Annotated in this window: 40 protein-coding genes and 1 pseudogene (2 of these 41 only partly in view); 14 read left to right on the forward strand and 27 right to left on the reverse strand. The window is 46.4% G+C overall.

Annotation, left to right across the window (positions count from 1 at the left end; genetic code table 11):
- The 3 genes from L6475_RS03535 to L6475_RS03545 all read left to right on the forward strand — a co-directional run.
- Positions 1 to 650 carry the end of a RagB/SusD family nutrient uptake outer membrane protein gene (locus L6475_RS03535; RefSeq protein WP_237822549.1) on the forward strand. It extends 1,123 nt beyond the left edge of the window, so the window shows 650 of its 1,773 coding nt (coding positions 1,124-1,773); the start codon falls outside the window, past its left edge; it ends in the stop codon at positions 648 to 650.
- A 5-nt stretch (positions 651 to 655) separates the two neighbouring features.
- A complete protein-coding gene (locus tag L6475_RS03540) occupies positions 656 to 3,745 on the forward strand; it encodes a TonB-dependent receptor (protein ID WP_237822551.1) in 3,090 nt (1,029 codons plus the stop codon).
- Positions 3,746 to 4,230: 485 nt separating this feature from the next.
- Positions 4,231 to 6,240 (forward strand): sialate O-acetylesterase, encoded by a 2,010-nt coding sequence (locus L6475_RS03545; RefSeq protein WP_237822554.1) that lies wholly within the window; start codon positions 4,231 to 4,233, stop codon positions 6,238 to 6,240.
- Between the two features lie 150 nt (positions 6,241 to 6,390).
- Here L6475_RS03545 and L6475_RS03550 read toward each other — a convergent pair whose 3' ends face one another.
- Positions 6,391 to 10,941, reverse strand: a complete 4,551-nt coding sequence (locus L6475_RS03550) for an autotransporter-associated beta strand repeat-containing protein (RefSeq protein ID WP_237822556.1) — start codon at positions 10,939 to 10,941, stop codon at positions 6,391 to 6,393.
- An 823-nt stretch (positions 10,942 to 11,764) separates the two neighbouring features.
- On the reverse strand, positions 11,765 to 12,748 hold the full coding sequence (locus tag L6475_RS03555) for an ROK family protein (RefSeq protein WP_237822557.1): 984 nt from the start codon (positions 12,746 to 12,748) through the stop codon (positions 11,765 to 11,767).
- 22 nt (positions 12,749 to 12,770) lie between these two features.
- On the opposite strand from L6475_RS03555, the gene L6475_RS03560 reads away from it, so the two are divergent.
- The 4 genes from L6475_RS03560 (at position 12,771) to L6475_RS03575 (ending at position 17,004) form a co-directional block, all read left to right on the forward strand.
- Positions 12,771 to 12,980 carry a hypothetical protein gene (locus tag L6475_RS03560; protein WP_237822559.1) on the forward strand — a complete coding sequence of 70 codons (210 nt, stop codon included), beginning with the start codon at positions 12,771 to 12,773 and terminating at the stop codon, positions 12,978 to 12,980.
- 20 nt (positions 12,981 to 13,000) lie between these two features.
- Entirely contained in the window at positions 13,001 to 13,621 is a 621-nt protein-coding gene (locus tag L6475_RS03565) for an AAA family ATPase (protein WP_237822561.1), read from the forward strand.
- 14 nt (positions 13,622 to 13,635) lie between these two features.
- A complete protein-coding gene (locus tag L6475_RS03570; protein WP_237822563.1) occupies positions 13,636 to 16,038 on the forward strand; it encodes a glycoside hydrolase family 2 TIM barrel-domain containing protein in 2,403 nt (800 codons plus the stop codon).
- A 636-nt stretch (positions 16,039 to 16,674) separates the two neighbouring features.
- Positions 16,675 to 17,004, forward strand: coding sequence for a LytTR family DNA-binding domain-containing protein (locus L6475_RS03575; protein WP_237822565.1), 330 nt, complete (start codon positions 16,675 to 16,677; stop codon positions 17,002 to 17,004).
- 339 nt (positions 17,005 to 17,343) lie between these two features.
- Here L6475_RS03575 and L6475_RS03580 read toward each other — a convergent pair whose 3' ends face one another.
- The 5 genes from L6475_RS03580 to L6475_RS03600 all read right to left on the reverse strand — a co-directional run bounded on the left by L6475_RS03580 (position 17,344) and on the right by L6475_RS03600 (position 23,141).
- Positions 17,344 to 18,858, reverse strand: a complete 1,515-nt coding sequence (locus L6475_RS03580; protein ID WP_370641640.1) for a fimbrillin family protein — start codon at positions 18,856 to 18,858, stop codon at positions 17,344 to 17,346.
- A gap of 56 nt (positions 18,859 to 18,914) precedes the next feature.
- On the reverse strand, positions 18,915 to 19,922 hold the full coding sequence (locus tag L6475_RS03585; RefSeq protein WP_237822567.1) for a fimbrillin family protein: 1,008 nt from the start codon (positions 19,920 to 19,922) through the stop codon (positions 18,915 to 18,917).
- Between the two features lie 65 nt (positions 19,923 to 19,987).
- Positions 19,988 to 20,878, reverse strand: coding sequence for a fimbrillin family protein (locus L6475_RS03590; protein ID WP_237822569.1), 891 nt, complete (start codon positions 20,876 to 20,878; stop codon positions 19,988 to 19,990).
- A 45-nt stretch (positions 20,879 to 20,923) separates the two neighbouring features.
- Positions 20,924 to 21,919, reverse strand: a complete 996-nt coding sequence (locus L6475_RS03595) for a FimB/Mfa2 family fimbrial subunit (RefSeq protein ID WP_237822571.1) — start codon at positions 21,917 to 21,919, stop codon at positions 20,924 to 20,926.
- 16 nt (positions 21,920 to 21,935) lie between these two features.
- Entirely contained in the window at positions 21,936 to 23,141 is a 1,206-nt protein-coding gene (locus L6475_RS03600; protein ID WP_237822573.1) for an OmpA family protein, read from the reverse strand.
- Between the two features lie 1,012 nt (positions 23,142 to 24,153).
- On the opposite strand from L6475_RS03600, the gene L6475_RS03605 reads away from it, so the two are divergent.
- On the forward strand, positions 24,154 to 26,553 hold the full coding sequence (locus L6475_RS03605; RefSeq protein WP_237822575.1) for a hypothetical protein: 2,400 nt from the start codon (positions 24,154 to 24,156) through the stop codon (positions 26,551 to 26,553).
- A 115-nt stretch (positions 26,554 to 26,668) separates the two neighbouring features.
- Here L6475_RS03605 and L6475_RS03610 read toward each other — a convergent pair whose 3' ends face one another.
- Together L6475_RS03610 and L6475_RS03615 are read right to left on the reverse strand one after the other, a co-directional pair.
- On the reverse strand, positions 26,669 to 27,094 hold the full coding sequence (locus tag L6475_RS03610) for an amino acid-binding protein (RefSeq protein ID WP_237822577.1): 426 nt from the start codon (positions 27,092 to 27,094) through the stop codon (positions 26,669 to 26,671).
- A gap of 4 nt (positions 27,095 to 27,098) precedes the next feature.
- Positions 27,099 to 28,403 (reverse strand): phenylacetate--CoA ligase family protein, encoded by a 1,305-nt coding sequence (locus L6475_RS03615; RefSeq protein WP_237822579.1) that lies wholly within the window; start codon positions 28,401 to 28,403, stop codon positions 27,099 to 27,101.
- Between the two features lie 149 nt (positions 28,404 to 28,552).
- Between L6475_RS03615 and L6475_RS03620 the strand changes: the two genes are divergently transcribed.
- Positions 28,553 to 30,592, forward strand: a complete 2,040-nt coding sequence (locus L6475_RS03620; protein ID WP_237822581.1) for a CotH kinase family protein — start codon at positions 28,553 to 28,555, stop codon at positions 30,590 to 30,592.
- Positions 30,593 to 30,609: 17 nt separating this feature from the next.
- On the opposite strand, the gene thrC is transcribed toward L6475_RS03620, so the two are convergent.
- The 3 genes from thrC to L6475_RS03635 all read right to left on the reverse strand — a co-directional run bounded on the left by thrC (position 30,610) and on the right by L6475_RS03635 (position 33,983).
- Positions 30,610 to 31,962, reverse strand: coding sequence for a threonine synthase (thrC, locus tag L6475_RS03625; RefSeq protein WP_237822583.1), 1,353 nt, complete (start codon positions 31,960 to 31,962; stop codon positions 30,610 to 30,612).
- A gap of 358 nt (positions 31,963 to 32,320) precedes the next feature.
- Entirely contained in the window at positions 32,321 to 32,821 is a 501-nt protein-coding gene (locus L6475_RS03630) for a hypothetical protein (RefSeq protein ID WP_237822585.1), read from the reverse strand.
- 139 nt (positions 32,822 to 32,960) lie between these two features.
- Complete coding sequence (locus tag L6475_RS03635) at positions 32,961 to 33,983, reverse strand: hypothetical protein (protein ID WP_237822587.1); 1,023 nt, start codon at positions 33,981 to 33,983, stop codon at positions 32,961 to 32,963.
- 33 nt (positions 33,984 to 34,016) lie between these two features.
- On the opposite strand from L6475_RS03635, the gene L6475_RS03640 reads away from it, so the two are divergent.
- Positions 34,017 to 34,208: a hypothetical protein gene (locus L6475_RS03640; RefSeq protein ID WP_237822589.1), complete on the forward strand. Its 192-nt coding sequence runs from the start codon at positions 34,017 to 34,019 to the stop codon at positions 34,206 to 34,208.
- Here L6475_RS03640 and L6475_RS03645 read toward each other — a convergent pair.
- Both L6475_RS03645 and thrA read right to left on the reverse strand, forming a co-directional pair.
- Positions 34,203 to 35,450, reverse strand: coding sequence for a cofactor-independent phosphoglycerate mutase (locus tag L6475_RS03645; protein WP_237822591.1), 1,248 nt, complete (start codon positions 35,448 to 35,450; stop codon positions 34,203 to 34,205). The two genes, L6475_RS03640 and L6475_RS03645, sit on opposite strands and share 6 nt — an antisense overlap.
- Positions 35,451 to 35,455: 5 nt before the next feature.
- Entirely contained in the window at positions 35,456 to 37,906 is a 2,451-nt protein-coding gene (gene thrA / locus L6475_RS03650; RefSeq protein WP_237822593.1) for a bifunctional aspartate kinase/homoserine dehydrogenase I, read from the reverse strand.
- A gap of 143 nt (positions 37,907 to 38,049) precedes the next feature.
- Here thrA and L6475_RS03655 point away from each other — a divergent pair, with 143 nt between their 5' ends.
- Together L6475_RS03655 and L6475_RS03660 are read left to right on the forward strand one after the other, a co-directional pair.
- On the forward strand, positions 38,050 to 39,183 hold the full coding sequence (locus L6475_RS03655; protein ID WP_237822596.1) for a glycosyltransferase family 1 protein: 1,134 nt from the start codon (positions 38,050 to 38,052) through the stop codon (positions 39,181 to 39,183).
- 14 nt (positions 39,184 to 39,197) lie between these two features.
- Positions 39,198 to 40,340, forward strand: coding sequence for a glycosyltransferase family 4 protein (locus L6475_RS03660; RefSeq protein WP_237822598.1), 1,143 nt, complete (start codon positions 39,198 to 39,200; stop codon positions 40,338 to 40,340).
- A gap of 3 nt (positions 40,341 to 40,343) precedes the next feature.
- On the opposite strand, the gene L6475_RS03665 is transcribed toward L6475_RS03660, so the two are convergent.
- Both L6475_RS03665 and L6475_RS03670 read right to left on the reverse strand, forming a co-directional pair.
- Positions 40,344 to 41,384, reverse strand: coding sequence for a glycosyltransferase (locus tag L6475_RS03665; protein ID WP_237822600.1), 1,041 nt, complete (start codon positions 41,382 to 41,384; stop codon positions 40,344 to 40,346).
- A gap of 5 nt (positions 41,385 to 41,389) precedes the next feature.
- On the reverse strand, positions 41,390 to 42,403 hold the full coding sequence (locus L6475_RS03670) for a stealth family protein (protein ID WP_237822602.1): 1,014 nt from the start codon (positions 42,401 to 42,403) through the stop codon (positions 41,390 to 41,392).
- Between the two features lie 138 nt (positions 42,404 to 42,541).
- Here L6475_RS03670 and L6475_RS03675 point away from each other — a divergent pair, with 138 nt between their 5' ends.
- On the forward strand, positions 42,542 to 43,396 hold the full coding sequence (locus L6475_RS03675) for a glycosyltransferase family A protein (RefSeq protein ID WP_237822604.1): 855 nt from the start codon (positions 42,542 to 42,544) through the stop codon (positions 43,394 to 43,396).
- 22 nt (positions 43,397 to 43,418) lie between these two features.
- On the opposite strand, the pseudogene L6475_RS03680 reads toward L6475_RS03675, so the two are convergent.
- Positions 43,419 to 43,824, reverse strand: a pseudogene (locus L6475_RS03680) (AAA family ATPase); the annotation flags it as partial.
- Positions 43,825 to 43,992: 168 nt separating this feature from the next.
- On the opposite strand from L6475_RS03680, the gene L6475_RS03685 reads away from it, so the two are divergent.
- On the forward strand, positions 43,993 to 45,267 hold the full coding sequence (locus L6475_RS03685; protein ID WP_237822606.1) for an ATP-binding protein: 1,275 nt from the start codon (positions 43,993 to 43,995) through the stop codon (positions 45,265 to 45,267).
- A gap of 479 nt (positions 45,268 to 45,746) precedes the next feature.
- On the opposite strand, the gene L6475_RS03690 is transcribed toward L6475_RS03685, so the two are convergent.
- From L6475_RS03690 to L6475_RS03735, 10 genes are all read right to left on the reverse strand, one after another.
- A complete protein-coding gene (locus L6475_RS03690) occupies positions 45,747 to 46,646 on the reverse strand; it encodes a glycosyltransferase family 2 protein (protein WP_237822608.1) in 900 nt (299 codons plus the stop codon).
- Entirely contained in the window at positions 46,643 to 47,839 is a 1,197-nt protein-coding gene (locus L6475_RS03695) for a glycosyltransferase family 4 protein (RefSeq protein ID WP_237822610.1), read from the reverse strand. Before L6475_RS03695 ends, L6475_RS03690 begins: the two co-directional genes overlap by 4 nt.
- Positions 47,840 to 47,854: 15 nt before the next feature.
- The gene (locus L6475_RS03700; RefSeq protein WP_237822613.1) at positions 47,855 to 49,366 is read right to left on the reverse strand and encodes a lipopolysaccharide biosynthesis protein; all 1,512 of its coding nucleotides are present in this window, start codon (positions 49,364 to 49,366) and stop codon (positions 47,855 to 47,857) included.
- A 41-nt stretch (positions 49,367 to 49,407) separates the two neighbouring features.
- Positions 49,408 to 50,595 (reverse strand): glycosyltransferase family 2 protein, encoded by a 1,188-nt coding sequence (locus L6475_RS03705; protein WP_237822615.1) that lies wholly within the window; start codon positions 50,593 to 50,595, stop codon positions 49,408 to 49,410.
- Between the two features lie 2 nt (positions 50,596 to 50,597).
- Positions 50,598 to 51,809, reverse strand: a complete 1,212-nt coding sequence (locus tag L6475_RS03710; RefSeq protein WP_237822617.1) for a glycosyltransferase family 2 protein — start codon at positions 51,807 to 51,809, stop codon at positions 50,598 to 50,600.
- A 292-nt stretch (positions 51,810 to 52,101) separates the two neighbouring features.
- On the reverse strand, positions 52,102 to 52,890 hold the full coding sequence (locus L6475_RS03715) for an SGNH/GDSL hydrolase family protein (RefSeq protein WP_237822620.1): 789 nt from the start codon (positions 52,888 to 52,890) through the stop codon (positions 52,102 to 52,104).
- The gene (locus tag L6475_RS03720) at positions 52,887 to 53,945 is read right to left on the reverse strand and encodes an acyltransferase family protein (protein ID WP_237822622.1); all 1,059 of its coding nucleotides are present in this window, start codon (positions 53,943 to 53,945) and stop codon (positions 52,887 to 52,889) included. Before L6475_RS03720 ends, L6475_RS03715 begins: the two co-directional genes overlap by 4 nt.
- A gap of 17 nt (positions 53,946 to 53,962) precedes the next feature.
- Positions 53,963 to 54,880 carry a glycosyltransferase family 2 protein gene (locus L6475_RS03725; RefSeq protein ID WP_237822624.1) on the reverse strand — a complete coding sequence of 306 codons (918 nt, stop codon included), beginning with the start codon at positions 54,878 to 54,880 and terminating at the stop codon, positions 53,963 to 53,965.
- Complete coding sequence (locus tag L6475_RS03730) at positions 54,864 to 56,390, reverse strand: O-antigen ligase family protein (RefSeq protein WP_237822626.1); 1,527 nt, start codon at positions 56,388 to 56,390, stop codon at positions 54,864 to 54,866. Before L6475_RS03730 ends, L6475_RS03725 begins: the two co-directional genes overlap by 17 nt.
- 48 nt (positions 56,391 to 56,438) lie before the next feature.
- Positions 56,439 to 57,671 carry the 3' portion of a hypothetical protein gene (locus tag L6475_RS03735; RefSeq protein ID WP_237822628.1) on the reverse strand. 945 nt of this gene lie beyond the right edge of the window, so the window shows 1,233 of its 2,178 coding nt (coding positions 946-2,178); its start codon lies off the right edge, out of view — the gene reads right to left on this strand; it ends in the stop codon at positions 56,439 to 56,441.

The following is a 57,671-nucleotide window of genomic DNA, read 5'->3' on the forward strand; positions in this document are numbered from 1 at the left end:
ATCCTTACAGTAATCGTGATCCTCGGTTGGACATGACCATCCTCCACAATGGCAGCACATGGTTAGGCACTACCCTTGAAACCTGGCAGGGCGGAACCAATAATCCCGCCAATGGTGCCGACTATTCTCTCACCAGTTACTATTCGTGTAAGTTCATGGGTAAGTTCGAGAAAGCTAGTGAATACAGTTCTGTATATCATTTGTGGGTGATGTTCCGCTATGCCGAGATACTGCTGAACTTTGCTGAAGCCGAGAACGAAAGTGTAGGCCCTACGGTCGATGTTTACGATGCGCTATATAAATTGCGCGATCGTGCCGGCATCAAGCGAGGCAACGTTACGGGCTATCGCTATGGCTTGAAGCAGGACATGACTAAGGATGAGATGCGTGAGGTGATTCGCAATGAGCGCCGTATAGAATTGGCTTTCGAAGAGCACCGCTTCTATGACATTCGCCGTTGGCGTATTGCCGAGCAGGTGTTCAGCAAGCCTCTTCAGGGTATGCAGATTGTACAGTCCACAGGTGGCTTCACCTACAATCGTGTGGATGTGCTGAATGTCAGCTTCAACACTCGCAACTATCTCTATCCCATTCCCTATAGCGAAGTAAACAAGAACAGGAACATGGTTCAGAACCCTAATTGGAAATAGTACTTATGAAACGACTCATATTTTTTCTCGCAGCGCTGAGCATCAGTATGCTCTCTATGGCGCAATCGCTCACACTAAGCGGACGAGTAACGGCTGCAGATGGCGGTGATGAAATGATTGGTGTCACCGTCAAAGTGAAGGGCACCAATCGTGCTACGGTAACTGACTTCAACGGTCGATATACCATTAAGGCCAGTCAGGGCGAGCGACTGGTGTTCAGTTATATTGGCTATCGTGAACACAATGTTACTGTGGGCACTAACCAAGTGGTTGATATTGTGATGCAGCCCGACAACAGTGACCTTGAAGAAGTCATCGTTGTGGGCCATGGACAGGCCAAGCGTATCACTATGACAGGTGCCGTAAGTGCTATCAACGGTAAGGAATTGCAGAAAGTTCCAGTGAGCAGTGTGCAGAATACATTGGCTGGTAAACTGCCTGGCTTCTTCTCGCAGCAGCGTAGCGGCCAGCCTGGTAAGGATGCTTCCGACTTCTTTATCCGTGGTGTCAGTTCATTGAACAGCGATGGTAATAAGCCTTTGATTGTGGTCGATGATGTTGAATACACCTATGACCAACTGTCGCAGATTAATGTAAACGAGATTGAGAGTATCTCTATCCTGAAAGATGCTTCTACTACCGCTATCTATGGTATTAAGGGTGCCAATGGTGTTCTTGTGGTAAAGACTCGTCGTGGTGAGAGTGGAGCTCCAAAAATCAATGTCCGCATGGAAACGGGTGTTCAGATGCCTGTGCGTACTCCAAAATTCCTGGGCAGTTATGAGACCGCCCAATTGGTAAACGAGGCCTATCAGAACGATGGCCGTCCAGCCCTTTTCACCGATGCCGATTTGGAACATTTCCGCACTGGTGATGATCCTTATGGTCACCCAAATGTGAATTGGTACGACGAAATCTTCAAGGAATCAGCCCAACAGTCTAACGTCAATGTTGACGTGAGTGGTGGTTCAGAGCGCTTGAAATACTTCGTGTCAGTAGGCTATTTCAGTCAGGATGGTCTGGTGCGCGACTTTGATTCTGGCGACGATTTGAATAGTAACTATCGCTATCGCCGATTCAACTTCCGTTCAAACCTCGATTTTCAGGTGACTAAGAATCTGGATATGCGCCTCGATATTACTTCTCGCTTCATGAATATCAACGAACCGCGCGGTATTAATGCTACAGGCGAAATCTACAATTTCTCGGCCATGCACCCTTATTCGGCACCAGTGATGAATCCCAATGGTACCAACAGCTATCTTTATGATACTGATTCACGCCGTCCTACACTCAACGCCCGACTGGCCAATGAGGGATATGTTCGTTCGCGTCGTAACGACAACAACCTGCTCTATCAGGCCAACTGGAAGATGGACTTCCTCACCAAAGGCCTGTCTTCAAGTGTGCGTCTGGCCTATTCGACCATCGATGAGAATGCCCGTTCGGCATGGCGTGGTGAATTCCCCACATGGCATTACAACTCGTCTAACGATACTTACACTATCAATCCGGATAATGTGTTTACCAAGGGTGTTCCTGCTATCACTGTCGAGCCTCGTACCGCCATTAAGGATATGAACCTCATGGCTTCGGTCAACTACCAGCGAGTATTCAATGATGCCCATGATGTGAGTGCCATGTTGTTCTACAACCGTGAGAGCACTACCACCGAACTGAACACTCCTGGATGGGTAAGCGAGCCTAAGGTCCCCGAGAAATTCATGGGAACAACAATCAAACTCAGCTATAAATACAAGAATCGCTATCTTGTTGACTTCAACGCTGCCTACAATGGTTCCGATCGTTTCAGTGAAGACAATCGTTTTGGTTGGTTCCCTGCTGTTGGTTTGGGATGGGCCATTTCTGAAGAGCCATGGTTTCAGAAACACGTAAAGGGCTTCGACCTGTTGAAGATTCGTGCCAGTTACGGTCTGGTCGGCTCAGATGTGGCTATGGGCAACCGTTATCTCTACAATCAGGTTTACGAAAAGGGACGTGACTACTACTTTGCCGAATACGAGGAAGAACACTTCCCCGGCTATCGCGAAGGTGCCTTAGGCAATGACCACGTGACATGGGAAAAGGCCAAGAAATTTGATCTCGGTATTGATGTAAACTTGTGGAATTCTGTATCATTCACTCTTGACTATTTCTACGACAAGCGCTACGACCAGTTGGTTTATCGTAACGATATTCCCTTGATGCTCGGTGTGGGCACGTCGCCTGTCAACATAGCCCGCACTACCAATCAGGGTATAGACGGACAGATAGGCTATCGCAATCACTGGGGCGATTGGGGGTTCAACACCAACTTCGTATTCTCTTATGCTAAGAACAAAATTGAGTATATGGCTGAGGCTCAACAGATGTATCCCTGGTTGGCACAGACAGGCCACTCTATTGGTCAGCAGTTCGGCTATACTTGGGACGGATACTATACTCCCGAAGATATTGCTCTTATCTCAACCGGAGCCGACAATGCACCAGCCGTGCCCAATACCGATGTGCCTGTTCAGGCTGGAGATCTGAAATACAAAGACCTCAATGGAGATCACGTGATTGACGACTATGATAAGAGTGCCATCGGACTGCCCAATCTTCCCAATACAACACTCGGATGGACTGTTGGCGGATCGTGGAAAGGGCTCACGCTGAGCGTGTTGTTCCAAGGCTCTTTCAACTATAGCTTCAGTGTGGTGGGCACTGGTATTGAACCTTTCAAGAGTCAGTTTCAACCCCTGCATTTGCAGCGATGGACCAAGGAACGCTATGAGAGTGGCGAAAATATTGACTTCCCCCGTCTCACCAGTAACCCCTCGACAGTGAACAGTGCAGCAGCCTACATGTCTGATTTTTGGCTCATCGATGCCTGGTATATTCGCTTGAAGACCATCGACCTGTCGTACGATTTCCCCCGCAAACTCACCCCTCGCTTCCTGAGTTCGCTGCGTTTGTATATGAATGCGTACAACCTGTTCACCTGGACCAGTTATGACAAGTACCAACAGGATCCGGAAATTCAGACCAACTCTGCCGGTGATGCCTATATGAACCAGCGAGTACTGAACTTCGGCGTGTCTGTATCTTTCTGATTTGCCTCTTAGAATAATATTAGTATAAGGAAAGTTCACTAAGAAAAAGTGTCGCAACGGAAATTCCCGTTGCGACACTTTTTTATAGATGATTGTCTGATTACAGACAAAATGTTTTATTTCACAAGTACTCACTAATCAGTGTAGCATCATTGAAATTAGAGTAATTTTTTTCATACTCGTTTTGTTTAATTAAATCCGTTAGTTTTTTTTAAACTTAATGGCGTTGGTGATGCAAAAGTATACAATATTTATAAATTTGCAAAACTTTGAGCTGTGTCTTGATTAAAAGTGTACGGAAAACGTCTATTTTCTTCGAAATTGTTAGTTTTAGTGTGTAAAAATTAGACCAATTTATATAATTAATGGGTCAAACGGTTTTGATTGAGCTGCAGGTTTTTGGTGGTTCGTTTATTATGTCTTATCTTTGTCGTCGAAAATAATAAATCAGCTATAAATTGCTAACAAAATAAATAGTAAGAAGAATGAAAAAGAAAAGTTTATTTCTACTTTCACTGTCGCTCATGGCAGTGATGGGGGCGGGTGCAAAACCTGTACTCCCCGAATTGTTTACCAGTAATATGGTGATGCAACAACTGGCTGAGGTGCCCGTTTGGGGAACAGCCAAGAAAGGAAAGGTGGTGACTGTTACGGCATCGTGGAATCATCAGACGGTATCTGCCAAAGCCGATGAGAACGGACGTTGGAAGGTCACTCTGCGTACCACTGAAGCCGGAGGTCCCTATACGGTGACTATCAGCGACGGTCAGAAAGTAACCCTCGAAAATGTGATGTTAGGCGAGGTGTGGCTCTGCTCTGGACAGTCGAACATGGAGATGCCTATCGATGGATGGGGACGTGTGTTGAACTTTGAAGAAGAAAAACAGGAGGCTAATCAGTATCAGAATATCCGACTGCTGCAGATGAAACGCCATGTGGAAACACAACCCAGCGATGAGGTAGTGACCACAGCAGGAGGATGGCAAGTATGTTCAGCTGCCAGTGTAAAAGAGTTTTCAGCTACGGGCTATTTCTTCGGTCGCGACATCCATAAGTATAGAAATGTGCCCGTTGGACTGATTGATGCCTCATGGGGAGGAACTTTCATTGAACCGTGGACGAGTGCCGACGCTTTGGCCCAATATCCCGAAATGCGTCCGGAAATAGCAAAAGTGCAAGCTATTCCAGCCGACAAACAGCAACAGTTGGCTTTCTATAGTGCCACGATGAGCGAGTGGGGCAAGAAAGAGAAACTGACTGATCCTGGCTATAAGAACGGCAAAGCTGTTTGGGCTTCCACTGATTTCGACGACTCTAAATGGAAAACCGTGGATGTGCCCTGCGAGTGGGGAAAGATGGGATTAGGAGATTTCGATGGTGTGATGTGGTATCGCCATGTGGTGAACATCCCCAAGTCAATGGCCGGAAAAGACTTGGTATTGTCGTTGGGATGGGTAGATGACATCGACTACACTTTCTTCAATGGCGAGTCTGTGGGTGAGATGTTCGACTACGGACTGGACAGAAAATATACCATTCCCGGTCGCTTGGTAAAGGCGGGCCGCAATGTGATAGCCGTGCGAGTGATTGACATCATTGGTGGAGGTGGCATCTATCATGATGCGGCAAGTCTGTATCTTGAGCCTGTAAAAGGAAAGAAGAATCTGCGTATCAGTCTTGCCGCTCAGTGGCGCTACAAGCTGGGGGCTGAATTGAAAAACATGCCTTCGTTCCCCAATCTCCGACTAAATCAGCCCAATCAAGTGAATGTACTCTACAACGCTATGATCAATCCTATTATAAAGTTCCCAATTCGTGGTGCTATCTGGTATCAGGGATGCAATAACGAGCAGAAAGGCTATCAGTATCGCGAACTGTTACCCCTGATGATTCGCGACTGGCGCGAAAAGTGGGGCAAAGACTTTCCGTTCTATATCGTTCAGTTGGCCAATTTCCGTCAGCAGCAGAATGAGCCTGGTGATGACCTGTGGGCTGAGGTACGCGAGGCACAGGCCATGACTGCCCAGCATGTAGAAAACTCAGGACTGGCATGTACCATTGATATTGGAGATGCTTTTGATATTCATCCACGCAATAAGCAAGAAGTAGGACGCCGATTGGCTCTGCAGGCACGTGCCAAGACCTATGGCGAGAAGATTGAATACAGCGGACCTGTGTATAAAAACTATCAGATTGAAGGCAGACAAATTCGTATTTTCTTTGATCATGCTGAGGGCCTTACTGCCCGTAATGGCGAACAGCCTAAGGGCTTTGCTATTGCAGGTAGCGACCGTAAGTTCTATTGGGCTACGGCTCGAATTGAAGGAAACAGCATCGTAGTGAGCTGTCCGGAAGTGAAATATCCTGTGGCTGTGCGCTATGCCTGGCATGAGAATCCTATCTGCAACATTCAGAACAAGCAGGGCTTGCCTGCCGTTCCTTTCCGTACCGATGATTGGGCAGGCAAATCATTCAACGTAAGAAAAGCGTTGTAGAGTGAAGAATCTATTATGACAACATGATTTTTGCTTAGAGGCCTTTCAAGCCAAGAGTGATATAAAAAAGAAGAAGCGAGAGGTAATCGATGCCTCTCGCTTCTCTTGTTTTGCTTCAAAAGTTAGCGAAGCAGTGTGTAGTTGTAGTATTTATTTAACGATGAATTTCTTTCCGTTGCGGATGTAGATACCGCCAGGCAGACCTTCGGCCGTTTCGTTGGCAGTGCGAACCTTACGGCCACGCAGATCGTAAATGGCTTTAGGATCGGCATTGTTGTCACGGCGCAGTTCGCTTACACCCAGTTCGATGCTCTTCACAATCAGCAGGCCTTCACTGATGCGTGAGGTATCCCAATCGATGCCGCCCTGCATATCGAACTTAGGCGTACCGCTCAGCTTCTTGGCCACAAATACGCGGATGCTGTCGCCAACAGCCAGTGTGTTGGAACTGCTGGGCACAATGCGGATCGTTCCGTTCATGGTCAGCGTGTTGATACCTTCAATAGATGTACAGCCGTTGGCAGTGGCAGAAGCATTCTTGCTGGCACCAATCACTAATAGTGAATTTGAATTAAAGGTAACACTCTTGTTGTTGAAGAAGATGCTGCCCGAAACAGCTCCGTTGTATGAGCCTGGACGAACCTCTCCCTGTACCGTAACAGAACTGTTGCCGAGTGGATTGGTTGACTTGTTGGTTCCTGAGAGAATGGCGCCCGATTGAATAGTCAGTTTGCCTGTACCCAGTTTAGCGGAACTTCCAATCTTCAGTTCGCCTTCCGTAATAGTGGTGGTGCCGCTATTGGTATTGGCTCCATTCCAAGTGATTCTACCTGTGCCCACTTTCTGGAAGTTGGCGTTGCTGGTGATACGAACCGTTGTAGTCCAGTCGGCATCGTTACCCACCTTCCATGTGTTGGCGCCTGGCGTACTGTTGTTGTCAAAAGCACAACTGCCGCCCAGAGAACCGCTACCAGTCACCTTACCGATATGGAAGGTGCGACCATTATTCTGAACCTCTACTTTCTCACCGATATCCATAGTACCCTTTGGCATGCTGCCATCCTTGCTCATAGTGAAGCGTTCCAGCACGGGATCGTCCTGACTTGAACGTGGAACAATAGTGCCTTCAAACTCGCTGAAGTCCATGGCAATGGGAGTACGTGTAGCATACCAGCTAGAACCCTTGATAGTGGTGCAGAAGATAGTTAATGTGCCTTCACCCGTCACCTTGTTTGTATAGGTAGAACTGTTGGCCAGATACCAGGTTCCTTTCTTGCTCTTGGTCACGTTAACGGCGTAGCTGGTACCAGTATTTTCACGCAATTCACCGCCTTGATAGATAACCGTCTTCGCAGGCACATTGGCGTTCAGACATTGAACGGTTCCGGCGGTGAGTACCATGCGTTCCAACGATGGATTCGACTGGCTCAGCTTCATCCATCCGGCTCCACGCTTGGTCATCTGTGTACCAGACATGGCTGCTGATACAAAGAAATCGTTGGTGTTGTTGATGACACCGCCTTGCTCAGTTTCAAAGCGGATGGGCGAGCCATTGGTTACGGTAGCTGTGGCGCGCAGTTCGCCACCATTCTCAATAATGAACTTGTTGGCATTCGTTGTCATGGCGCCAAGGTTGCCCTTAGGCTGATTGGCATTGGCCAGTGATTTAACGATGACAGTACCGCCCGAGATGCGGTTGCCGCCAGTGTAGGTGTTATCCGTATGAATGGTGAGACTGCCTTTGCCGTTCTTCACCAGTGTAGTTTTTCCTTTCAGTTCGCCGTTGCCTTTCAATGTATATGCACGGCTATTCTCGAAGAATACAGTGTCGGCTTCGAGTTGTGTGTCGAGTGTGATGTTGAAGATGGAAGCTTCGTCATTGAAGAGAACGTCATCGCCGGTTACGAAACCTACGCTCTCCTCGTTTTTGGTGAAATTTTGAGTTTGGTCGAGATCCCAGACACCGCTCTCGCTACCATTCCATGTGATGGTGGTTGCAGAACGCATGTTCTCTATGTTCAGGTATAGCTTGCCTTCTTCCCATACAAGAGTAGCCTTCTGGGTTGTGCTCATACCCTCTATGCGGATGTCTTCGAGTTCGCCTTCTATTTTCTCAATCTCGCCAATGAGATAGCGGCCTGTAGTCATCTGACCATCGCTGTTGCGTCCAATAAACTGGAACACAGGTACCATAAATTGTGGACCATACTGCCAGTTTTTCTTCTCAATGGTCATTATTTTTGCTTTCACTTTGTCGGCCTTCAAATCTTCGCCGCTGTCGTCAAGGTCGAAAATGATGCGTGAACCGAAGCCAAGGAGCAGAGAGTCTGTGGTAACGGTTCCAATAGCACTCTCGTGGCCAGGACGCAGTTTGGCATCGTAGTCCATCTTGATGCTGCGGAACGTACCGTTGGTGTTCAGCTCAGCAAAGCGGTTTAGCCAGAGTGGAGAATTTTTCAGCGTGCCGTCAAAATTCAGTGTACCTGCCCAGATGCTGGTCTCACCGGTATAGGTGTTGTCGGTGGCTGGCAGGGTGAGAATACCATCGCCCTGTTTCACCAGTCGCATGTTGCCCGAAAAGGCTGCTCCTGATACCTCGCAGGTATAGTATTTGTAGTTGATCTTTGCACCGCCATTGGTGATGTTGCTGTTGGTGCCTTGAACCCAAGAAGGAATGTTGAAGGTTACCATATAAGGATTGGCTCCTTCGGCCACACTGATCTTTGTGTCGGCATATTCGCACATCAGCACGTGCTGGTCGTTGTATGAAGCATCAATGCTGCCGCCATTGTTTATTTCCTTACGGCCCGTCATCGTGAAGGGTGGGGGAGCAACTGTGATGCCTTCCAGTTCGCCCAGGAAGTAGCTGGCGTGAGGAGGCTGGTTGTAGCCCATTGTTTCCCATACCATTCCCTGACGGTACTGATGGTCGTGCCAAAGCGTGTAGTTGCGGTATTTTGTTGCTAAATTAGTAGTGTACACACGTACAAATTTATTATCTGCTGTACGCACAACGATTTCTTCACGCCAGTCGCCCAGAATATCGCCAGTAGATGATGGGGTGTTCTTTGTCCAGTTGCAGTTGGCAGTACCATCGGCAGTAAACACAATAGAGCCGTCGCCTTTGAACACTCGTGCAGCACCTTCGCGTGAGTTGGCACCGTCGAGACCTTCTTCGAGCAGGTCGCCATCCCAATAGATGCGGAAGTTATTTGTAAAACCGCCGGGGCCGCCATCGATAGGCTTGTCGGCCACGCAAGAGATAGTACCCGACTGACTTGAATGGCCAATAGCTCCAGGATAGTTGTTTGAGAAATTGCCACAGAGCGCACGGCCGTCATCGCCAGTGCTTACCATGCGGTAGTATATTTTCGAAGTGGTAGCGTTGCGGTAGTTCATGGCAGGCTCGTCCTCGTTGCAGGCGAATATTTCCTGTCCGTGACGATAGGGGTCGAAGTCGGAACAGTGCTGGGCATCGCCATGGCCAAGACCGGTAGTGGAAAGTCCCTTACCATTGTCGTCTATCACCATAGAACCAAAGCAGATCTCATCGCGGCCGTCCCAGTCAACATCGGCAATACCGAAGTTGTGATAGCCGTTGCCATACCATGGATCGCCCCAACCGCCGTTGTTCGACCATTCCCAATAAAGGCTCAACTTGTGGGTTACAGGGTCAACACTGAAGGCCTTCATGTGGTGTTTGGTGTAGCATCCGCGACCAAGGAAAATATAAGGTTTGCGACCATCCAGGAACGGAGCACCGAAATAGTGCTTGGTGGCACGGTGGCCATAACCGTCACCCCAGTCGTTCACATCACCACGAGCCACAGGATAGGTAATCCAATTGGGCGAGCTGGCCGAACCAATCTGGTAAGGCTTGCCAGTGGCACCCTCCAGATACAGTAGGTATTCAGCACCTGTATTGGTGTAGGCAGCATTGTTGTCATCGTGGCGAACAGTGTTTCGGGTATTCACGTTCATGTTGCCAATATTGACAGTGGTACCGTCCGAACAGTGAATAATCATATTGTCGGCACCACGCATCAACACCTCGGCTTTGCCGTCCTGGTCCCAGTCGTAGCCTACGGCGTCATACTGTTCGTCAGGACCGCTTACCATATTTGGGCCTAAGTCTATCCACCAAAGGCGGTCACCCTTGATGTTATAGACTTCGATATGGTTATAGCGAGTCTTGTTACTGATAGGATAGTTGCCTTCAGTCTCGTTATAGTCGCCACCGTAGTTGCGCTTCATGATAAATTCTGAAACGCCGTCACCGGTGAGGTCGGCCAAGGCAATATCGTTGATGTTGCAATCGGCAGTCATGTCTTTGCCTTCACGGTCGGTCACAGATGCTACTGCAAACTGGATGTACTGCTGGTTCAAACGGGTCACAGCAGCACATTTTTCCTGCTCCTTGCCTCGAACCACTGCAGCCACCTGATACTTACAGCCGGCCTTACCGTTGGGGTCGGTAAAGTTTGAAACCTTCAGAGGGGCATCGTTCACCTTCTGTCCGTCACGATACAGGTTGTACTCGGTGTCGTAGTATTCTTCACCGAAAATACGCCAGCTCACAAAACTTCCATTGCCAGAGGGAACAGCCACCAGTCCGCGATCGAGTTTGTCGGTAGTACGCTGTGCCTGAACACTTGATATGAGTGTTAGCAATAATACTGTTAAGATAAATAGTCGTCTCATTCTTGTGGGTAGGATTGTTATGTTATTATTTTATAGTTTTACGAAATATAAAGGTTTGAGTAAAAAACAGTCAATTCTTTTGTCTTATAGTTAGTCGCTGCAAAGGTAAATAATAATAATGAAACGGCAATGCTTTTTATGGAATAATTGTATTTTTTACACAAAATAGTCCATGATATAGTCTTTATTATTCCATCTATATAAAATTAATGATTTCATTAGTTTGCTAGATGGTCAGTCGTGGGAAATATATGTCAAAAGCCGCTGAAAGTGTATATATATACCGTTTGATTTTCGAAAATTAAGACAAATAAAATTCGCAAACTAGAACGGAGAGACAACCAAAATTCACCTTTTGGGGTTCTTGAACGGCCGTTATACCGCAATTTTCTGCATCTTATACCGCAATCCTTTAAGTTTTATACCGCAACTTAATGGTAGTTGCAGTATAACTGAATGGTAGTTGCAGTATAGTTTTCATTCAATTACGGTATAACTACCATTCAATTGCAGCTTATATTCGGGGACTTTTAAGAAAAAAGAGATGCCTTTTTGAATCTCATAATTGTAAGTATTTGATGTTCAGTTGGTTGCGAACAATTCGCAACTTACACAACACTTGCTCATATTTCGCACAGAGAAGTCCAAAGATGGAGTTGGTGAATTCCGTGCGATTCTCACGCGCTTTAATGTAATAAATATGCATTCAGAAAGTGCATAGATATACTTGTTGTGCTCTTTTGGGGGGACTGTAAAAAAACAAGGAAGAAGTATGATCAACGGGGTCATACTTCTTCCTTCGTAATTATTTATTTGTTATAGATTATACTTCCCAACCTACAGCACTTGCACCCAGTACAGCAGCCGATGCGCCGTCGAGACCGCTCACCAAGAACTTGGCTTTGCCGCGGAAGATTTTCAGTACATGGGCATCGTAGGCTTCGCGGATAGGCTTCATAATCAGTTCGCCTGCCTTGACCATTCCACCGAAGAAGATAAATGCTTCAGGTGATGAGAATGCTGCAAAATCAGCGCAAGCCTCGCCAAGCATCTTGCCTGTGAATTCATAAATCTCCTTAGCCAGTTCATCACCTTTTCCTGCTGCTATTGAAACATCAAGCGAAGTGATATTCTCAGGGTTCATGTCGCGAAGAAGTGAGGGACGAGTGGTCTTGGCCAGCAGTTCGCGTGCTGTACGAGCCACACCTGTAGCAGAGCAGTAAGCCTCCAAACAACCTGTGCGTCCGCATCCGCAGCTACGGCCTTCTTCACCGCGTACCATTGTTACATGACCTAACTCACCGGCAAAACCGTCGCTGCCATAGAGTAACTGACCATTTACTACAATACCTGAACCAACGCCTGTGCCAAGTGTGATGACAATGAAGTTCTTCATACCGCGAGCCACACCATAGACCATCTCACCGATGGCTGCTGCATTGGCATCATTGGTCAGCGCTACAGGAATGCCGCTCAGACGGTCGCTAAACATTTTTGCCAGCGGAACGATGGTGTCGTGAGCCCAAGGCAGGTTCGGAGCATACTCGATGGTGCCGTTGTAGAAGTTGCCATTAGGGGCTCCAATGCCCATAGCCTTGATAGTGTCAATGCCACCTACTTCTTCGATGATAGGCTGCAGAGCCTCAACGCAGGCATCAACATAGCTCTCGGCTGAGGGGTATCCGCCGGTCTTTATAGCAGTGGTGGCTTTGATCTCACCACGTGAATCAACTATGCCGAATACGGAGTTTGTACCACCAAGGTCCAAACCAATCACGTATGGCTTCATTATTACTTGTCCGTTCATAATTATTTTGGGTTTTATGTTAATGAGTAATTGGCGTTTGAAAACTGCTACAAAGATAGCTGAAAAAAATGAAAAGCTATCACCTTTTTATAAAAAAAAAGAGCAAAAGCATTTATTTGTTGAAGTAGTTCATGCTTCTACTTTGCAGTTATATCTCAGAAACAATATAAAAAACTTAGGTGAAAGTTTGGCTTTTCGCACGTTTTTTGTATCTTTGCAACATCAGTATTAACCTTTTAACCTAAGATGCTTATGAACAGGGAAGATAAATTTGTGATTACCATCAGTCGCCAGTTTGGTACTGGTGGTCATGAAATCGGAGCTGAACTGGCTCGCAGATTAAATGTGAAACTACTCGATAAGCAGATACTGAATGAGGTGGCTCGCCGCTATTGTGTTGTAGAAGATGTGGTTGAGAAGATAGAAGCACGCAATCCACATTGGCGTGATGATTTCACAAACTTCTATCGTCAATACATGGCAGGTGCCGAATATAACGGACAGGAACAGGACGAGACGTCTCACCAGCTGTTTGAAGCACAGGCTGATGCCATCAGAAAAATTGCCAAGGAGGAATCGTGTGTCATCATAGGCCGTTGCGGATTCCACATCTTCAAAGACCATCCCAACTGTCTGAAAATATTCATTCATGCCGATGATGACTGCAGGAAACGGCGTATTGGACAAAAGTACAATATCTCAGAGAGCGATGCCGGAGCCATGATTGTGGATAATGACTACTCGCGTGAGCTCTACACAAAGACCTTCACAGGCAGTGAATGGCAGGACGCCCGCAACTACGACCTCTCACTCAACGTGCGGAAGTTCGGGGTGAACGGTGCGGTTGACTTCATTATGAAGTGCATTGAATAACTACTAAATACAGAATGAAATCAAGACTATTTCTATTCCTGCTGGCCATTGCCGGTACTTCCGTCACAATGGGCCAGCAGAGAATTATTGAATGCCTGGACTTCGGATGGCGATTCCATTCAGGCGATGTTACTAACGCAGAGAAAGAGAGTTTTAGTGATGCCGGTTGGCGAACAGTTGATGTGCCCCACGACTTTCAGATTGAACAGCCGTGGGTGGCTCCTGCTGCTGATGAGAAAGCTGACAACACCGATGTGGCGGCCAATATTAAGAGCCGTCTGAGTAGTCGCGGGTTTAAGGAAATGGGAAAAGGTTGGTATCGACTGCACCTGACGCCCGCAGACTCGTTGAAAGGACGTAGGTTGTTGCTCCAGTTTGACGGTATCATGTTTACCGGCGATGTCTATCTGAATGGCGAGCGCATTGGTGGAACAGACTATGGATATGTGGGCTTTGAGATTGATGTTACCGACAAGTTGCGACTGGGGCGTGAGAACGTGATTGCCGTGATGGCCGACACACGCGAACCGGGCAATTCGCGCTGGTACACGGGTGGAGGACTGTTCCGTTCTGTTCGCCTGGTGGCTACTGGCAAGGATTTCTTCTTCGGTAGGCACGCTCTCTCAGTGACTACGCGCGATAATAAATATATTAAGGTGAAGGCTGAGTTCACCAATCGCACCCGTCAGGCTGCTCGTACGCATGTCAAGGTGTTCTCGCCTGAAGGACAATTGGTCTATGAGGGTGGAAAGACCATTAATCGTCATCGCATGGCACGCACGGTAGAGAAGGACCTTTGTGATGAGGTGAAGATTGAAAATGCTCAGCTATGGGATACAGAACATCCGTATCTTTATAAGGTGGTGGCTCAGCTGCTGTACGAAGATGGAAGTGTGGCCGATGAGGTGGAGACCACCTTTGGTATCCGCACTGTTGAAATAGTGCCCAATCAGGGCTTGCTGCTGAATGGTAAGAAAGTGTTGTTGAAGGGCTATGCCAACCATCACACGCTGGGGGCACTGGGTGCAGCTGCCTATCCGCGAGCCATCGAGAAACGTATCCTGTTGATGAAGCAGTATGGCATTAATCATATCCGTACCTCACACAATCCTTATAGTCGTGAGTTTATTGAACTTTGCGACAAGTACGGTATTCTTGTGGTTGACGAACTCTATGACAAGTGGACCCGTCAGCATACTGGGGGGCGAGTACCTTTTGAACAACTTTGGCAACAGGATATTCCTGAATGGGTGAAACGTGACCGTAACTCTCCCTCTGTCGTGCTGTGGAGTCTTGGCAATGAACTGCAGCAGGATCCCAACCAACCTTTTAATGACTTTGGCGTGACGATGTATCGTTTGATGCGTACACTCATCAACCGTTACGATTCCACCCGAATGGTCACTGTGGCTATGCATCCACGCTATCGCAACTGGGAAACCGATTCGCTGCCAGCCGACTTGGCGATGATTACCGATGTGCAGTCATATAATTATAGGTATATGTATTTTCCTGGCGATGGTCAACGCTTTCCTTGGATGAAGTTCTATCAGAGTGAGGCCTCGGTAGCTGCAATGGGGCAGAACTATTTTGAGATGGAACTCGACAAGGTGATTGGTATGGCCTATTGGGGCGCTATCGACTATCTGGGTGAAAGTCAGGGATGGCCGGCTAAGGGATGGAACCAGGGCGTATTCACTCTTGACCTCGAGCCAAAGCCAAAGGCATATTATATGAAGTCGTTCTTCAAACCGGAAGAACCTGTTGTACATATTGCGGTGATTGAAAAGAAAGGCGATCAGATGTGGAATGGTGTGCAGACGGGCAATGATGGTATGAGTGATCATTGGAATAGAATTGCGGGACAGAAATTGTCGCTCATCACCTATACCAATGCCGATGAGGTGGAACTCCTACTCAATGGCAAGAGTCTGGGTAAGAAACAGAACGATGTGAAGAATGCAAAGATGCGCAACCAGATTCGTTGGAATGATGTGGAGTACAAGCCTGGAAAACTCGTAGCCATAGCTCGCACCAATGGTAAAGAAGTGGCACGCCATCAGATAGAAACAACGGGTGAGGCAGTAAAGCTTCTGGCAATTCCTGATGTTTCCTGGAAGGCTGACGGACAGGATCTGCAGCATGTGCGTATAGTGGCTGTCGATAAGAAAGGGCGTGTTGTTCAGACCACCAATGAGGAGGTGACGTTCCAAGTGGAAGGAAATGCGAGGATTGTAGGCGTGGTCAATGGCGACATCAATTCGAATGAATTGACCGTTGGAAACCACCGTTCGCTTTACAACGGAACATGTACTGTGATACTCCGTTCCACTCGTGAGGCAGGCCCTGTCACGCTGACGGCTACTGCTCCGGGCTTGAAGCCCGTCACGGTGAAAATGTCAACCAGTGACAGATAATTGCTGTTTGGGTCGGAAAACTTGGATGCATCCAAAGACACTTGTGATGCATCACAAGTGTCTTCTCTTTATGCTGGCTGCGCGGCGGCTAACGAATACTGAGTATCAGCACATTACGGCGAATCTAGGAAACATTTAGGAAACATTATGAGCATGTTCTGCACATTCTGCACCCGATTTCCTCAATAATACCAGCCATTTTTGTCACTTCGTTTACTTATTCTCACATATTTGCAGATTATTTGCAAATCCGTGAGTTTCCTTGATGAATCTCGAATAACTATTGTCCCAGGAACTCTGATGCCATACGGTTAATTTAATCAATGTCCATCGGTTCAAGCACGATTTCTTCTGGTTGCAAGTTCAGCAGGAACTGCATATAGCTGGGGAGAGTTAACAAATGTCCTTCCCTGCCGATATTGTAATCACCGAACTTTATAATCTGTTTGACATGATACTTCTCTGGGTGGTTCAAAACAGTTCTTGCACTGCAATGATACACTTTTTCAAACGAATAACCACTATCTCAACGCACTTTTTCCAACGAATATTATATGTTTTAACGCATTTTTTCAAGCGAATGTGTCAAATTCTATGACCTTAACGGAAAAAGGTTGTCACTTTTTAGAGAGTTAAGTGAGGGACGGCTTCTTTGTGAAGACTGATGAGAAGTGGGAGAAGGTGAGGTATGACGAGATTCTGTGGGTGAGAGCCTTCGAGAATGGCAGCGTCGTGTTCCTGACTGGTGAGAGAAGCCTAATGGTGAACCATCGACTGTGGCGTATTGAGGAAATGCTGACGGAGCATCCGAACTTCGTACGCATCAATAGGTCGGAGGTTGTCAATCTGAATGCCATAGATGGCTTTGAGGGTAATTGCTACTACATTGGCAAGAATCCGCTGTACGCTACTGGTGACTACCGCCAGCGTATGGAGGGAGTGTTCATCAAGGCGAAGCAGCAGTGACGTGAAAAAAGCCGCCCGAGAGTACTCATGAAGAAGCTCTCGGACGGCTTGGCCGTACTTGCAGTAGACACTGGATGTAGGGGTTACTCCCACATCACTTTGAGTCATTGCCCTTATTTCCTGAAAGAACAATTTCGTCAGGAAATAATTGTGCTTGCAAGTTGTGTTTGTACATAGGTTCAAAGAACGCTATTTCCTTCTGTAGATAAAAAGGAGGGCGGCGCCGTCCGCGCCGTGGCTTTCGGGAGCCGCCCTCCGTGGTTTGTCACTGGCCTCACAAAGTGTCAGACACCTTGTGAGCTTATTGTTTTCATCAGCGCGAGCTAACTGTGCCGATGGTCAGTTATGGCCTTTACCGCCTGTACCTGCAGTACAATCAATACATTCACTGCCGATAGAACCGTTAGAGCCGTCATTGACTGACGTTGAGCCGCCGTTTATGGTCAGAGTGCCGCTGATGGCATCGCCGCCGTTGCCTCCAGAACACTCAAAACATTCATAGCCGACACTACCGCCGTTGCCTCCTCTGGCTGTCAGCGTGCCGCCGCTGACGATCACTGAGCCGTTGATGGCAACGCCGCCGTTGCCTCCATGAACATCCAGATCTTCATTGCCGCCACTACCGCCGTTGCCTCCTCTGGCTGTCAGCGTGCCGCTCGTCAGCACCAGTGTGCCATGGTTGCCGCCAACGGTTGAACTTGTATTTCCGTCCGTGCCGTTGACATTCATCGTGCCATTGCCCTGGATGGTGAGCGTTGCGCCGTCGGCCAGGCTGATGCCCTTGTTCAGGGTGAGCGTCGTGCCGTCGGTCAGCACCAGTGTCACGTCGCCGCTCACGGTGATGGCATCGCTGTAGGTCAGTCCGCCTGCGGGCACGGCGAAGGTGCCTGCCGTCCATGCGGTGGTGGTGTTGTTAAGCGGGGTGCTGAGGTTCTCCGTAGCCTGTCCTCCAGCGAGTTGCCCGCCGGTGGTCCAGTCTGTTACGGTGACGCTCTGCACCAGGATCCTGTTCTTACCCACTACGAGGTTGAAGGTGTAGCTGTTGCTTGCCTCCAGTTCGGGGATGCCCTTCACGAGGAGGGTGCTGCCTTCGCCGTCGGTCAGCTGAATGAAGCGGGCGCCGCTGTCACCATCGCCAGGCACTACGAGGGCGGTGAAGGTGGAGTTCTGACTCCAGCCCCACCCATTGTTGCTGCCCTGTGCGTATGGCTGGATTTCAGTGCTGCTGCCCGTGGGATTGCCGTTGGCAATGCCGCTGGCTTCGCTGTAGATGCGGACGTTGTCGACGGTCTTCTGGTCATCACGGTACTGGCTGCCGAAGCCGCTGATGCGTACGATGACGCGGGCCATCTTGCGCTCCAACTGCATCTGGATGTCGCTGCCGCCCTCGGGACGGGAGATGTTCTGCGTGCGGGTCATGTAGTCGGCAAGGGCGATTTTGTCCACGCTGCTCTGGTCGGTGGGCACGGTGAATGCGGTCATCGACGTGCCGGTGGTCACGGGATAGTAGGCCTTGAAGGTCATCTCGCTCTGCGTCCAAAGGAGGAACTTGCCGGCCTCGGCCTCTGCCCAGGTCTGCTGGTCGGCGTTCTGGCACTGGAAGATGACGGCCTCCTGGTCGTTAGTGCTGACGCTGATTTGGTCGCCCTGGTTGAAGATGCGCGCCTGGTCGAAGTCGGTCGATGCGGGATTGCTGCGGGTGGTGGCCTTGAGTGAGCCTACGCTTACGTTGATGCCCACGGCGTTGTCGGGACGGGCGAAGCTGTTAGCGGTGGCCTCGTCGTCGCTCTGGCAGCTGGCCAGTGTGCCCATGAGGGCGAGGGCTGCCAAGGATAGATATTTTGTTGCTTTCATATTGTTTTTGCTTTTTTTCGTTATTACGTTATTTCGTTATTACTACCCATCAGGACTTACTCAGTGCCGAGGTTGTCGCCGGGCTGGTCTTCCCATGAGGTGACGGTGAAGGCGCGGGAGCCTGCGGTCACGCCGTCGTTACCCACGGTGAGGGGCAGGGTGTACTGCTTGCCCTGCTCGAGGGTGTAGGACTGGGTGTTGGTCCACGAGAACGAGCGCGTGCCAATCTTGAACGATACGGTCAGGGCACCGGCGGCAATCTGCTGCGGCACGATGATGCTCTCGTAGGTGGCGGTGCTGTGCTTGCTGTCAGCCGTGGCATCGGTGCAGGTACCCTTCATGGGCAGGATGTCGCCGGCAACGGGGGTAGCGGCGTCGGTCACGGTGCCGTAGTTCTCATTGGCGGTCTCCATGGCCTTGAAGTTATAGCCCAGGTTGGTGCCGCTGATTTTCACATCGCTGATGTTGGCGGTGTTCTGGTTCAAGGCATAAAACTCGTCCTTCAGCTCCAGCGTCACGTCGAGCTTGGTCAGGGCGTGGTAGAAGTTGATGACCAACTTGCCGTTCTGCATCAGCGTCTCCTCGATAGAGGGGTTGGCGATGGTCTTTGTCGGCATGGTCAGCAGGTCCTGCTGCTTCAGCTTGGCCTCGGTGCTCTGGTCGGCAGCCACGGTGAGGTTGGCACCGACGATGAAGTCATAGTCGCTGAACGTATTGCCCTGCTTGTAGGCGGCAGTCACGGTGATGCTCTGCTGGTCGTTCTGCCAGAGCATACGGTTTATGGGCGTCCACTCGCTGCCGTCGTACTGTACGGTATTGAAGTAGCTGTAGGTGGCCGATGTGGGGTTGACAATCTTCACCTGGAACTGCTGACCGTTCTGGTTCACGTCGCTGCCAGTGATGCTGGCGCGGGTGATTACAGCCGTGGGGTCAACGAGGTTGGTGGTGAAACGCATCACGCCGTCCTCGGGGAACTGCGAGACGAAGCTCTGCTCGTCGTCGCTGGAGCATGCCGTCAGCGCCATGGCTGCTGCGGCTGCGTAAAGAATGTTTTTGAATCTCATAATCTGTTTAAATTAAATAATGTTTATAAATGAATTGTCAATTTTCAATTCTCAATTCTCAATTACTACATGGCCTGTCCGCCACTGATGGTGGTGCCTTCGGTCCAGTCGTTGATGCTCACCTCGCCGATCTCAATCTTGTTGCGGCCCACGATGAGATTGAGCGTGGTGTATTTACCTGCTTCTAGGGGGATGTCCTCGTCGTGAGTGTAGGTGAACTGCTGTCCGTCGATGGTGATGGCCACGGTACGGAAGCCCGTCTGCGGCACCATGATGCTGCCGTAGGTGGCGGCATAGCCCGTAGAGGCGGTGACGGCGGGCAGCGATACAGCGGCCTGCTCACCGGCGGTGACGGTCTGGGCCAGGTAGTTGATGGTGGCGGTGCCGGCAGCGGTAGCTACACACGAGGTGATGGCAGGCGTCTGGCTCCACTGGTTGCGGAAGTTCATGTTCACCACGAGTTTCGCCATGGCGTGGTCGAAGGTCAGCGAGACGGGGTTCTGAGTGGCGATGAGTCCACTGAGCTGGCGTGCCACGAGCAGGTCGCTGGCCTCATAGTCGGCAGGGTCGAGCGTGTAGGGGTCGGCGGTGAAGTCGCTCACCGTGCGTGCCGGGTAGATGCCAAGGAAGTAGTGGGATGTCACCATGTCGCTCCAAAGCATCTGGGTGGCAGGGGTCCACTTGCCGTCGGCACCGAGGGTGTTGGTCACGCCGTTGACCACACGCTGTGCGGGGACGGTCGTAGCGGAGCCCGTCCAGGCATAGAGCGTCACTTGGTCGCCTTCGTCGAAGGTGGAAGCGTTGCCCGTGGTCGTGGCGCGGGTCATGGCACCGATGCTCGCCTCGATGGTGATGTACTTGGCTTCCTGCTGTTGCCCAGAAGCCGACTCGTCGTTGCTGCACGCTGCGGCCAGCAGGCCGAGGGCAGCCAAGGGGATGAATCTGAATGCTTTCATCTTACTGATTGTTTTAGAAATTAATATTAGGGTGAATTTAAAAAATTATTTGTCGGGATTGATAATCTCGCCGCTGATGGTCCAGCCCTCCGTCCAGTCGTTGATGGTGAAGGCTTCAAGCAGCATGTAGGGACGTAGCTTCGTATAGTCGAGCTCCACGACGTATGTCTTGCCGCACTCCATGCGGGGCGCGTCGGCCAGATAGGTGAGGCGCGTACCCTCGGGGGTGGTGACGCTGAGTGTCAGGTAGCAGCGCTCCTGTCCGCCGGCGGTGGGCATCAGCGTGTGGTCGTCGTGGCGCAGGGTAGCAGCATCGGCATGGTCGGCAGAGAGCGCGCCGAGGCTGACGGTGAGGAAGTCCTCGCGGTCGGCAACACCGTAGCGGCCCTGTCCGTCGCGGTGGGTCAGCAGCACGTCGCTGGCCACGCGCTCCACTGAGGCGCTGATGGCGGCACCCGTCGGCACGTTGCGCACGATGACTGTCAGTTCAGACAGCAAGCGCTGCAGGTGGAACTCGGCCACGGTCACCTCGTCAGGCTTCACCGTGGCATGGGTCACGGCATACCAGGCCTGGGCGGGCGACGATGAGGGCTGACTGAGCGACACGCGGGTGTCGGGCAGGGCGGTGTGGAACTCCTCGTCGGCGCGGGTCGCGCTGCGGGTATCTGCACCTACGTTTTCAAGCACGTAGCCGTGGGCCTCGTCCATGTCGGCGGTCACCAGCAGGTCGTAGTCGCCCACGGGCAACTGCTGTAGCCAGTCGGCAGCCGCCTCGGTATTGTTGAAACGGTTGGCGACGGTAGTGCCACCCGTGCCGCTGACGGTGAAGCGGATGTCGTCGATGGTGGTGGTACCGGCATCGGCCTCGTCTTCCCAGAGGAGTTGCGGGGTGACATAGCCCACGGGCTTGCCGTCGTACTCGTTGGGGGTAAATTCATGCTGGTCGTGATAGCAGGCGCAAAGAAGCCCTCCCCCAACCCCTCCCAAGAGGAGGGGAGTAAGGATGAGGGACTTTAAGATATTAAATGTCTTCTTTATCATTGTTGTTTTCATACGCTCACTTATTTTTTTCGTTCATAATCAGTTCCACGCGGCGGGCCTGCCTGCTGTCGGCAGCATCGTGGTCGATGCCACGGCCAACGACTGGATGCAAGCGGCGGGCGGCGATGCCACGGCGCACGAGCAGTATCTTCACGGTGTTGGCGCGGCGCTGGGTCAGCTGGAGGTTGTAGGACTGGCTGCCAGTGTTGGAGGCGTGACCGTAGATGGCCAGTTCCACGTCGGGCTGCGCCTTCATCATATCAGCCACGGCATCGAGCTTGTCGGCCTCACGCTGTGTCAGACGGTGGCTGTTGTTGGCGAAGTAGATGACGGGGAGACTGACAGCCTCTGGTTTCTGCTCCGCCACGGCGGCTGGCTCTGCCACAGGCTGCGGCGTCTCCACTACGGGAGCGGTTTTCTGCTCTACGACAGGCTGCGGCTGTTCAATGACAGAACTAACCTCCTGACTCCCCTCCCTTGGCGAGGGGTTGGGGGTGGGCTTCTTCTTGCCAAGATGGTAGGACAGTTTCAGACCGGCCTCGTAGATGAGGTTGCTCTTGTGGCAGTACTTGGGGATGTTGTCGAAGCGGTCGCCCGTCAGGCAGGTGATGCCGCCGTAGAGTTGGAGGCCGACGTTACGTGCCACACGGTAGCCCACGGCAGCCTGACCGCCCAAACCGAGGTGCCACTGGCGGTCGAACTCCTGCTCAAAGCCCGTGGCGAGGTGCTTGGTGCGCGTGGTGACGGCTGAGACTTGCGGCGACAGGGTGACGGACCAGCGTGTCGTCGGCTTGGTGATGAGCGACAGCACGTCGAAGTTGGCCTGCAGCCCGAGGCGCATCCAGCGGGTCTTGGCTTCGAGGTCGCGATAGTAGTTGCCCTGCTTGCCAAGGACGGGCGCAAAGGTGAACTCACCGTCAGTAGCGAGCCAGAATGGATCGCAGTCGAGCGACGTCTGCTTCTGTCCGCCCATCGTGGCGAGGGCTTCAACTGATAACAAGCGGCTGAACTGATAGCCGCCGAAGACACCGAACTGAGCACCGACGTTGGTCTTGCTCTCGGTGATGCTGCGGAACGTGGCCTGACCGAAGGAGGTGCCGCCGCTGAGCCCGGCATACCAGCCCCGCTTGTAGTCGCGGCTGTCACTCTGGGCAAACGCAGTCTGCACCCCTGCGGCAAGCATCGCCAGCAGCATGAGGATAGAAATTGTTTTCTTCATCATAATAAAAAATGGATTAGATATAGACAAAAAACAATGAGGCTTCCCATGGCAGAAAGCATGGAAAGCCGTATATTTACGCGCGTGAGCGCGAATTTTAATAAAGGTGGACTGGCGGTTAAGTATCTGAGAGAGAGAGAGAGAGAGAGAGAGTAGCAAAATTATTGTAATGGCCAAAAGAATTGGTCATTATTCGTGCAATTTTGGTATTTATTAACTCTCTTAAGTAGTTTGTCATCAGGTATAGCAAATATTAATTCGAATATAGAATTTCCTGTACAAAAGTATAAAAAATAGTTTAAATTAACAAACTTTGTGTCATTTTTCTATGAATTTATATGTTAAAAACTGGCTATATCATTTTTTTTCTATCAAATAATACGATTTCAAGAAGTCAAGTTGCTACGGATAAAACACACGCTGAGCAATGACTGACGACACTTGTACTAGCAGATGCAGCTGCCAGAAGATACGTCCCTTGAAAAGAATGATAGGACTGTCTTGTCATACAAAGACGAAAGGAGTATCGTTATAACCTGTTTGACATTTGTAAATCCAAAGTTCTCAATTATTGATACACACTCACCTCCGATAAATGCCTCGCCTCTGATAAGATTGTACTTAGAAATCCTCTCAAATGAGATAATAAAAAAGGGAACTGCCCATTAGGGCAGGTCCCTCTGCAAATTATGTAAGAGTGATTATTACTCCTCAACGGCAGCCTGCGCCGCTTCATGCTATGTTCAGTAGGTCTTCTGAAGTCCTCGTCCATCATTATTCTTCAGTCATCTCACCACTTATTTTGTTAAGGATTGTTAGTTTTTTGTTATGCAGCCAAAAACTGCACTTTTCAATATCTTTGTGTGAATATGAATGTTTTTTCTGTGAATATAAACGATTTTTCTGCGAATTTGAAATATGCAGTTTCAAGACATTTCATTATTTTTGTCACATATTTTTATACTTACGTCAATTATTCACTTACAGTTACAACAATCATTTAAATTTAATGCTTATGAACAAAAAATTACAATCGCTGATGCTTGCCATAGTGGCAATGCTGATGATGCCATCGGTCGCAAAGGCTGAGGCAGGGATTACGTTCAAGTTTATGAACGACGTGACGGAAGTGACTGAATTCGATTCTTCTGTCAATGTGTATTTCTATCAGGATGCCATTGAGGCATTTGAGCTATATGCTTATCCTAACTCTTACCAGCAGCTTTCTGACGACCAAGTCGGCCAGACTTATTATTATCGTACGCAGATGGGGCATACGGGTGAAGTCACGATTGCTGCTGAGGGAAACACCATCGAGCTGCAGATTCGCAAGGTTACTGTGACTGCGAAAGACCAGGAAGACAATCCTCTGAACGGTGTCAGATTAGACATGTATGCTCATGGTAAGGGGGTTACGTGTATCGGTGATGTTTCTACTAATTCAGAAGGTCAGTGCTCGTTCTATGTGGTGCCTGATGCCAACTATGCTTATAGTGCTTCTTACTATAATTATTATACAGGCTATACCAATTATGAGCTGACGGGCGCTGTCGATGTGACTAACGATGCCCAGGTGGATCTGATCTTTAATTTGGAAGCTAGCCCTGAGATTACCCCCGAGACTAAGTATCAGCTGAAGATAGTGCCTCGCCATGGCCAATATCCTCTGCAGAATATGGGCAGTGTGAGCCTTTATCCCTATAGCGAGGAGAAGGCCGACTTGAGCGATATTTCTTGGTTGAACTATTATAATGACTGTTGGAGCACATGGCAGGTTCCCGGTTCTTACATGATTCAGGACCCCTATGGTGCATGGAGTGACGAGATCAAGATTGAAAACGAAGGCAAGCTTGTCTATCTGGATTACTACAAGGTAACGTTCACTTCGAAGAATACCGATCCTAACATGCTGAAGGACTTCTCCGTAAACGGTCAGGGAATGAAAACTGACGGTAAGGGTCAGGTAGACTATTATCTGCAGCCAGGCACCTATACCTATTTCCATGCTGGCACCTCGACGGAGTTTACCGTTGGCAAGCAGGATATGACCATTGATGTGACCTGCTACAATGTTAAAATCAATGTGGTATGTAGTGACCCCAGTCAGCTGAACGGCATTGAGTTGCAAAGTGCTGACGGTTCAAGACAGAATCTCTCGCTGAAGAACGGCAGTATTGAGACCGCGTTGCAGCCTGGTGACTACAAGCTGTATTACAATGGTATGCTGGCTAAGGAGTTCAAAGCCGATGCCAATAAGACCGTCGAAATAAAGCTTTTCTCTGTGAAGTTCACTCGCAATGTGGAGGGTAACCAATACGACTATGTTTATTTCAGCAAGAGCGGCGACCGCAATTCTTACGAAAATCTGTATTATAACCGTGTTTATTACTATCCTGAGGGCGACTATTTCTTCACCTATAATGATCCTTGGAGCGGTAATACCCGTTGGACAGATGTCAATCTGAATGAAGACAAGACCTTTAGACGCATGCTTTATAAGCTGACGGTCAATGTTGCCGATAAGCAGGGCGCTCCTGCAGGTGGCATTTATGTCAATATATATAGAGGTACGAGCGGCTCGAATAGCTCAGTGACGGGTGGTTCGACTGACGATAATGGTCAGTTCATGACCTACGTCGATGCCGACGACTATTACATTGTGGTTGAGGGCTATGACACTAAGAATGTGAAGGTTACTGGCGATGATGCTGTCTCGCTGACTGTTCCCACGATGGTTCACTTCAATGTGACCCTCAACGGCGAGCCGTACACACAGGACAGCTATCACTTCTACCTCTATGCCGAGAACCATGAGGGCGACAATATCAATGTGACCTTCACGGGTGCAGGCAAGGCTCAGGCACGTCTCGATACCAACGTGAAGTATGGCGTTTGGAACTATCAGGGTGTGACCACGATCACTGAAGGCTCAACGCTCGCGCTGGGTACCATCAGCGTGAATAGCACCGGTTCTGGTCTGGCCTTCCCACAGAGCAGCTGGAACGCTACCTCTACCTACCAGATTGTCGTGGGTGCTCCCATGCGCTTGGCTGCTGTGCCCGTAGGCGAGAAGTTCACGAAGTGGACCATCAACGGTGTGGACTATACCGATCCGATGATTGACTTCACCACGAAGACGCACACCACCACTGCTACGGCAGTCTTTGGCGGAACCGTTCCTTCAATGATTCGCAGCGTGCAGACTGATGGCACCATCGACTATGATGACAACTACATCAATCTGCCTCAGGACGTAGAGGGCACAGCCAACATCTACACCCTCGATGGCAAGCAGGTGAAGAGCATTGGCGTGATTGGCGACAAGGTAGGCATCTACGATCTGCCTGCTGGCGCTTACATCATGTCGCTGAAGTCTGATGCAGGCATCATCAACGCCCGCTTCCTGAAGAAATAGTAATCAGACATAAAGATACGAATACGAATAAGAGGATGTGTCACAAAAGGACACATCCTCTTATTCGTAAGGTCAAAGGTCTAAGGTCTAAGGTGAGACCCCACGACCCGATCTTTTACAGTTTGTAGAGGTCGTTGGCTGCCATGAGCTCCACCTTCATGTCTGAAAGGATACGGTCGCACTGCTCAAGGTCGGTGGGACGGATGACGACATGGGCCACGTCACCGTTGGCAAACGAGTACATATACTCAATGAAAACACCTTTTTCAGACAGCTTCTTCAGTACAACGGCTAGTGAACCGCTGGTGTTAGGACAAACGAAGCCGATAACATCGGTGATCTTCACGGCGAAGTGATTGTCTTTCAGTACCTGATAGGCCTTGTCAGGATCACTCACGATACAACGCAGAATACCAAAGTCGCTGTTGTCGGCAATACTCATGGCTGAAAGGTTAATGTCTGCACTTCCCAGAATCTCGGTCACTTCGTTCAGGCGGCCAGACTTGTTCTCAAGGAAAATAGATAATTGTTTTGCTAACATAGTTTTATGCTTTAAAGTTTCTCTTGTCTATCACGCGTTTGGCTTTTCCTTCACTGCGTTCAATACTCTTCGGCTCAGCTAGCTTGATCTTGAAACCAAGTCCGATGACAGAACGCAATTCTGCCTCAAGTTTCTTCTGTAGTCCAACCATTTGCCCCATCTCATCGGTGAAGAATTCTTCTTTCACCTCGACACGCAGTTCACAGGTGTCGGTGTTATTCACGCGGTCAACGGTGAGCATGAAGTGTGGTTCAAACTCAGGCACAGAGAGAATAACAGCCTCGATCTGTGAAGGAAATACGTTTACGCCACGAATAATCAGCATGTCATCGCAACGGCCCAAAATGCGATCCATACGCACAAGCGTACGTCCACACGAACACTTGTCGTAGTGCAGCGCAGTAAGGTCGTGAGTGCGATAACGCAGCAGCGGCATACCTTCCTTTGTGAGGTGGGTGAAAGTCAGCTCGCCTAATGTTCCTTCGGGTAAAGGCTCTCCAGTGTTCGGGTCAAGAATTTCTGGATAGAAATAGTCTTCGTTCAGGTGAGTGCCGTGCTGACATTCACACTCATAGCCCACACCAGGACCGGCAATTTCTGATAATCCATAGATGTCGTAGGCCTTGATGCCCAACGAAGCCTCCAACTTCTGTCGCATCTCTTCCGTCCATGGCTCAGCACCAAACGCTCCTACGCGTAGCTTGAATTCATCGCGCTTCCATTCGCATTCGCCAAGGGCTTCGCCCAAAAAGAGTCCGTAACTGGGAGTACAGCACAGAATGGTTGAACCAAAGTCGTGCATCAGGGTTATCTGCTTCTGTGTGTTACCACTGGAGATAGGAATGACGCTGGCACCAATATTGGTTGCACCATCGTGGGCGCCCAGTCCGCCAGTGAACAGTCCATAGCCGTAAGCCACCTGGAATATATCGTCCTTTCCAGCACCGTAGGCAGTAAAGGCACGGGATATGGCTTCAGCCCACATGGCCAAGTCTTTGCGCGTATAAAGTACTACGACAGGCTTACCGGTGGTTCCACTCGAAGCGTGAATACGTACTATCTGGCTCATAGGAACGGCAGCCAGTCCGAAAGGATAGTTGTCGCGAAGATCTAGTTTGTTGGTGAAGGGAAGTTTCACGATATCGTCAATACTCTTGATATCGCCAGGTTCGAGACCCATTTCCTGAAACTTCTTACGGTAGAAGGGAGTGTTGTGATACACATACTCCGCCATCTTAACTAGACGGCGGCTTTGAATTTCGCGAAGTTGCTCGCGATCCATGCATTCAATGCTGGGATTCCAAATCATAAAGCTTAGTCGTTATTGGGGTTGTTTTTAACTTTTAGCTTGTGTGCAAAGTTACGAAAAGCATGTGGCAAAACAAAAGAATTTTCTTTTTTTCTTTTGATTTACTATCAATTTTTCGTAATTTTGCCCATTGAAACTATATAACTACAATGAAACAACTTTTTCTCTTGCTTTTATCATTAATGGGGATGGTCACTGTGACTGATGCCCAATATGTAAAACTGACCGACCTGCCAACTCTCTATATAGAAACTTTCGACGGAAATGGTATCTATAGCAAAGATGTCTATGAATATTGTCGTTTCCATTATGTTGATGAGGCTGGCACCGTTGAGTTTTTTGACTCGGTATCTATTCGTGGCCGAGGCAATTCTACTTGGAACATGGCGAAAAAACCTTATAGGATAAAATTCCTAAACAAAGAAAAGTTTCTGGGTACTGGCTATGCCAAATGTAAGAAATGGACACTGCTGGCCAATGCCGGTGATAAAACGATGATTCGGAATGCTGTCACCTCGGCTATGGGCGATTTCTGTGCCAATCTTCATGAAGCAGGGAAACCTAAATCTCTGCCATTCAATCCCGCTGCAAAGTTTATTGATTTGGTGTTGAATAATGATTATCTGGGAACCTATCAGATCAGCGATTTCGTTGACGTTCGCCCTCATCGAGTTAATATCATGGAACAGAACGTGCCCTTAGGCGCTGATGATGATATTACGGGTGGCTATTTGCTCGAAGTCGATGGATTCCGTGATGGCAATTGGTTCAACACTTCTTCCTATGGCGCTCCTGTACGTATTCACTATCCTGATGATGAAGAAATAGAATATCGTCAGACGAATTACATCAAGAACCATGTGAACAAGTTTGATCAGGCGCTGAAGTCTGATAAGTTTGATGATCCTACTAAGGGCTATCGGGCTTATGTTGATTCCTTGTCGCTTATAGACTGGTATATCTGTACTGAAGTGAGTGCCAATATTGACGGCTTCTATAGTACCTATTTCTATAAAGAACGTGGCGATGACCGTTTGTTCTTCGGACCACTATGGGACTATGACATAGCTTATAATAATGATCAGCGTGTGCGTAGTGAGAAAGGACTGGTCAGTTCGGTCAACTCACTGATGGTGGATATAGCCTATTCCGGTTCGCGCGAATGGGTACGCCGCATGTGGGAAGATACTTGGTTTCAGAAAAAGGTTTACCATCGATATGAAGAATTGTTGAAGGCTGGTCTTGTTGACTATATGCATGGTAAGATAGACAGTCTTCAGCAAGTGCTTAGTAGGTCGCAGCAACTGAACTATGAGAAGTGGGGAATCAGTAAGAAAATGTATCATGAGATGGTTCTCTATAGTAGTTACGATCAGTATATCGATGATTTGAAAACCTTTATCACCGATCATTGTAGCTACTTGAAGCAGGCCTTTGCCAATCGCAAGCCTGACGAGCCCACACCGCCTTTTGTGCCTGATGACTTCTACTATCATATAGTCAATGTGAAGTCGTTGAAGGCTATGGAGGTGACCAATAACAATGTGGTACAATATACTAACGATAATACTCGCGAAAGTGAAGATTGGATACTAAAGGACCTTGGCGATAATACGTTCATGATTGTTAACCGTCTTACCAATAAGGCTTTGAACGATCCCACTCAGGGGACTTCTACTGCCACCACAAATGTGGGGACACAACTCAACGTGGCTACGCCAGATGATACAGACACTCGCCAACACTGGCAACTATTGCCTCAAGGAACGGCAGGTTATTATAATCTCTTGAATGTCTATTCACAGCATATTGCCAATTTGAGAGGTGGTAGTTCTGATAATAATGCCGCTGTGTTGAGTTATACCAATGATGCCCGTAACGGTGAGAGTCAAAACCGCCTTTGGTATATTGTGGCCAATGGCGAACTGCCTTCCGAGCTAACTGGTGTTGAGACTGTTGAGCCCGATGAATATGCACTGGCCTACAATCCGTCTTCTCAGGTGTTGCATTTCGGCTCTTCCACTCCTGATGGTCTTTCATTTACGGTCAATGTCCATGCAATGAATGGCATGCTCGTTGGTACGTTCCAGGCCAACGAGTCATTTGAAATGAAAAACCAGCCAACGGGTATCTATATCGTCAGCTGGTGTGTGGGAGGTAAAAACCGTTCTGTGAAATTCAGAAAATAGTCTATAGCTTTCCCGAATTATTCTTTCATAAGGAACTGCTTGAAATCTTCGAAATTCTTTGACATTTCGATACTCTGCTTCTTACCCTTCATGAAAGCTTGCAGACGCTCGGGAATCTCAATGTCTAATCCAAGAATCTCGTCAACCTTTTCCTTGAATTTTGCTGGGTGGGCGGTTTCGCAGAAAATGCCTATTTCACCAGGTTTCAGCTGTTCTTCCAATGCGCGATAGCCACATGCACCGTGTGGATCGAGAATATACCCCGTCTCAGCATAACATTCGCGCATGGCCTCTTTAATCTGCTCGTCGCTATAAGTGGCTCCGCTGATGAGGCTTGTGATGCGTTGGTGTGTCTCTTCGGCTGATAGTTTGCCATTCTCGCTGTAAAGGTTGATGATTCGGGCAAAATTTGAGGGGTCACCAACATCCATTGCATTAGCTAAAGTCTGCTTAGATGGCTTAGGATTGTATTGTCCTGTTTGCAGATAGTTGTAGAAAATATCGTTGGCATTATTGGCTGCAATGAAACGTTTAACAGGTAGTCCCATCTTGTGGCCGAACAAAGCAGAGCAGATGTTGCCAAAGTTGCCTGAAGGCACACACATTACTAATTGAGAGTTGAGAGGTGAGAGTTGAGAAGTAATTTGAGCCACCGCATTGAAGTAATAGAATGCCTGTGGCAGAAAGCGGGCCACGTTGATAGAGTTGGCCGAGGTGAGTTTCATGTGCTTGTTCAGTTCTTCGTCCATGAACGCGCTCTTCACCAAGCGCTGACAGTCGTCGAACACACCGTCCACTTCAATAGCTGTGATGTTCTGTCCCAATGTGGTGAACTGACATTCCTGAATAGGACTCACCTTGCCCTTTGGGTAGAGCACATACACGTGGATGCCTTCAACACCTAAGAATCCGTTGGCCACAGCCGAGCCCGTGTCGCCAGAAGTAGCAACAAGCACATTGATCAGACCATTACCCTTATCTTTCAGGGCGCTCTTATTGTTCTGAGTGAAATACCTCAGCATCCTGGCCATGAACCTTGCACCTACATCTTTGAATGCCAGTGTTGGTCCATGAAACAGTTCCAGTGAATAAATGTTCTCTTTGACTTTCTTGATGGGACATTCAAACTGCAAGGTGTCGTAAACCAGATCTTGCAGACTGTCGCCGTCTATGTCTTCGCCAAAGAAAGCATCGGCCACATTGTAGGCAATATCCTGAAACTTCATGTTGGGCATGTTCTCAAAAAATGCCTTAGACAGAGGGTTAATCCGTTCGGGCATGTAGAGCCCGCGATCTTCGGCTAGTCCTTTTACCACTGCTTTCTCGAGCGTGGCCATTGGCGCTTTACCATTAGTGCTGTAGTATTGCATATTCTGATTTTTGATTATAGTTTCTGCCCTGCAAAGGTACGATTAAGACAGAACAATACAAAGAAAATCTTTTTCTTTTTTTTCTTTTTATGTAATGCTCTGTGATTAGACTGAGTGAGGCAACTGTCAGCCGTGCAATTTGGCGGACAATTCTGGAGGCTTCAGTGATGCATCCTTCAGAATTTTTGAATAAATAGTTAATTATTGGAAAAACGGACAAAATGAGGTGGAAATATGTTGGAACAACGACAAACTTAATTTATAGACCAGATATGGATGGACTGAAATGATAAATAGAGACACGGGGCGCAATCGCTGCGCCCCGTGCCGTTACTGCAGTTCTATTATTTACTAACTTTTATTTGAACATGTTTTGCTTGATTGTCTGCTGTACATCGGCAGGTGTGTCCTTGTACTTGCAGCAGTTCACTATATATCTCACCACCTTGTTGGGCAGTTCAGTTAGCTTCACCCATTCTTGGTTCAGATTCTTCCAGCGACCTTTGAAATGAGTGTTGTCAATCATCATCATTTCCTCGGGCTTAACTGCGGGACGCCCCATCTCGCTATAAACACCGTTCTTGAAAGTGTAGGTTCCGTACTCATGAGGCAGCACCACAATCTTGCCTTCTTTTGAGAGAGCAATCTCAGCGCATGCGTATTCGCCATCGGCACCATAGTACTTAAACTGCGTGTAGCCGCTCGCTTTGCCGCAGATGCGTAACTTCTCGCCATCCCACTGCATTTTCTCAAGCATCCAAACACCAATAAGTTCCTTGTCGGCCACTTTCGTACTTTGGGCGCATACTTGCATAGCACTCATAAGTGCCATTGCCATTACTAACACCATTTTTCTCATGTGTCTTGATTTTTTTATGGGTTAAACATCATGTGAATTAATACGTCGCAAAAGTACAGGCTTTTGGCCAACAGACCAAGTTTTTCAGCTTGCATCTGCTTTGCAAGCATTTTGCAATTCGTTTGCAAGTGTACCTTTGCTACATTGACAGGATAAACTCGTCCCAATCGCGTGCACCGCCTTTTTTGCCAAACACCTTTTTATATAAACGACTACGCACGGTGCTGATGGTGCTCATGTCTCGCATTAGTACTGTTGCAATATCTTTGGGAGCTATGCGGAGCTTGATGAGCAGGCACGACTGAAACTCCAGTTCTGACATTGGATAAATACCGCGCAGCTGACTGCAAAAGCCGGGATATACCATCTTTAGGAGTTGTTCTGCCTGTTGCCAGTCTTCTTCCTTCAGTCGCTGTCCGTTGGTTATACGTCGGTAAAAGGTAGCGTATTCGTCGGAAACAAAAAATGTTTTTTCCACGGTCTCCACGGCTTTTCTTACGGTTGAAGGCCGATTCTCCTGCACCTCTTGTATCTGTCGTAATTGTAGTTGAAGCTGTCGTTTCGCCCTGCGATTGATGATGGCTAACCGTACAGACACCAGTGCGATGACAGCGATGAGCAACGAGACACAGGCAATCCATACGATGGTTCTTTCCTGTCGCCGTTCTTTGGCTGAGAGCACGTAGCGGCTATTGTCGGCATTCTCGTCTTTTATGGCCGTATCAATTATATTACAGATCTCGTTGCTCCATTCTTGAAAGATGTCGTCGTCGCGAACACTGGTATAAATCACACCGCTGCGCTGAATAGTGATGGTGCTGTCGTTGCAGATGGTGAGAGGGTGCGGATCTCCGTCCTCCAGATAGAGCAGTTCACCGCCTCCCTTGTCTATTAGTGTCACTTGGGCAATCGCTTTTGGCCTAATGACCAGTCCTGTCGGAGTGGTAGCCAGTCGGCATTCATAGAGCATACTGTCGCTGGTGTAAATATGGCAAAGTGTGCCATCACCTTCTCTTGTGTAGTTCAATTCGCGTCCCATAGGAAGTTCTACGTGCTGTAACATCCATGCACCATGAAGGAAATATGCCCGCTCATTCTTCCTTGCGTCGCCACAGGAAAGGAGAAACAGGCATACGGTGAGTAGCAAAAGAGAATTCTTCATCTTTTTCTTTTTTGCGCAAAGATACTATTTTTTTTGCACAAAAATGGATTCATTCTACTTTGCATTTTATTTGCATTACTTCTTTTTGATGATTCCTATGATGATGAGCAGATAGCCGAAAAGGCAGAGTTTGGGGCAACGACATTCCTGCGCGTGGAGAAAATGTTGGGATTGAACTACTGTTCGCTGCTTCCTGAACCTGCCATCGTTAGCGAGCGGTCATGATATCTTCATGAACTCCTTCATGAACTCGTTCAGGCGCAAGAGACCGTAGCCGCCGCTGACGCAGGATAGTTCATCGTAGTGTTGAACCTCGTCTGGTTCTATTCCTTTATAATAGATAAGGAAGGGAACTGGCTCGTTGACATGGATGCGCAACTCGACAGGGGTGGGGTGGTCGGGAAGAACTGCCATGCAAACGGGCTCATTCATTTTCTCAATAGCTTCATAGATTGGCTTGATGAGGCGCTGGTCCAAGTAATTGATGGCACGCAGTTTCAAGTCGAGGTCACCGTCGTGGCCAGCTTCGTCGGTAGCTTCTACATGAACAAAGACAAAGTCATCTTTCTTCAGCGCCTCAATAGCTGCTTCGGCCTTTCCTTCGTAATTTGTGTCGGCCAAACCTGTAGCACCCTCCACTTTGATGATGCGGAGTCCGGCATAGCGGCCAATACCCTGAATGAGGTCAACGGCAGAGATAACAGAGCCAGTCTTGATTTGCGGATACTGCTCCATGAGTGTCTGCATGGAAGGACGATAACCGCCGCTCCATGGCCAGATACTGTTGGCTTGGCGTTCTCCTTGTTTTGCTCTCTCAATATTATAGGGGTGCTTGACTAATAATTCTTGTGACCTTAGGATAAGGTTATTGAGAAGGTCGGCAGTTTCTTGCGCCTCCTGTTCGTAACCTTTTTCAGATTTCACTAACAGAGGTCTCCACTCTTCGTTTGGATGATCGTGGGGTGGAGCACAAGTGATATGTTTGTTGCCACCCTTCATGATAAGTAGATGGCGGTACTGTATGCCACAAATGAATTTCACACGTTCGCATCCCTCTTGCTCGTTGATGGGTTTTGCCAGTGTCTCGTTCAGGTAGTCAATGAGCACTCGGGCATTCTCAGTTTCCAGGTTGCCACCATTGTGGGTGATAATCTTTCCGTCTTCAAGAGTGATGATGTTGCAGCGCAGGGCCAAATCGTCGTCGGCCATATCATAGCCAATGGAAGCTGCCTCCAACGGGCCACGGCCTTCATAAACTTTATTCAGGTCGTAACCAAGGATAGCTGTATTTGCAACTTCACTGCCAGGAGGAAATCCCTCGGGAACGGTGATGAGCCGTCCTGTACGCCCCTTTTTTGCCAGTAAGTCCATCATCGGTTTGTCGGCATACTGAAGAAGAGTTTTTCCTCCAAGGCGTTCAACGGCATGATCGGCCATGCCATCGCCCAAAATGATAACGTGCTTCATGACCTTTAAATATTAGCGATTGACATGATATTGGCAAATACTCCGGCGGCGGTGACGGAAGCTCCCGCTCCATAGCCTTGGATGAGCATGGGATACTCCTTGTAGCGTTCGGTGGTGAGCAATACTATGTTGTTGGAACCTTCCAAACCGTAGAATGGGTGATGCTGACCAACAGCTTCCAGCGATACGGAGGTCTTTCCGCCTTCCATCTTGGCAACAAAACGCCAGCGCTTGTCTTCCGCCTCAAGTACCTTGCGGCGAGTTTCGAAGTCGGCATCAAGTGTAGGCAGATTCTTCCAGAAATCGTCAATCGGACCTTCAAAGAATGAATCGGGCATGAAAAGGTTCTTCTCTACATCGCTTTGCTCAACTTTGTAACCAGCCTCGCGAGTGAGAATGACCAGTTTGCGAATCACATCCTTTCCGCAGAGGTCAATGCGTGGGTCGGGCTCTGAATAGCCCTTTTCCTTAGCGAGACGAACCGTTTCTGAGAATGGAACATCGGCTGATATTGTATTGAAGATAAAGTTGAGCGTGCCACTGAGTACTGCTTCAATGCGAAGAATCTTGTCGCCAGAGTTTAGCAGGTCGTTGATGGTGCCAATAATCGGCAGACCAGCACCCACGTTGGTTTCGAAGAGAAATTTAATGCCACGCTGAAGGGCTGTCTGTTTCAGTTTGTGATAGTCGGCATAAGGACCGCTGGCAGCAATTTTGTTGGCAGTAACTACAGAGATGTTGTGGTCGAGGAAGTCCTGATAGAGGGCTGCCACATCTGCAGAAGCGGTACAGTCAACAAATACTGAGTTGAATATATTCATGCCGATGATTTCTTCCTTTAGTCGCTGGATATTGCTGGCACTGGCATTGGCCATCTGCTCCTTGTAAGTGCGTAGGTCTATGCCGTCGCGATTGAATATGGCTTTTTTGCTGGAGGCGATGCCCACCACTTTCAGTTTCAGTTGGCGGTTCTCCTTCAACATCTTATATTGCGAGTTAATCTGTTCAATAAGGTTGCCCCCTACAGTACCGATACCGCAGATGAAAAGGTTCAGTACCTTGTATTCAGACAGGAAGAACGAGTCGTGAAGCACGTTGAGCGACTTACGCAGGTATTTGGCATCTACCACAAATGAAATGTTTGTCTCGGAAGCACCCTGTGCACAGGCGATAACCGAGATTCCACTACGTCCCAGTGTGCCAAACAGTTTACCGGCGATGCCAGGTGTATGCTTCATGTTTTCGCCTACGATGGCGATGGTTGCCAACCCACTTTCAGCATGCATGGGGAACATGGCACCAGTGACAATCTCTTTCGAGAACTCCTGATTCAGCACTTCGACAGCGCGTTCGGCATCTTCATCGCGTACACCGATAGAAGTTGAGTTCTCTGACGAGGCCTGAGAAACCATGAATACAGAGATTCCATTTTCAGCAAGGGTAGAGAAAATACGGCGGTTTACACCAATCACACCAACCATAGAAAGACCTGTTACCGTGATGAGTGTGGTTCCCTTGATGGAGGATATACCTTTAATCATGCGGTGGTCGTTTTCTATCTTCTGCTTGATGAGCGTGCCCGGATGTTCGGGATTGAAAGTGTTCTTTACGCGGATTGGAATATTCTTAACGCAGACAGGATAGATGGTAGGCGGATAAACAACCTTTGCACCAAAGTTGCAAAGCTCCATTGCTTCTACGTATGAGAGTTCGTTGATGGTGTAGGCCGTTTTGATGACACGTGGGTCGGCAGTCATGAATCCATCTACATCGGTCCATATCTCTAATACTGAAGCATTCAGCGCAGCAGCTATGATAGCAGCGGTATAGTCTGAACCTCCACGACCCAGATTGGTTGTCTCGCCAGTGTCATGGTCGCGGCTGATAAAACCTGGAACAACGGGGATAGTAGTACCTGCTTTTGAATCGGTGCAAATCGATTTGAAGGCTTCGCGTACCAAATGATTCGTCAGTTCGGCATCAAGCACATGCTTACCTTGTTTGCGAACGGTCTTTATGAAGTCACGGCTGTTATAACGCTGGCCGTTATTGATAAGGACACCAACGATATGCGAACTGAGTCGCTCGCCATAACTTACGATGGTGGCCTGAGTCTTCGGACTCAGATCATGGATAAGAAATACACCATAATATATTGAACGCAGCTGTTCGAACAAATCATCGAGTGTAGTCAGTAGCGTAGTTCGTTTGTTGCTATCGGTGATAATAGCCTCTACCATCGAATGGTGGCGTTGCTTCATGGACTCAAATTCATCTTTCCATGTTTCATCACCTTTAAGAGCTAACTGGGAGGTGGCAATAAGTTTGTCGGTGATGCCTCCCAACGCACTCACAACAACAATCACTTGTTCTTTCTCGGCCTCTACAATTCTCTTGAGGCTCAGAATGCTTTCTACGGAACCTACGGACGTTCCGCCGAATTTCATTACTTTCATTTTAATATATAGTTTTGTTGTTTAATAACCCCTTAACGGACGGGGCGACAGTTTTACAAAGCGCAAAATTACGAAATTATGTCGAATTATAGCAAACGAATTACAATTTATTTCGTATCTTTGCCTCAAAATTACTGTTTATAATGAAAATCCTATTTCTTGTATATCATGGTTTCAGTGAGGTAAGTGGTATTTCGAAGAAAATACACTATCAGGTTAAAGGACTTCGCGAGAACGGTCATGAGGTGCACCTTTGCTCGTATGGATTTGCTGAAAATGGTCATCGTTGCAGATATATCGATGATCAAGTATTGGCTGATTACGGAACGGGATTTATGGCAGGAATACGACAGCGCACAGAATACAACCGTTTGTTTGAATACTGTTTGCTGAACGAAATAGAGTTTGTCTATGCCCGTTGCTTTCAAAATGCAAATCCCTGGTTGATTCGTTTCTTCCGTAGGCTTCATGAAGCAGGCATCAAGGCGGTGACTGAAATCCCTACCTATCCATACGACGAGGAATTCAAAAATTTCGAGTGGAAAATTCAATTGGGACTGAAGATTGACCAACTGTTTCGGCGCAGACTATATAAATATATGGATGCTCTTGTCACCTTCAGCGATGCAGAAACCATCTTTGGTCAGCGAACTATCCGTATAAGTAATGGAGTAGATTTTGATAGTATCCCGCTTCATCAGCCATCTGCCATCTGCCATCAGCCATCTGAACTTCATCTTATTGGTGTTGCCGAAGTGCATCGTTGGCATGGCTTTGACCGTGTGGTATCAGGAATCGGCGAATATAAAGGAACACGCGATGTCTATTTCCATATTGTTGGAGGTGTTCATCCTAATACAATGAAGACCGTCTTTGAACCTCTTTTGGATCGTTATCAGGTTCGGAATAATATCATCTTCCACGGACAACTTTTCGGTGATGAACTGACCAAGGTGTTCAATCAATGCCAGTTTGCAATAGGTTCGTTGGGCCGTCATCGTAGTGGTATCACCGTTATCAAAACCTTGAAGAACCGTGAATATGCAACTCGTGGCATTCCTTTTGTTTACAGTGAGCAAGATTCAGATTTTGATTATCAGCCCTATGTACTGAAGGCTCCTGCCGATGAATCACCATTGGATATTCAGCGTATTGTTGACTTTATGGAACATTTCTCTATGAAGCCAGAGGAAATCCGTAAGACCGTAGAGCATCTTACTTGGAAAATTCAGATGGGACGGGTAATCGACGAGTGTAGAACAAGAAGTGTGGAATGAGGAATGAAGAGCTTATGAAGATTGTTTATGTAACTCCGGCTCTATATATGGCAGGTGGCGTAGAGCGTGTACTTACGCTAAAGGCTAACTATTTTGCTGAGCATTTTGGTTATGATATCACGATAGTTCTGACTGAAGGCAAGGGAAAAACGTTGTTCTATCCATTATCACCAAAGGTGAAGGTGGTTAATCTGGATATTAATTTTGAAGAACTCTGGACTTGCTCGTTTGCAAAGAAAGTGTTTGTTTATTTGCGGAAACAGCGTGTTTTTAGGAAACAACTGACTGCTGAACTCATGCGCCTGCGACCTGATATCACTATTAGTTTGTTGAGGCGAGAAATAAACTTCTTGTCTAATATTAAAGACGGTAGCAAGAAAATAGGTGAGTTGCATGTGAATCGTGCCAACTATCGTAACTTTGAGAAAGGAGATGCTAATTTCGTAAAGAATCTTTTTGCAAAGTTCTGGATGAGAAACTTGGTCACTAAGTTGAAACACTTGGATCGCTTTGTTGTATTAACAGAAGAGGATCGACAGGCTTGGCAGGAGTTGCCCAATGTGTGTGTGATTCCTGATCCGTTATCGTTCGTTCCCCAAAAAGTGAGTCAGTTGACTGAGAAAAGAGTGATAGCCGTTGGTAGATATGCCTATCAGAAAGGGTTCGATTTATTGTTAAAGGCATGGTCGTTAGTAGAACATCGATATCCCGATTGGCAACTTGCTATTTATGGTGATGGTGACCGTACACCATACGAACAACAACTGAAAGAGTTGAATGTTGATGCAGCCCGATGCCACTTGAATGGGAAAACAAAGGATATAGAGACTGAGTATCAGAATAGTTCCTTGTTTGTGTTCAGTTCTCGTTTTGAGGGTTTTGGTATGGTACTTGTCGAAGCAATGGCATGTGGATTGCCGGTGGTCTCCTTTGCCTGCCCATGTGGCCCAAAGGATATTGTTAGCGATGGACATGACGGACTGCTTGTTGAAAATGGAAATGTTGCCGCTTTAGCTGAAGCACTATCAAAAATGATGGCCGACGAGAAACTGCGAAATTCATTCTCTGAGCAGGCATTAAAAAATGTCCAGCGGTTCAGGATGGAACAAATTGCTGAACGCTGGAAAAATCTTTTTGAGGGAGTCCTCGATGAATAAAGACTATAGCTTTTTGGTAATCATGTATCTCCTTAAACTTTTTATAATAGGAATTTTCTTATAGGATATTTGATAATAGAGATAGAATGCTTCAAGATAGTGAATCGGCAGATAACGGTACATGAAAGTGGTTAGTTTCTGGAAGAAACCATGCTTGAAATTCAAATCGGGAGCCTCTTTCTTCAAAATTTGGAGTATCTGTATGCGCTCTGACGTCTTTTCAATGGCATACACCGTATGGAACATCATGGTGCAGAAAGAATGATACACATCTTCCTCTACCTTATATCGAGCTTCTGTTGACAATGATGGCATTTTAGACAGGTTCCATGTACTCCCGATAGCAATACTGTAGCTTCTGGACTTCTTTACAGAAAAAACTGTTGTCGCAGCTCCAGGCCTGTCCACTCGATAAATGTATATGGGCCAAGGCGTTACAATGCTTCTTTTTGCTTTCAGATGGCATTCATGAGTGAAAGGAACGTCCTGATAGTTGATGCCAGGAATAAATCGGATTTGATTCTCTAAAATGAAATCTCTCCTGTACAAGGTCCTCCAAACATAGCATTGGTAAGCATTCAAATCCTCCAAGAAAAGTTGTTCGCCAATTTTCTCTTTGAACGTAAATTCCTGCCGTTCAGTAACTTTGAAAGAATCAATGTTTTTGTCGTTGACAGGGAAGAAACCTGCTACAGCCAAATCGACCTCCAATTCAAGGGCTTTCTCCAATACAGGAGGAAGAGAATTCTCAATGAGTAAATCGTCAGAATCTGGCATGAACAGGTACTTACCTTTCGCAGCATCAATACCTGTGTTTCGAGCTACTGAAAGACTGAGATTCTCAGGATGGTTGATGACCGTGATGTTGGTATGTTGCTGAATGATGTCGGCAATCATTGCCATACTTCGGTCTTTTGTGCAGTCATTCACGATGATGACCTCGAAGCGCGACTCATCCAGTCCTTGTCTGAAAATACTCTCAACACAAGGACGTATGTACCGTTCTACCTGATATACTGGAATGATAATACTAAGGTCCAGCATATTCCTTATATTTCAAACGAAGACTTCTCTGGCAATTTCTGGTTAAAGAAGTCTAGTATATGACGGGTTACTATATCGAAGTCTTCTTCCGAACAGAAAGAAGTGTCATTTAGGCATACAGACACTATGTGCGGATTAAACAAAGCGTCCTTAATGGTGCTGATGTCATCCTTACTGGAAATGTGTATGGTGGCAAATCTCTTCTTATGAGGATAGAACTTGTTTCGTGCCAATTGCCAGTATCTGAACAAGTAGGGATTGGCAATCACCTCTTCTCTGAATCGTGAGCAACTGGCCTCCAGAAATTCCGGAACCTTTTCCCATACTTCTTCAAAAGTTGATTTCAAATAGGTCTGTTCAGTGTGATAGTTGGAGAAACCTACAAAAAGATGCTGTTTCATAAGTATTCCACTCATGATAAGTCCTTTCAGTCCCAAATGAGGGCCAAACCATCGCCAAGGTGATTGACATACGGTGTGCCAACGATTGAAATGGGCATTGACGATGCCTATATCTGCAAGCAAGGACATAAAGGTGTTGAAACGTTCCTTTTTCGTATAAATAGGAACATTAAAACAGGTCTCTTTGTTGGAGTCGCATGGAAGTCCTTTCCTGAAAAAATAGTCTGGAGATACAGGAGCATTTAAGAGAATATCATCGTTGAAATAAACGAAATGCTCAGAAAGTCCTTTAATCCGATGCATGTGCAATTCTATAGCACATGAATTGAAGGTAGGAAGACATTCTTTTGGCATGTAGTCTTCGTGCTTGACAAGAACAAGTCTTGGATTGTCCCTGTTTATCCAATCGGGAAATTTGCCGTTGGTTATCAGATAAACTTTATTGACCCATGGAGCATATTTCTCTACTGCTCTGAACCAATAATTGAAGAAATTCATGTCTCTGAAACGGGCCTTAGATTTGTCTCCTTTGGCATTTTGCCTGTAGGATTCAAACAACTTTTGCCACTCAGGGTCGGACGAGTCTAGCCAAGTTACAACGAAATCTATTTTTTCCATGTCTTATATTAGGTTGACAAACAGTATGATATTTATATCAATATCGATTGTCAACAACAGTAGTTTTTTTAGTGTTGCATGCAAAAATATGAAGAAAAGTTGATTCCTGCAAATATTTTTCTGTATATTTGCAGAGTTATGGCAAGTTGGTACGATAAATATCTGACTATTTATGGGAAACCTTTCAGTGAGGTTCCTCTGTCAATTGTTGGCGACATACGTGAGCGATTGTCTCGCTTGCAGAATTCGGAACCTTTGGTTTCTGTCGTTGTTATAGCTTATAACGAGGAGCAGCGCTTGGCTTCATGCCTGTGGTCGCTTAGTGAGTTGGAAACAAAATATCCGATTGAGATATTAGGTGTGAACAATAATTCGAAGGATCGCACAGAAGAAGTGTATCAGTCGTTGGGAGTCCCGTATTTTAATGAAGAACGTCAAAGTCCTGGTTATGCCCGTCAGTGCGGATTGGAGCATGCTCGTGGAAAATATCACTTCTTTATTGATGCTGATACTTTCTATCCATCATGTTATGTGGACAAGATGATGTCAAAATTGCTAAAGCCGGGAGTTTCCTGCGTTGGTACTTTTTGGAGCTTTTATCCTGATGAGAATCATTCGGCTTTCAGCCTGTTCTGCTTTGAACTGATTCGTGATACTTTCCTCTGGGTACAGCATTTTAAACGTCCCGAATTAAATATCCGTGGCATGACTTTTGCCTTCAATGCCGATTATGCTCGCCAGTGTACTATACGTACGGATATTCGTAGGGGCGAAGATGGATCTTTGGCTCTGTCGTTAAAGAAATTTGGTAGAATAGCATTTCTCTATCATCGCAAAGCACGCCCTGTTACTGGTTATGGTACCATTGGTAACCAGTCAATGTGGCGCAGTTTCGTAGATCACGTAAAAGTGCAGATGAAGGGTATTGGTCGCATATTCCACCAAACAGACCATTATGAAGATTCAGGGGATAATCTGATGAAGAAGAAATAATACCATCTATATTTTTCTGTCTATAAAAAGGTACAAGATATTTCATAAAGCCTTCCTCTACTTCACGGTTAGGGAAACCAAGAAGATAGGTGTTAAACTCCTGGTCATAGTCTTTAATGGTCAGATATCCACTCTGATAGAGTAATGGCAACGGATTCTCGTCCATTATCTCGATGCTGTTCAGCGTGTCGGCAGTTACTTCCTCACGGGTTATCATCTCCAAAGGATAGTTTGTTCTCTTCTTTCTCGGAAATGCCACAGATATTGGTATAGCGATGGTCTAATGATAGGTCTATGAGATTGTTCAAGTCACTGAACACGCTAACCTTGCCAAACTTCGTGACACCCGTCAAGAATGCAAACTTGATGTAACGATCAGAGGACTTCAAGGCACCATAGAAGGCTTTCAACGTGGATCGATACTCTGATCAATTGGATTTTTTATAGACACATACAGAAGAGAATTACGTCAAATAGGCGGAAGGTTTTTCGTCAAACGGGTGAATGAATTTACGTCAAATGGGCGAATAATTCTTCGTCAAATGGCTGAATTTAAATTATTCTTTGTAACTTTGCACCCAGTAAAAGCCATAAATATGGAAACGACGTATAAGAAGAGAATAGCAGATGGCCTGCTACAGCGTAAGCTAGCAGGCAAAGGGGCAGTACTCATTGAAGGGGCAAAGTGGTGCGGAAAGACTACCACGGCAGAACAGATTGCCCAAAGTGTGAAGTATATGACGGAAACGGGCATGGTGGAGCAGAACGTAGAATTGGCAAGGTTGAATTCCAAACTGATTCTGAAGGGTGATATTCCTAGGCTTATAGACGAATGGCAGGTTGCCCCCCAATTATGGGACAGCATTCGATTTGAATCTGATCATGGGCCGCTGGGGCAGTTTGTCTTGACGGGTTCGTCAGTTCCGGCTGATATGAGCCATGTGATACACTCAGGAACAGGACGTATCGGATGGTTAAAGATGCGTCCGATGAGTCTATGGGAATCACAGGAGTCAACGGGTGAAGTGTCTCTTGCTGAGTTGTTCAATGCACCGGTTCAGATTGGAGGTATCAACGAAATGGATATTGAGAAGATAGCTTTCCTTACCTGTCGTGGCGGATGGCCTCTTGCCGTTGACATGGAACCAGAGATTGCACTGGATCAGGCCTTTGACTATGTGGAATCAGTTGAAAAACGTGATATACAGAAAGTCGATGGCGTTGACCGTGATCCAGTGAGGGTACATCGGCTCTTACGTTCATTGGCAAGAAATCAAGGTAGCCAAGCATCTTTTGGTACCATTAAGGCAGACCTGATGGCAAATGAAGCTGACACCTTATCGGAAGATACTATTGCTTCGTATTGCAAGGCACTAAAACAAATCTTTGTTGTGGAGGATAGCGAGGCGTGGAATCCTAATTTGAGGAGTAAGTCTGCTATAAGAACGAGTGATACAAGATATTTTACTGATCCGTCTATCGCTACTGCAGCACTGGGCGTAGGCCCGAATGATTTGATAAATGATTTGAATACATTTGGACTACTGTTTGAAACGATGGCAGTGCGTGACCTTCGGGTGTATGCAGAGGCTTTGAACGGGAAGGTGTACCATTTCCGGGATAGAAATGGATTGGAGTGTGATGCGGTGGTACATCTGAGAGACGGACGATACGGTTTGGTTGAGGTTAAACTTGGCGGTGATAAACTGATAAAAGAGGGAGTAGACGCATTGAATTTGTTGACGGAAAAGATAGACCCCGAAAAGATGAAAATGCCTTCTTTTAAAATGATTCTGATTGGAGTTGGAACGTACGCTTATCGTCGCGAGGATGGCATTTATGTGGTTCCTATAGGATGTCTAAAGGACTAATAAGAACTTATATGATTATGGCTCGATACCAGTTTGAAAGTATCGAGCCATAATTTTGTTCAGTGATGCTGATTGATTTTCACAATTTCTTGTTTTCTGCAAATGAATAATACTGTATTACTTCTAGCCAATACCTTCTTTTTTGACAAATTATTTGACAGCTAGCACAATTATTTGTAACTTATGCAATGCATAAAATATTATGCGTAAAGTCCGATATTGCCGATTTGTACATAATATATGATGCATATCTTGTGTTCAATTCGATAAAGTTGTTGACCCGTGATTTTGTTACAAGATCTCTCGCCACTGTTCTGCGATTATAGAGAGGTTGAAGTGGTTGGTTATGGTGAAAGCCTCTTCTGACTTCTTTTTCCAGTTAAGTTGGGTGGCTTCGAGTAGCTTCTCAGCCGCATCTTCCACAAAACAGACCATTATGAAGATTCAGAGGATAATCTGGTGAAGCGACAATGAAGTCTCTACTGCTTCAGCCAGAATACCAAACAGGATTTCCATCCTATATATTTCAGATAGCCTGATTTAATAGCTCGCCAGAATACGGCGGGCTTTTCTTTTAATGGTATCAGATGGGCTGTATAGAACACCTTACTTAAAGTGTAGTATGCATATTTTCTGATGAGAGGGGAATCCTGAAAACGGAACAGTTCGTCAATAACAGTGAGATAGCAGTTGACGTTTCGCTGAGAATAGCTAATACCCATTGTTGAAGAACGGCGCACCCGATGCTTTACAAGACTCTGTTGCAGGCAATAGATATTGTCGCTCTGCAGAGTGAGTGAAACAGTGAATAGTTCATCTTCATGAATGATACCATTGAAGAATTTGAGATTGATGCCGTCCAAAAAAACCTTCCGAATGAATAGCAGCCACACTACACAATTATGCTTCTGTTTGTCAAGCATCAGATTAAGCAGCTCATCCCCTCTGTAGGCTATGTTTTCGTTTACTAAATATGTGCGATGATAGTTCCATGCAAGTGGGGCGGCTTCTTTCTCCTGCATTATTTCGCCGTCAAAGAATATGAAGTCGGCTTTTGTTTTTTCAGCATATTCGTAACAACGTTGTAAAGCATCACTATCTATGGTGTCGTCAGAATCCATAAAGTAGATATAATCTCCCTTGGCGTGTTGCAAAGCGTTGTTTCTTGCAGCCGACTGTCCTTGGTTTGTCTGGTTATAATATCTGACTCTTTGATCTTGCGAGGCATATTTCTTCAAAATATTTTCGCTGTCATCCGTAGAACCATCGTTGACGGCAATAATCTCTATGTCGTTGAGCGTTTGATTGCACAACGAGTCCAAGGCTTCTTCCAGATAAGGCCCAACGTTATATACAGGGAGTATGACGCTTACTTTCATTTCGATAATGATTCTAAAACCCCGAAGAATTCACTGGCATAACGCTCCTTGTTGTAGTGGAAGGCGTTCTTCTCAGCAGCTAAAGCCATGTCGGCCCTCAGTTGTGACGACTGGTATAACAGCATGATGGCATCGGCCAGTTTCTTCTCGTAGTCATGGTCGGTAGCAACTATCACGGCATTGTCGTCGTTGACGAGCTCGGGAATACCACCCTGTTTGCTTGCGATGGTGGGAAGTCCCATGGCTTGTGCCTCGATAAGGGTAAGGCCAAAAGGCTCTGCCCATATTGAAGGGATTACAGCAGCATCGGCCAATTGGAGATAGTCGGGTATATTGCCGTAAGGAATAAAACCTGTGAATATCAATCGATCTTTGATGGGTAGTGATTTTTCCTTCAGTGTGCGAACAAAACTGTTTTCATTGGTAGCATCTGCGAAGAAAGTTCCGCCAAGAATCATAAGTTTTATTTGAGGCTGATCCTTCAATAAAAGTATTGCATCAATGAGCTGAGAGATGCCTTTCTCTGGATTGAGACGACCACTGTATGCCAGAACAAAATCGGAGTCGGAAAGCCCAAGTTCGCTTCTTGTTACCGAAAGCGTGCTTTTCCTCTTGAACTTGTTCAGGTCTATTCCATTATACACTGTCGTTACTATTGGGGAGAAACTTGAGCAGGGAATGGTTGCGACCCTTTGTTTAATATAGTCTGATACCGTAATGACTTTTTTCAGATTCTTGAGTATCTCCTCTGCGTGAGGAGTCTGACTATTTAATAAATCATTGTGCAGGTGAAGTACAAGATTGGTAAATCCTCGTTTGGATAGTTTGCATACATAGCCTGGACGATTCTCCAACAGTATATAGTCGTAATGCTCTTTCTTGATGCGTTTAAAGGCTTCCTCGAAATAATATTCTATGAAGTAATTGTAATACTCATTTGAATATAGCCTACTATGAAGTTTACGCTTTAGTTTGGCGAACCAATTCGTTGTGTCAATATAAGAATAGTGATTGACCGTTGACTGTTGGGCAGGATGATGCTTAACTTTTGGGTGCCAAATACTGAACACGGTGATGTCGTGCAGCTGATGACAGTTATTATACTCCAGATAGTAGTCAATCAGATTCTCGACCGCTCCGCCTTGTACGGCAGGGACAGGCAGAATGCCCGATGTAAGGATTGCTATCTTCATAAGCGAAGCATTAGATCAGTTTTGACAGATTAGTTTTGACAGATGATTATAAATAACAGGTTTGCGAGCCACAAAATATTTCATGCCTCGTGTGCAGATAAACAGGGTGAGGAAATAGGCCAGCATCAAAGGAATGAATACTGCTGCACCTATGATAACAAGCATAATGAAAGAATCTGCATATACATCGATGATTTGCTGTTTGATTATTACAGCAAAAACAGTAAAGATGCCAAAGATAAAATAGAGTGGCAGCATGCCGCGCCAGAATATCCATACCCTTTTTTTGAAACCTTGTGAGAATAGGAAGTAGGGCTTCCAGAATACATTGATGATGAACAGACTGCTCATCTTGCCAATGAGTATGCCGATGATGCCGAAATGTGGGGCAAGGAGAAGGGTGATACCAAGCGTAATAAAGAATGAAGTCCATGTGGCCCAAACATCTTGATAAAGTCCTGCTCCGCCAATGAATATGAGTACAGCAGCATCCTGCAAATAGAAGAACAGGTGGAGGATGATGAGATAGACAATGAGCATACTTAACTGATACTCCACACCCAGCCAATAGGTGATGAACGACTGAATACCAATGATTAACGAGAAAATAACACCACCCAAAATAAAGAAACGTACGGTAGCCAGTTCCCAGAATACTTTCATAATGTTCTTCTCATTGCCTTCAGCAATCAGATTTCCAACACCTGCACGCAAACCATCGGAGAGAATGTTTACCAGAAAGATGAGCTTGTAGATAAGCATCATATAATTGCTGTAATAGGCAACTTGGGTTACGGATACAAAAGAACCGATGAAGATAGCATCACAGCGATTCAGCACGAAATCATTAATGCGTTGTACAAATATCTGGCGCGTCTTTTTCAGTACTTCCGGATAGCGTTTGAGGTTTGCCTTACCTGCTTTCATGTCTATTTTTAACCAGGGGTATTCTTTATCGATACGGCGATTGAACAGAATACAGCCGATGATGGTATAGACAAAGCCGACAACAACCCAAAGATAGAGATTCTTGAAATAGTAGGCTAAGACAATCTGCGTAAGGCTCTGAAGCAGACCAATAGTTTGAAAATAACTATGGACAACATATTGTTTCTGGTTGGCAGAAAGAAGAAGTTGACGGTAGTTGAAAAGATAACCCACCAACGATTGTCCAAGAAATGCATAGAAAGCAAAATAGACAAGGAATAGACCCGTACTCAGATTGTTAAACCACCATGGAAAGAATAGACTGACAAGCAGGCCTGCACCTCCAATAAGGAAACCAATGCAGCGGTAGAGAAAGGCCAGCATGGACACTATCTCGTTAATCTTGTCATGATCGTTTTCCTGTAAAGGTTTGTATAAGAAGAAAACGATGCTGGTACCGATACCCAGTTCGGCAACACTGAGGAATCTCATAATGTTGCCCAGCATATCGGTCAGTCCGATGAACTCAGCACCCAGACAGTCAAGGAATATCTTTCGAGAAAAGAATGCCAAGAATAGGGAGAGAATGTAAAATAACATTCCCACCTTGATATTCATAACACTTCTATGTACTCGCTCACTCATTCGTTATTTGTTTTGGAATGTGAAGTATGAATAAAACTTGTGTCCTTATGGTTTATTTGAAAGACATTGGCTGCCATTCTCCAAACCAATTTCGGGAAAGAAATCAGTTTGCCCCAAAGTGATTTGTTTCGTAGCTTTGAAGGAATGGCGATGCTTATTGATAGAATGAGACTGGCTAATAATGCCCACCATTTAATACTCCATATAGGGGATATGAATAGGATGAGCAGGCTGATAAAGGGAATGATAACCAATAGGAGACTACGTGGAATAAGGGCTTGTTGGATGGTTTTGTCAATATAATTGACGTTGCCATGAATGATGGCTTGGGGTAGGTGGGGCAGCATGCTGATGAGTGACTGCACCTGACCGGTCATCCAACGAAGGCGTTGGCGTTGGAAATTGTCTCCTGAACAGACTTTCTCATCCATCACATAGATGTCTTCTGCATAATGGATATAGATGTTTTCAATTAATAACAACGATTCCAGTTCACGGTCTTCAACTGCGGTTTGAAGTTGGTCAACATGCTGGGCAAACCATTCATATTCAAAACACATGCCTGAACCGATGAGTGCCGATGATAGTCCAATGTTGTTATGAGCCTTGCGGAATAGCGTGTTGTTGATTTCCTCGCTCAGGCCGTCAAGAGCAGCAATGTCGTTGTCGGCATTTTTGGCTGTTCGATGACATTGAATGGCACGATAGCCTTGTTGACAAAGAAGATTGAGACGACTCAGAAAATCGGGTTCCACAACATTGTCAGCATCGAGAATAACGATGCGCCATTCTTGGTCTTTAGCCCCCAATTGCTGGATGGTATATTGTAAGGCTTTGCCTTTAGAACTTTTCTTGAAAACAGGTTGGAGTAGGGTAAGAGGTTGCTCTTTAAGCCAATTGTTGGTTTCCTCGCTCATGTGGTCAGAGACTACCACCAGTTGGAATAGTTCTTTGGGATAGTCTTGCTGTAGGAAAGTGGCTACTGAGTGACGGATAACGGTATCTTCGTTGTAGGCAGGATAGACAACGAGAAAATGGTAGGGACTTGTCTCTGAATGTTGCTGCTGAGCGGCTTTATGTCGCTTTAGTAATGAGGCAAGGGAGAAAAGAACTACATAGAATGTGGAACATGCTATGAGTAGCCAAAGAACGATGTCTATGATATGTATCACCTGCCAGATCATGACTACTTGGTATGAATAAAGTTCCTCCTAATCGCTTTCCTTGCCGAAAGGATACGACTGCTCATCTCTTTAATGCCAATCCATACGATATTAGCCAGTCCCCATAGAATGACAATAGGCGCACGTAGGAAATCGCGGTCCCAATTCTTGTCAACCAAGTGGTCGGGTGTGGCTACAGAGAATGCAAACATTATGACGGCCGCTGCTATCCACCATTTGATGGCTAATGAGAAGTAGATGAATGGGAGAGTAATACTCATCACCATAATAACTCCCATAAGGATGGTGCGAGGCACAAGAATCCATTGTAGAAGTTTGTCTATAAGGTCATAGCGACGGTTCAGAATTGCTGACGGCAAATAGGGTAAGTTGTTCAGCAATATATGTAATTGGGTGGCTGCCCAACGGCCGCGCTGACGGTTGAATGCTGCCATGTTACGCGTTTTCTCGTCATAGACATAAATGTTTGAGAAAAACTCGATAAAGATACCGTCACGCAATAACATTGCTTCCAGCTCTTTGTCCTCACCGCTGGTCTTTACTTTCATGATAGCTGATTTGAACCATTCAAAATCATATATCATACCCGAGCCGTTCAGTGCAGAAGAGAATCCCAGCACATTGTGGCCCAAACGGAAAATTGAATTGTCGATTTCTTCAAAAATAGAGTCAAGACGTGACATGGAGGTGTCGCGGTTGCGTGTTAAACGGTGCATCTGGATGGCCTTTGTACCTGCCGATTCGTATGCATCGTTGGCCTGTTCCAGGAATTCCGGCTCAACAAGGTTGTCAGCATCAAGAATCAAAACGGCATCGTAAATCTTGAATTTTGGCAGGTTCAGAATGGCATATTGAAGTGATTTCGCTTTCGAACTCTCTATAAAATCTGGTGTGAGCAAGGTGATCGGAAGTTGGGCCAATCGCATGTTGGTCATTTCAGACTGATGGTCGGAGACTACCACAATATCGAACAATCGCTGAGGGTAGGTCTGTCCAAGGATGGAATTGACCGACTGCATAATAACATCGTCTCTGCGGTAAGAGGGGATGATGATGATAAAGCGGTTCTGGCGTTTGGCTCTGTTTATCTCGTCATGCTTATAGAAAAGGGATGCAATGGCGAATATGAAAAGGTAAAGCACCGTAAGCGCTGCAACGGTAAAAAGTAATCCGTCGATGATATATAGAATCCACCACAAATTCATTCCAATCATTGTCTTTTGTTTGTATTGAAATGCAAATATACTCTTTTTTTTAGAACGCGCAAAGGAAAGACTCAAAAAACAAACATCTGTGCACGTTTATGACCTCTTTAGCTGTGATTGAACTGCGAAGGTTGATGAAAAGTCAATCCATTGGTCATTAATGAAACAACTTTTCCAGTGAGATTTGATAAAGGCTGAAATAAATTATAGCTATAATTACTTGAATTTTAGCTATAATCTTCAAAATTATAGCTAAAATTTATCTCGAAGGTGGTGCCATTATGATGTGATGGCGCATCCGTTAGTACGGAACAGAATAAGTATTCGTTTGTAATACTTCTGGAAGACATTCAAAGAGGCGCTCATAGCCTTTTCGGTTCAGGTGCATACCGTCACTCCTGTAGTAAAGCTCTTGATCGCTTGTATAATTGCCGTTCCATAGCTTGAATGGGATGACTTTTATTTTTCCTCTATATTTGTGGCTTGAGGTTAGTTCGTATAACTCATCACGGTAGATGTTCTTGCAGTCAATAGGCAAGCCATTGATAAGCATGGATAGCTGGCGAATGATTTTCCTGGATGTCTTTTGGTGTTCGTAAGCCTTGTATATATCATAATCCGGAATATCGATAATGATGGGGCTGATGTCGTTGTAAAGGAGAAAATTGCTGATGTGCTCAATGCTTTTGGAATAATATGTAGGAGACATTTTCTTGTATGTATCGTTTATTCCGGCTGAAAGAATACAGTAGTCGTGGCCGATTGACAGAAAGTCCTTGAGGGAATCGTTCTCGAATATATTTTCATAAATCTCACTACTGGTTAGTCCGCAAATACCAAATGACATCAGTCTGACCGGGTGGTTAAGACTTTGAGAAAGATACTGGCTTGTGGCAGCATCGTATTCCCGATGCATGAATGCCCAGCTGTCTCCGATAAATGCTATACGAAGTGTGTCACTTTGAGACTTCTTGATATGGTATGGAAATCTTTCTTGTGCACACGTATAGTAATCGTATAATGCTGCAGCTATAACGATGACGGCAAGGGTTGATATGCCTGTTAGAGCGATACGGATACGCTTGTTCATCGATTACCAGATAGAAGATTGTTGAATTTCGGAAAGAATAGGCGCGTGGCCCTAAATAGAGCGTAACAGATAATGGTCGTTAATATTACACATGCAAAGTATAAAGCGATGTGTGTAAAGGCTGAAGCCTGGGGAAGTAGGCCGATGCAGGCTTTTCTGAGAAAGAGAACAATGGGGTAGTGTGAGCAGTAAATAAAAAAGGTGGCTTGTGAAAGTTTTGAGAATGTGTGCCCGTGATTGCTGAAATAGTCACCAAGATAGAGAAGAACAGGAATATTGGTGATAATTGCAAGACGGTGTATCTGCAGATTGGCAGATGTGGACCATAGGGTATGGGTCAGGATATCAGCCATGCCCAGTAGGATAGATATAGTAAAGAATAGTGATGGGTAGCTGCACACTATTCTCAAGGGATTCTTGTCGTGTATGGGAAAGTATGCTCCAAGGCTGAAAAAGAAAATGGTCTGTTCTATAAACGCATTGTGGTAGGTTGAAATCCACCATGCAAAAGTCACCACCAGAAACAGTTCACGAAGATATTTAATGGCATAGTAGAAAATAGGGGCTGAGAGTGTTACAAGAAACAGATTCCTGATGTACCATAATGGGCATAATATAGGGGTGAAGTTGCCATTGTCGTACGTTCCGCGATCCCAAAACAGACGGAGGTAGTCTATGATTCCATAGTCTGCTATGCTCTTTCCGCAGATGTCTTGAGGATAGCCCAAAAGAAGAAATGATATGTAAAGTAGAATCAAGAGGCTGTTCCAAAGAATGTAAGGTACAAGAAGTGAAGAAATTCGGGTCTTGACCTTTTGAACATAATCCTTGCGACTGGCGAAAAACAGGAAACCTGAAATAAAGAAAAATGCTGGAACTGCAGTCTCACCAATCCATAAAGAAAAAGGATAAAGGAACTTAAAATAGGCTGAAGAAGCTACACCATCTAGACGCACTACTGAATAGCAATGAAGCATGATGATTGCGATGATCAGAGGAAGACGTAGCCATGAGATGGTGTTGGATAGGCGAATTTTGAAGTTGTCTTGAATCATTTTTCCCTTTTTGGATTTTATAGTTTGCGATACCCTTGCCGGTTGGTATAGAAGTCGTAAATACCTCTGCGGATAGATTTAAGTTGCGCAAAATCGCCTTTGATGATATTCTTCAAAATATCTCGTGGCGCCACCATTAATGTCATGTACAGATAGCTGATAAAATGGAGACGGCGTGGTATGTTACGCTGAATGAACAACAGGCGGTTGCGCGTGAGATAGTAGGTCTTTAGTGGACTGTTCTGCCCCGTAGAACGGCTCTCCTTGTGATAGATGGTTAATGATGGGTCATACCATATCACATAACCGGCATTCTTAAACATCATCGACCAGTCAAGTTCCTCGTAGTAAAGGAAATAACATTCTGGCATGAGGCCGGCTGAATCGACTGCTTCACGCTTGGCTATCATGGCAGCACCGTGTGCGTAAGGAGTAGGGTGGGCGGTGTTGTATTGTCCCCGCTCGGCTTCACCATAGCCGATAGAGGCATTACGGAGCGTGATAGGTGATAATGGAGTGTAACCGGCAAACTGTATGGGGGAGTCGTCCCAAGAAAAACGGATTTTCGGACAAACCATGCCAATCGTTTTTGATGATTCGAGCGTTCGGATCAAAGATGATATACCATTGTTTATTTCTGTGGCATCACCCCTGAATTCGGTGTCGTTATTCAGGAAAAAGAGATATTTGCCTGTTGCAGCCTTAATGCCAAGATTATTTCCCCCCGCAAAACCAAGATTCTCATCGCTTCGAATCGCTTTTACAAAAGGATAACGAATTTGAATCTTCGATGCTTCATCTTTCTTTGAGCCATTGTCCACAACAATAATTTCTGCCTCAATATGGTTTGAGACAACCGAGTCAATAAGGCTACAGGTGTCTTCGTAGCCATTGTAATTGACTGTGATGATAGATATGTTATGCTCTTGATTCAAGTTTCTTGGCTAGTTTCTTTTCTTGTTTCTCTTTTTCTTTATTTAATCGCTCTAATTCGAATTTTTCCCATTCCGGTTCTATATAGGGTAGTGTATAGACAACGGCAAGTGCGCCAAAGAATAATAAGCCATTGGGGTACTGCATCAACACCTGGTTGCCGATACCGCCAAGTTGCATGGCAGCAAAGGCACTGCAAACCCCTGCTCCTATACCCATTAATGCCCTGTTCTTTATCTCAAAAAATACAACTCGACAAGCCCCCAAGAACATGATAACCATGGAGATAGCGAATATTGAAACACCGATGGCGCCAGTGCGTATCCATATAAATACGTATTCTGAGTCGGGGGGCATTGTAGATAATTTGCGGAATTTATTGTTGGCAGGGACATTTTCCATACCAGTTCCAATGCCAATACCCCATGGCGCATCGGCCAGGTATTTTTTCATGACTGCCTGGTTGATATCTCGCGTTGCAGTAGAAGCGTCCTCAGAATTAAACGCTGATCGCATTCGTCGTATCTGCTGGTTGCCATTGCCAATATTGGTAAAAATGAGTATTACTGCAAATAATGAGAATATCGCGATAGAGGGGATTGCAATTTTGAATGATTTTGAGAGAACAATGAATACCATGAAACCCATGCCCAAACAAATAATTGCTGTACGGGTACCAGATTGAAACATTCCCCAGATGACAGCAAGGCTTGTGAGAATGAAAAATATTTTGTCTTTCTTGATGCGTGAGGTAATACCAACAACCATAAAAAGTACTGCGGTAGCTGCGGCATTACAGCCATAATTGGCCGCATCGGAGAAAGTTGAAAAATATCGAGTCAGTGTTCCACCCTGAATGATGTGTGTTCTACCTGCTGTCTGCAACCATACATTCTCCGCTTGGGTAAATCCAAAAATCTTCTGCTTAAATGTCCAATAGGCAGAGAATAGTGCAAGGAAAGCCCATATCTTTAGGAGAGTGTGGATTTTTTGTGGGGAGTTAATATAGATGGTATATACAAGTAGTGTCCAGATGAACTGAATACATAGTAATCGAAAACCTGCAAACCAGGCTGCTACGTCATAGCCTAATCCACACGTGTCATTGAATAATTCAACAAATCCCAAACTGCACCATAAAAGAATGGCTAAAAGCATAGGATTGATAGCCTTGCTGAATTTCTTTTCACCTGGTGCCATTATCACTGCCATGATGAGAAGCATAACTTCGATGCCTTCATTGTACAATGACATGGGTATGCCATTCGGTAGGTAGTGATGGCGGCCGGCAAAGTGTAGAAAATAGTTTACGATGAACAGTATCCAAAATAATGAAGACTGTTTTCTGAAAGCGAAAATAATCGTTATGACGACTAATGGCAGCATGCATACTGCTGCAAATGCTGGGAAGCCTGCGCTGACAAATAGATAAAGGGCAAAAGCAAAAAGGAGTAAGAGTAAAAATACTCTTCCTCCGTTTAAGTCTTTTGTTATACTTGCGCTTCTCTTCATCGGAGACGATTCATGTTTCGTATGAAATGTTTCCTATGTAAGTAATCACTATTTCGCATGACTGTTCTCAACAGCAGTCAGACCAAGTTGAGACATGCGGTAAACAAAATTGTTGAATCCTGTGTAAGGTGGTAACTGACCTACGAACTCCTCAACGGCATAACGGTTTGCCTCGGTCAGATACATAAAGAGGGAATCTTTATCTGTCAAACGTGACTGAAGTTCTTTCAATGCCTTTTGGTCAACATCCTTCCATGTGCGGTTGGCACGAGTCACCATGAGATTGATAGTTCCCATGTTCAGCAAGGCTGAGGAAATAGAATTATCGTCCAGATTTGGATACTCAACAATAGCAATCTCGTTTGGTTGAATATCAGGACAGAGGTCCTTGATGTCTTTAGCAAGGATATATCTGCTGTCTTCTGCCAAGAAGTCTTCGTCATAGGTGAGACGACGAACCTGCAGACCGATGGATACCCAGTAACTTTCAAGTTCTTGGGCCAAATAGCTCTTACCGTTGGCAGCATCTGTAGAAAGCAAGTTGAGCACATTCTGTTGGCCTTCTTTGAAATAGGGTAGGAGGGCTTTGCTCAACTGGCGTAATGCCATATCGCTGATGGTCTTGTTGAAACGGCGATAACGCAGCGTACTTTCTTTTGGGAAGCAACCCATGACAGGTATCTGAGTGATTCGCTCTGAACGCATGCGATCGCGCAAGGTGCGGTCGAGTAATTCGATAATCAGGAAATAAAGAATGACGAAGAAAAATGTCAATGCAAATGCGCCCAAAAGGTACATGATGCGGTTGGCCGACTGTGCCTGCAAGGGGAATGTGGGAGGATTAAGCACGTTGAGCGAAGCTGTCGTCATTTGGAGGTTGCGCTGACGCAAACGGGCTGCGTTCAAGGCACGAAGCATCTCAATGTAGTTGCCCTCAACGAAACCGATATGTCGCTGTTTGCGCTCAATGGTAGCACCAATGGGCGAGAACTTGCTATATTGGTTGGCCAAATAGTCTTCCATGATATCCTGAGCCTGCAACTCAGCAAGTGTCTCTTCTCTTAGAAGAATCTGTTCCAGCCATTTATCTATAAGTGATGAGGCTTTTACACCTGTATCAGTACCGTAGTTGTTGGCTTCGATGGTTCTGGTAAGCTCCTTTACCTGTTTTGTACATTCGCGCAACTGGGCTTCTGCTTTAGCAAGTTCTATCTGAGCCTCTGAATCTGAGCCTCCGTTTTCGCTACTCATCAAGCGGAGGTTAGAAATACGCGACTGCAG

This window comes from Prevotella sp. E9-3 (genome assembly GCF_022024015.1).
Lineage (GTDB): Bacteria > Bacteroidota > Bacteroidia > Bacteroidales > Bacteroidaceae > Prevotella.

What these genes read in the sequence shown, in the direction of transcription:
- L6475_RS03540 (WP_237822551.1), top strand. Translation starts at nt 656, where the DNA reads ATGAAACGACTCATATTTTTTCTCGCAGCGCTGAGCATCAGTATGCTC.
- L6475_RS03545 (WP_237822554.1), top strand. Translation starts at nt 4,231, where the DNA reads ATGAAAAAGAAAAGTTTATTTCTACTTTCACTGTCGCTCATGGCAGTG.
- L6475_RS03550 (WP_237822556.1), bottom strand. Translation starts at nt 10,941, where the DNA reads ATGAGACGACTATTTATCTTAACAGTATTATTGCTAACACTCATATCA.
- L6475_RS03555 (WP_237822557.1), bottom strand. Translation starts at nt 12,748, where the DNA reads ATGAACGGACAAGTAATAATGAAGCCATACGTGATTGGTTTGGACCTT.
- L6475_RS03560 (WP_237822559.1), top strand. Translation starts at nt 12,771, where the DNA reads ATGAGTAATTGGCGTTTGAAAACTGCTACAAAGATAGCTGAAAAAAAT.
- L6475_RS03565 (WP_237822561.1), top strand. Translation starts at nt 13,001, where the DNA reads ATGAACAGGGAAGATAAATTTGTGATTACCATCAGTCGCCAGTTTGGT.
- L6475_RS03570 (WP_237822563.1), top strand. Translation starts at nt 13,636, where the DNA reads ATGAAATCAAGACTATTTCTATTCCTGCTGGCCATTGCCGGTACTTCC.
- L6475_RS03580 (WP_370641640.1), bottom strand. Translation starts at nt 18,858, where the DNA reads ATGAAAGCAACAAAATATCTATCCTTGGCAGCCCTCGCCCTCATGGGC.
- L6475_RS03585 (WP_237822567.1), bottom strand. Translation starts at nt 19,922, where the DNA reads ATGAGATTCAAAAACATTCTTTACGCAGCCGCAGCAGCCATGGCGCTG.
- L6475_RS03590 (WP_237822569.1), bottom strand. Translation starts at nt 20,878, where the DNA reads ATGAAAGCATTCAGATTCATCCCCTTGGCTGCCCTCGGCCTGCTGGCC.
- L6475_RS03595 (WP_237822571.1), bottom strand. Translation starts at nt 21,919, where the DNA reads ATGATAAAGAAGACATTTAATATCTTAAAGTCCCTCATCCTTACTCCC.
- L6475_RS03600 (WP_237822573.1), bottom strand. Translation starts at nt 23,141, where the DNA reads ATGATGAAGAAAACAATTTCTATCCTCATGCTGCTGGCGATGCTTGCC.
- L6475_RS03605 (WP_237822575.1), top strand. Translation starts at nt 24,154, where the DNA reads ATGAACAAAAAATTACAATCGCTGATGCTTGCCATAGTGGCAATGCTG.
- L6475_RS03610 (WP_237822577.1), bottom strand. Translation starts at nt 27,094, where the DNA reads ATGTTAGCAAAACAATTATCTATTTTCCTTGAGAACAAGTCTGGCCGC.
- L6475_RS03615 (WP_237822579.1), bottom strand. Translation starts at nt 28,403, where the DNA reads ATGATTTGGAATCCCAGCATTGAATGCATGGATCGCGAGCAACTTCGC.
- L6475_RS03620 (WP_237822581.1), top strand. Translation starts at nt 28,553, where the DNA reads ATGAAACAACTTTTTCTCTTGCTTTTATCATTAATGGGGATGGTCACT.
- thrC (WP_237822583.1), bottom strand. Translation starts at nt 31,962, where the DNA reads ATGCAATACTACAGCACTAATGGTAAAGCGCCAATGGCCACGCTCGAG.
- L6475_RS03630 (WP_237822585.1), bottom strand. Translation starts at nt 32,821, where the DNA reads ATGAGAAAAATGGTGTTAGTAATGGCAATGGCACTTATGAGTGCTATG.
- L6475_RS03635 (WP_237822587.1), bottom strand. Translation starts at nt 33,983, where the DNA reads ATGAAGAATTCTCTTTTGCTACTCACCGTATGCCTGTTTCTCCTTTCC.
- L6475_RS03645 (WP_237822591.1), bottom strand. Translation starts at nt 35,450, where the DNA reads ATGAAGCACGTTATCATTTTGGGCGATGGCATGGCCGATCATGCCGTT.
- thrA (WP_237822593.1), bottom strand. Translation starts at nt 37,906, where the DNA reads ATGAAAGTAATGAAATTCGGCGGAACGTCCGTAGGTTCCGTAGAAAGC.
- L6475_RS03655 (WP_237822596.1), top strand. Translation starts at nt 38,050, where the DNA reads ATGAAAATCCTATTTCTTGTATATCATGGTTTCAGTGAGGTAAGTGGT.
- L6475_RS03660 (WP_237822598.1), top strand. Translation starts at nt 39,198, where the DNA reads ATGAAGATTGTTTATGTAACTCCGGCTCTATATATGGCAGGTGGCGTA.
- L6475_RS03665 (WP_237822600.1), bottom strand. Translation starts at nt 41,384, where the DNA reads ATGCTGGACCTTAGTATTATCATTCCAGTATATCAGGTAGAACGGTAC.
- L6475_RS03670 (WP_237822602.1), bottom strand. Translation starts at nt 42,403, where the DNA reads ATGGAAAAAATAGATTTCGTTGTAACTTGGCTAGACTCGTCCGACCCT.
- L6475_RS03675 (WP_237822604.1), top strand. Translation starts at nt 42,542, where the DNA reads ATGGCAAGTTGGTACGATAAATATCTGACTATTTATGGGAAACCTTTC.
- L6475_RS03685 (WP_237822606.1), top strand. Translation starts at nt 43,993, where the DNA reads ATGGAAACGACGTATAAGAAGAGAATAGCAGATGGCCTGCTACAGCGT.
- L6475_RS03690 (WP_237822608.1), bottom strand. Translation starts at nt 46,646, where the DNA reads ATGAAAGTAAGCGTCATACTCCCTGTATATAACGTTGGGCCTTATCTG.
- L6475_RS03695 (WP_237822610.1), bottom strand. Translation starts at nt 47,839, where the DNA reads ATGAAGATAGCAATCCTTACATCGGGCATTCTGCCTGTCCCTGCCGTA.
- L6475_RS03700 (WP_237822613.1), bottom strand. Translation starts at nt 49,366, where the DNA reads ATGTTATTTTACATTCTCTCCCTATTCTTGGCATTCTTTTCTCGAAAG.
- L6475_RS03705 (WP_237822615.1), bottom strand. Translation starts at nt 50,595, where the DNA reads ATGATCTGGCAGGTGATACATATCATAGACATCGTTCTTTGGCTACTC.
- L6475_RS03710 (WP_237822617.1), bottom strand. Translation starts at nt 51,809, where the DNA reads ATGATTGGAATGAATTTGTGGTGGATTCTATATATCATCGACGGATTA.
- L6475_RS03715 (WP_237822620.1), bottom strand. Translation starts at nt 52,890, where the DNA reads ATGAACAAGCGTATCCGTATCGCTCTAACAGGCATATCAACCCTTGCC.
- L6475_RS03720 (WP_237822622.1), bottom strand. Translation starts at nt 53,945, where the DNA reads ATGATTCAAGACAACTTCAAAATTCGCCTATCCAACACCATCTCATGG.
- L6475_RS03730 (WP_237822626.1), bottom strand. Translation starts at nt 56,390, where the DNA reads ATGAAGAGAAGCGCAAGTATAACAAAAGACTTAAACGGAGGAAGAGTA.